This window comes from Flavobacterium sp. H4147, from assembly GCF_029360735.1.
Taxonomy (GTDB): Bacteria; Bacteroidota; Bacteroidia; order Flavobacteriales; family Flavobacteriaceae; genus Flavobacterium; species Flavobacterium endoglycinae.
In genome coordinates, this window is record NZ_JARKNB010000003.1 from 57,672 (window position 1) to 115,342 (window position 57,671).

Below are 57,671 nucleotides of genomic sequence, written 5' to 3' on the forward strand. Positions count from 1 at the left end.
GCTGCAAATCAATTTTTAACTGATTTTCCATACAGTAAAGAAGTGCCTGCATCACAAAATTATTTGTATGATAATATTGTAAAAATAAAATTTGGCTATTATTTCGAAACTAAAGATTACAAAAGTATTCTGGCTCTGATTCCAACAATGAATTTTGCCTCAATCAATGACGGTTACCACCAGTATATTTCTAAAGCTTTATACCTAAAATCGGTAGATCCGGCCGTGATCGAGACAATGGCTGTGCCAATGATAAAAGAAATGAAGGCAAAAGTAAATGATCTGTCTTATATGCAGGGAATTTACTGGTCGCCCAATCAGGCAACAGAAAATGCTAAAAATCAATTGAACAATGAATTAGTAATTCAGATTCGTATGTTCGATATGCTGAAAAAGTACAAAGAAGTTCTGGAAACTTTTGATGCGCTTCCATTAGAAAAACGTTACGAAAAAGCAAGCATTAACGACATACACGTAAGAGCTTTAGAAGCATTAAACAAACCTATTATCGAGGTATTGAAAAATGCAGCAAGAAGAAATACTTTATCAGAAGGAATGACGGCTAAATTGAAAGAAGCGTATTTAAAAGAAGGCAAAAAAGAAAGTGATTTTCCTGCCTATTTAGAGCAGCTGAAAAAGGAAAACAAGTCTGAAGAAAAAATCGCTTTAATCGATATCGCCGCTCCTGCCATTAAAGTTCAGGGAACCGATGGAAAAACAAAGCAATTGGATTTAAACAACGGTAAAATTATCGTAATCGATTTTTGGGCAACTTGGTGCGGACCTTGTAAAAAGGCTTTTCCAGCGATGCAGCAATTAGTGACCAACTTCAAAGAAGACCAACAAGTTGAAGTGTACTTCATCAGCACTCAGGAAAATCATGAAGGTTACAAAAAAGCAGCCGTCGCTTATCTAAAAGAAAAAGGACTAAAACTAGATACTTATTTTGATTTAGTAAAAAAAGGCGGTTCTACAAACAATGAATCTTTCTCAAAGTATGCAGCAATTTTCAAATCTAGCGGTATACCGAGAAAAGTAGTAATCAAAAACGGAAAAATTCGTTTTACTTCTGAAGGTTATTCTGGAAATCCCGGACAATTGGTTGATGAACTTACAGGCGTTATCAACGCTTTAAAGAACGAATAATTCGCTTTCTGAAAATCTAATTATATGAAAAAAATAGTCTTACTATGTACACTCGCTTTGGGTGTACATAGTTTATCAGCCCAGAAAAAAACAGTTGACGAATCGGCTTATCAGTCGTGGGAGAGAATTAATAGCAAGTCTTTATCCTACACTGGTAAATGGATGTCGTACAGCACTGTATTTCAAGATGAAGAAAAAGAAAACAAAAAGCAGATTATTGTTCAGGAAGCTCCAAAAGGAAAACGTCTGGTTTTTGAGAATATCAGTGATCTGAAATTCATTGGAAAAAAAGACTGGATTCAGTACACTAAGAAAGACAGTACCATTCTCCAAAATTTAAAAACGGGAGCAAAAAGACTTTGGAAAACAAAACATTATACCAATGCTCTTGCAGGAACTGATTTTCTATACTACACACGTCCAGAGGCTGAAAAAAGTTCCTTTTTTCTCCAGCGTTTGGTTTGTTATAATTTAGAAAGTAATGACAGTATTGCTGTAAACAACATCAAATCATCTCGTTTTTTAAAAAACAAATCCATTGTATACGCACAGATCGAAAAAGACAAAGTGTTTCTAAAACACGGAAATCCAGGCGGTAAACAAGAAACTATCTATAGTGGGAAAGCTTCTGATTTTGGAGATTTTCAATTAAACGATAAAGAAAACGGCGGTACTTTTACTTTAAAAGGAAATAACAGCTCCGATTTTAATATGGTTTATTATTTTAATCTCAATACTAATGCAACAAAAGCCGTATTCAATTATGATGATATCAAATTAAGCGCGTCGGGTTATTCAATTTCAAAAACAGCTTATGGATTAAATGAAAATACTCGCTATATCACTTTATTAGTAAATTCGAATAAGCGTCCAGAAAATACTCAGATTCCAAAATCGGGTGTTGAAATCTGGAGATCAAATCAGGGAACTATGGAACGCAGACAGGAATTGCTGAGAAGTTCAAAAACACTTCCAAGCGAGCAGAAATTTCTTTATGATATCCAGAATAAAAAAGTAATCAAAATTGCTTCAACTGGTGAATTTGATCTGGTTTTAATGCCAGAATCTGGCAACTTTAAAGGCGTTTTTGGTTTAGATAAAAAACCGTATGCTGTAGAAGTAGATTGGACTTTTAACGAACGTAATGATGTTTACTGGATCGATGCCGAAACAGGAAAATCTACAAAAGTATTGACAGGCGTTTTTGGCAGCCCAACTTGGAATCCGCAAGGAAGTTTTGCTGTTTTTTATGATGAAAAGGCAAAAGTGTGGACCGTTTTTGACAGCAGTTCTATGCAATTCAAGAATATCAGTTTACAAATTCCTTTTCCAATTTCAGATGATAATGTAGATATGAAATCGGTAAATACCGCTTACGGAATCGCGGGCTGGTTACATAACGGAAACACAGTCGTTTTATACGATCAGTTTGATTTGTGGGCGATTGACCTTACCAATCAAAAAAAGGCGTATTCGCTCACACAGCAGTATGGAAGAAAAAACAAAACGGAATTTCGATATGGAGAACAAGGTTATTTTGGAAATTTAGACAACATAAAAACCATTCCATTAAATGGTTTCGATATAGAACATAAATCGAAAGGTGTTTATAAACTAGTCGATGCCAATTCTATTACAAAAGTATTCGCTCCTTCAGAATATAACATACGCATTGAAGAAGTTTCTGGAGATAATTCGAGTGTTTTGTTTTCTAAAGAAAGCTATACTATTTTTCCAGATTTATGGTGGGGAACTGAAAATTTTAAATCACAGCAAAGAATTACCAACATCAATCCACAGCAGAAAGAGTATGCTTGGGGAACAGCAAAATTGCTAACGTGGAAAAGTTTTAGTGGCAAAGAAAATCAGGGAAATCTATATCTTCCAGACAACTATGATAGCAAAAAAACATATCCGGTAATTGTTCATTTTTACGAAAAGCATACCGAAGATTTTAATCAGTACCATCAGCCTGAAGTCAGCACTTCCAATATTAATATTCCAACTTTTGTAAGCCAGGGTTATATTGTTTTTCAGCCAGATGTACATTATACGTATGGTGACGTTGGAAACAGCGTGTACAATGATGTCATCAGCGGCGTTGAATATTTAATTTCAAAAGGCATTACCGAGAAAGGCAAAATTGGAATTCAAGGACATAGTTTTGGCGGTTACGAAACTTCTTTCTTAACTACAAAAACAGATCTTTTCAGCTGTGCAATTGTGGGTTCTGGGGTAAGTAATTTTACTGCCAATTATCCTGTAATGCGATCCAATGGTATTTCGACAATGTTTAAATACGAAGCCGATCAATATCGTATGGGAAGTTCTATGCACGATAATCTGGACGGATACATCAAAAATTCGCCTATATTTTCGGCTAAAAACATCCAAACGCCAATCCTTATTTTTCATAATGATAATGACCGCGCAGTGCCTTATCAAGAAGGACAATCTTTGTTTTTTGCACTTCGACGTTTAGGCAAACCTGCTTTATTAGTGAATTACAAAAAAGAAGGACATACTTTAGATGATGCTGCCAATAGAAAAGACTGGACGCTCAAAATGCAGCAGTATTTTGACTTCTATTTAAAAGGTGCTTCACGCCCTGACTGGATGTAATAATTTCTAAAAATGCTTAATAACTTAGACGCGGATTTTACTGATTCGCTTTGCGAAAACGCGGATAAACACAGATAAAAAGAAAAAAAGAAAATCCGTTTTAATCCGCGTTTTCGCGATAGCGAATCCGTTTTATCCGCGTTCCATAAAACTGTTATTTGAAGCTTTCAATAAACAGCAGGGACTTCTTATATCAATTTCAATCAAAAAAAGAACAATAACTATCAAAAATGAAAACAAAATTAATTCTAGCGCATTTCCTGCTTCTGGGTTTATCTCAAGTTTCTGCGCAGTTTAAAACTACTTTTCCGCTGCCCAAAGAAGTCGCACACGGAACGCTTCCAAATGGAATGCAGTATTTTATCATGCACAACGAATGGCCAAAAGACAGAGCCGATTTCTATTTCGTGCAAAACGTTGGAGCCATTTTAGAAAATGATGATCAGGACGGCTTAGCGCATTTTTTGGAACATATGGCTTTTAATGGAACAGAGCATTTTAAAGGAAAAGGAATCATCAACATGCTGGAAAAACAAGGTGTTTCTTTCGGAAAAGATATTAATGCTTATACGGCTTACGACGAAACTGTTTACAACATCAGCAATGTTCCCTCGCAAAACAAAACTTTATTGGATTCTTGTATGTATGTACTGCACGACTGGTCTGGCTCTCTCCTGCTTGCCAATAATGAAATTGATGCCGAAAGAGGCGTGATCCGTGAAGAATGGCGTACCAGAAGAAATGCAGATTACAGAACAGGCGAAAAAATCAACAAAGTAGTTTTTGAAGGTTCAAAATATGCAAAACGAAATGTTATTGGAGATTTAAATGTCATCAATAATTTCAAGTATCAAGTATTACGAGAGTATTACAAGAAATGGTATCAGCCTCAAAATCAAGCTGTCGTAATTGTAGGTGACATCGATGTAACTGTAATCGAAAAACGTGTTAAAGAGATTTTCGGTTCGATACCAAAACCCAAAAAAATCAATAAGAGAACGTATGAAAAAATTCCGTTCCAAAAAGAAAATCGTTATGTACTGGCGACCGACAAAGAGTTGCAGCGTTCTGGAATTTCGCTTTCATACAACAAACCAAAACCTTTAGTTCAAGATCAGGCCGAAATGAACAAAAGCATGCAGGAAAATCTGGCTTTGCAAATGATGAATAACCGATTTAACGAATACATTATCAATAACGAAACTGCAGGTTTGGCATTCGGAATTTCAAATGAAAATCTTTCGAGATTAGATAGTAAATTTTCATTAAATGTTACGCCAAAAAAAGGAAAGTTCATCGAAGCTTTTACCGAAGCTTACCGAGAATTTGAAAGAGCGATGCAAAACGGATTTACACAGCAGGAATTGGACCGTTTGAAAACTAAAATGCGTACCAGCTATGACAATCGTCTAGCAAATAAAGATAAAATTAGAAACAGTTATTGGGCAGAACAATTACAGCTTTATTTTTTAGAATCCAATCCGGTTTTTAGTGTTGAGGGAGAACATGAATGGATTAATGCTTTCTTGAATACTGTTACTTTAGATCAGGTAAATGCTGTATTTAAAGCTTTACAGCCAAAAGATAATTTAGTAATATCAGTTTCTGCACCTGAAGATGCCCCGACGAAATTTCCTGAAGCAAATGAGTATTGGAATGCCATCAAAACTATTACAAATTCAAAATTAGAACCTTACAAAGAAGAAGAATTGACAGCTTCTTTAGTAAAAGAAGAATTGAAAGAAAAAGCAATTCGAAAAACAGAAGAAATTAAAGGATTCGAAAATGCAAAACGATATACGTTGGCAAACGGTGCCAAAGTGATTATCTATCCTACAACTTTGAGTAAAGACCAGATTCTATTTTCGGCTTACAGCGCGGGAGGAAATTCACTTTCAGATTGGAAAGATCTTCCATCAGCACAGATTGCAGCCGCTGTCGTTTCATATTCGGGATTAGGTGATTATAAGTTTACCGATTTAAAAAAGAAACTGACAGGTAAAACGGCCAATGTGAGCCCATACATTGGAGGTTTATACGAAGGTTTTAACGGAAGCAGCAACAAAGAATCTCTCACTACTTTATTACAGCTGGTTTACTTGTATTTCCAGCACCCTAGATTTGACAGCAATACTTTTGATAAAATAAAAGAACAATATCAAAATAAATTGAACAACGCGCCAAACAGCAATGAAAAAGCTTTAAGCGACACTATATCGGTTTTAAACACCAATTACAGCAAACGTAACTGGCTTTTATCACAGGACTTCATTAGTGCTTTAGATTTGAATACGGCAAAAAAAATCTACACTGAACGTTTCTCAAACGCAGGTGATTTCACGTTTCTATTCGTCGGAAACATTTCAGAAAATGACATTGCTGCAATCAACACTTATTTAGGAAATATTCCATCAGAAGAGAAAACGGAGAACTATGTAGATCACAAAATCTTTATGAAAGACGGAAAGGTTGAAAAAACAATTTTTAGAACGATGGATACACCTAAAACAACGGTTTATCTTCATTTTGAAAACAGAGATATAGTCTATAACAAAAAGAATAAAATACTAAGTTATATGGTATCCGAATGGCTTACAAAACGTTACCTAGAAACGATTCGTGAAGAAGAAGGCGGCAGCTATGGGGTACATGCTGGAACCAATTTGTCTCAGTTTCCTTCTCCTCTATTTTCATTAGAAATCAATTTTGACTGCAATCCAGACAAGGCAGATGCATTGGTTAAAATTGTAAATGCAGAAGTTGCAAGGGTGCAGACTGAAAATATTCCTGCCAATATGTTAGAAGACATCAAACAATCCATAATCAAGAATTATCAGGAGCAAATTAAAGAGAATACGTATTGGCTTAATACATTGACCTCTTATGTTCGTAATGATGAAAGTCCTCTTGATATTGAACTTCTTAAAAATATACTAAGTACGATTACTGCAAAGGATTTAAAGGAATTTACAACAAATGCCTTAAAGAAATCAAACAGCGTGCAGGTATTGATGAAAGCAAAATAAGAATCTATTTTGAACCCCATTTCAATTTAAAGGTTTTAAATATTCTTATCGTTTTTTTATTTTTTTTATTTTAATTAGTTTTTAAAGGCTGTCTGTAAGACGGCCTTTATTATTAAAAATACATCGTATCAAATCATCGACTATTGTTTCAAAACAAAAAAGATCAGACGTCTTCAAACATCTGATCTTCGTATTTATAAATCCAGCTTTTAAAACTTTAAAAGAGAGATTAACGATTATCAAATTCTTTTCTGCTGTAAAAAGCATTGTCCTCACTGTCATAAGTTGAACCAGTTTCATCATCAGGATAATAGCTTTTTAAAACCGATCTTTCATAATTGCGGTCAAAATGATGCTGGGTATTGTATCTTCCTGTTCTTCTAAAAGTATCATAGTCGATAGAATTGGCCTGTACAATCTTTGTATCTTTATTAATTGTCACTGAACCAATCGGAATGATTAGATGGCTGTCGCCGTCACGGTACATAAATTCTCGTGTATTTTCGTTGGCAATCGTATCATGAATTTCGTGTTTGCTGTCTTCAATAAGCTCTTTGTCGACATTCACATCCAGATACACCACACGCTGCATATCCTTGTTAACCCATAAATTATCAACTTTTCCTATAGTGCGGTTGTCTGCATCTACTATTTTCCATCCTCTAACATCCGAGTAATTAGAAGCTACTTTATAATCGGAAAGCTCATCGAGCCTGTATAAATTTCTGTCTTTCTTTTCCATGTCTTTTTAATTTAATTATATTGTATCAGTCTCTGCAAATGCAGAACATTACCTTTGTATTCTGCTTATTCAGCAGTTGTAGAATCTACTGGCACAGCATTTTCAACTTCAATAGTGGTTTCGCTTCGCGGTTCAGTGTCTCTTAAAAAAACGTAGTATACCACTGCCCCAATTAACAGCAATGCTATAATCCAAGGCCATACGGGCTTTTTCTTTTCAATTTTAATTTCTGCCATAACTTTATTTTTATATGATTATTTTAACTGTATTATAAAGTTACAAAGCACAATTTAGTGTAAAGTATTAAATTTCAGGCTGATGTTATACAATTCCCAGTAGAGGGAAAACCAAAAGACGATTAGAAAAAACAGACATATCATTCTATAATTAATTTACCTGAATTTTAGGCAGGATTTCTTTTTTATAATCTATGTATATGTAATTGGAGTCCGATTTGCGGTTTTTCTGCGTGCTTGCAAAATTCAACAGATCGTCAGTAAGCAATAAATACGTATTGCTCTGGATTGTATTTTTTAGCAGGCAGTGAGACTGCACTACTGTATTTCCGTAAAGTTTACTGAAACCTCCCACAGTATATTCTGAAAAAAGTCCATAATGAGCAATCAGTTTGAGGGACAAATTCATGTTTCTGCCAATAAGGGATTCGATGGTATGTACCTTTTCTCTAAAATTGCGAAGCATTACCTCATACTGATTAATAATTAAATCAGCATTTGGAGGACAGCAGAACTTATAAAAAAGAACGGCATCACCTTCCACCTCCGAAACTTTAAGTCCGAGAATATTACTCTCGATAATAGTGGTGAGAAGTTCTCTCATAATATACCTGCCTGCTTCGATGCAAATACTTGAAACGAAATTGGTAAAACCGCTAACATCGGGAATTAGAATAAGTCCGTGTTCAGCTTTTACTGCGCTGGCTTCATTGTGATACCTGCGCAGTATTTCCTGTGGTGTAGTAGCAAGACTCATGATCCAACAGTTGTACATTTATAGAGAGATAAAATCTCGTCGACCCAAATCTCGGCAGTTTCTGGAGTAATACGATCTGCTTTGTCAAAAAAGAAATGCTGATTGATTTCAAAACCGCAATAGCTGTAGATGCCTTTGTCAGAAGTAAGTCTCAACGCTTTGTCCATACCAATTTCATGGTACTCCTGATGGGATTTTCCGTGAGTATTGATTATTACGGCCTGCTTTCCTGCTAAAAGTCCTTTTTGGATTCCCTGATCATAGCGGTAAGCAAATCCATAGCTGAATACGCGGTCAATATAACCTTTCATTATAGCTGGCATACCTGTCCACCAGATAGGATGAATAAAAGTGATATGTTCTGCCCAGCTTATAAAATCCTGTTCCAGTCTTACATCGTCTGATACCTCGCCCTTTCTCTGGCCTGCCATATCCTGAAGTGAAAGCACCGGATTAAAATTCAGTTCATATAAATCTCTTACAATAACTTCGTTGCCTTGCTGCACTAAATACGCAGCTAGATCATTTTTAAATTTTCCATTCAGGCTTTCTGAGTTAGGGTGCGCGTAAATAATTAAATGTCTCATTGTTCTATATTTTAAATTTATAGGACAAATTTAGACCGAAGCTATTTCTTAAAATTGGAAGAAAACGAAATCAGCCCACAGGATTGCATATACTGCATTGCAGTTTAAGGTATCGTGCAGGAGTTAGATTTATATAATATTTAAAATCATTAATAAGCTGACTTTGGTCGTAATAACCGCATTCACCAACAATTTCAAACCAGTCATTCTTAGATGTTCTGCATGCAATATCCTGCATCATTTCAATGGCTTTTAGAAAGCGTAGATAACGGTTTATTTCTTTGGCAGAATACCCCAGCTGCTTTTTATGAGTTAGCTGTATAGCGCGTTCACTCTGTTTTGTTTCACCTGCAACTTTCTTTATGGGATTGTAGGCTGTATTTTTAAGTTCTATCAGTTGGCCGGTAACTGGATTTCGTTTTCTTAGATAAGGTCTGCAGAATTCTAAGATGCACTTTACCTGCTCTTCTTTGTTTTCAATTCCATTAAGTTTGTGCCAGAGAGCTGTAAAACAGTTTTCACTCAATAAATCATTAGGATCAATTGGCAAATTTTCTGCTAAAGCTGCCGATCCAAAAAAACGGTAAAAGGCATCATCCTTAAAATTGGCAACTAAAATCGTATTTCCTGCCGGCTGCGAATAGTCAAATGCTTTTTTTATTGGGCCCAGCACAATACACTTTTCTACTTCTATATTCTCATCGTTTTCCGAATGAATATAGGCACTTTCACCAAAACTAAAGATCATGATGGTTTGATAAGAAGGAAGAAGTTTCTTGGTAAACGTTATGTCTGAATTATTTTCTGCGAAATAAAAATGCGAAAAAACTTCCTGAAATTCATCAGAAACCGCTATTCTCCCGCTTGAAAATTTGTCTTTTTGCATACAAAGCTAAATTATAAAAAAAAAACATTTCATCAAATTCCGCTTAAGCACACAGGCCATTAAACTCGAGCAATCCTTTCTGCTGAACAGCTGTAAAAGTAATCCTGATACAAAAGGTAAATAAGATTCTATTTTATATAAATTTTGACCTTTAGTTTTGTTTTTAAATCCATCAAAAGGACAAATAGTTTTAAAGCATCAAATGATAGGGATACTATGAAGCAAATGGAAAAAAACTCAAAATACAGTCTCTTAGAATTAACTTTATATTTTCTAAAGTTGGGCACGACCGGTTTTGGCGGTCCCGTTGCCTTAGTGGGCTATATGCATAAAGATTTGGTTGAAAACCGAAAATGGATAAGTGAGGAAGAATACAAACAAGGTTTGGCGCTGGCACAATTAGCGCCGGGTCCGCTTGCAGCGCAGTTAGGAATTTATATTGGTTTTGTGCATTATAGTTTTTTAGGCGCCACATTGGCTGGTTTTGCTTTTATATTACCATCATTTATCATGGTATTATTGCTTGGGATTGTTTACAAATTATATGGAGGTTTGTCGTGGATACAAGCTGTATTTTATGGTGTTGGTGCAGCCGTTGTTGGCATAATAGCACTTAGTTCTTATAAACTTACACTAAAGTCTATAGGATCTTTTCGTTTAGAATCCTTTAAAACAAAATGGTTATTATGGCTGTTCTTCATTCTTGCAGTAGCTGTAACCTATGTAACCGAAAAAGAACAGCTTTTATTATTTATAATAGCCGGACTATTTTATATGATGATAATCGCACCTCCAAAATGGTGGAATTTTAAAACTACTAATTCACTGCTTCTTTTACAATTTGCTTTGTGGGATTATGAAGGAAATAAACTTTTAAAATTAGCTGTTTTTTTTGCTAAAGCTGGTGCCTTTGTTTTTGGCAGCGGACTCGCTATCGTTCCGTTTCTTCATTCGGGCGTTGTACTGGAAAATAATTGGTTAACAGAACAGCAGTTTCTGGATTCTGTTGCTGTCGCCATGATAACCCCGGGACCTGTAGTTATAACAGTGGGATTTATTGGATTTCTTGTCGACGGTTTTTTAGGTGCACTTACTGCTTCTCTAGCTACTTTTTTGCCTTGTTATCTGTTTACGATTATTCTTGCTCCCTATTTTAAGAAAATTGCCGATAACAAATCTGTAAAAGCATTTGTAGAAGGAATAACTGCTGTAGTCATTGGAGCATTAGTAGGATCTGTAATTATTATTGCCAAAAGAAGTATTATCGATATTCCTACCATAGTTATTGCTGCAATAACCGTTTTGCTTTTAGTGTATTATAAAAACATTAAAGAGCCTTACATCATTATTACAGCTGGAATTTTGGGTTTTATTATTAAATTATTATAAAATTCACGAACCTCATTCAAGAATTTCCCCTTACTAAATCGTATTTCCGTTTAAGTATCATTTGTAAATACACCATCGCAAAATGATTTAAATCTCTTCACAAAAACTAAATTTCCTGTACATTGTTGTGTATACATCTTTTTTGATCTCTGTTTACAGCCGTTGTAATTTCACTTGTAATTAATAATTTCAAAATGGCCGAAATAACTAATTTTAATAGGATGATGGTATTTTTTGGATGCCTATTTAGATTAAAATGATGTACAGATCCTTTATCAAAAACTATAAAATTTTATAAAAACCAATCTAGTTTATAAAATATGTTTAAATTAGGCCTCTAAAACCTAAACAAACTGCCTGATATATTAAGGGAGATAAATCCATACAATAATTGTGAAAAATTATAGTAAACATAAAATGGAAGATTATGTTTATGGACAAGCCCGCAGGTAGTGTGTCTGATTAACACCAAGTCCTGCGGGCTTAATTTTGTTTTTCAGCCTTCTGAAAATTAATTGGCAGAGCCATTCACATACTACTCTTGAATTTTCAAACGGGTTTAAAAAGCGTATAATATCATATAAAACTATCTCATTATATCGCTATGAAAGCTTTATATTGTATTTTATCTCGGCAACAGAAGGCGTCTTATTGTATTGTCCTATTTGAAATACTTTTTCCATAAATTCAATACTTTGCTCAATTGAGCAGTTTTCGTTTTTTAGATGGTGCGCAAAATGACTGGTTATTTTCTGAACAATTCGTGCACTTACAGCATCAGCCATTGTGGTATCAAAATCGATAGCTTTCTTTTTTTGCAAGGCCATTTCAGCTGCGGCTATATCAGTTAGTTTCGCTTTTAAAGCCTGAATTGCTGGTGCATATTTACGCTCATTTAGCCAATTATAAAATTCTGATTTTAAATCCTCAATAACAGCTTCTGCAGCTGGAATATGTTGTTGTCTTCTCTGTAAGGTATCATCACGCATTACCGAAAGTTCATCGAGATGCAGTAAAGATACTCCAGGAATCTCCAATACATTGGTATTGACATTTCTTGGGATAGAAAGATCAAGAATCAGCAGTGGTTTGTGTAAGCCAAGCTGTGTTTTGTTAATAGTGGGAATACGGGCTCCTGTCGCCACAACCAAAATATCTGCGTGTTGTATTTCTTGTGTTAAATCTGCATAGTCCTTAACTGTAACACTTAGTTTTTCCCCAAGCATTTCTGCACTGCTATTTGTTCTGTTTATAAGGGTAATGCAGGAGTTTGGAGTATGCTTTACTAGATTTTCGCAGGTATTACGTCCTATTTTGCCAGTTCCAAATAACAATATATTTTTACTGCCTGTAGCGGCATTTCGTATTATATATTGTACGGCAGCAAAAGAAACAGATGCGGCACCGGAAGAAATTCCAGTCTCGGTTCTTATTTTTTTGCCTGCTTTTATAACTGCGTTTACCAAACGATCCATAAAAGTATCTGACAATCCATGTTGTCTGCTTAAATTAAACGAGTTTTTTATCTGGCCAAGTATTTCAAAATCTCCTAAAATCTGGCTTTCTAAACCTGCAGCCACACGGAATAAATGAGTTGCAGCCTGCTCATTTTTGTATACAAAAGCAGCCGATCTGAATTCTTCCACCGAACCAGAGCTGTTTTCACACAGCAGTCTTATTAATTCATAAGGATGGTTGGCTGTTCCGTATAATTCAGTTCTATTGCAGGTAGAAATAACCAATAAGGATTCAATGCCTTCTGCTGCTGCTTGTTTCAAAAGAGCCTCATGAGCTCGGGCATCCAAACTGAATTTCCCCCTGATAGATGCATCTGCCTTTTTATAGCTGATTCCCAGAGCATAAAATGAGCGTGCCGATTTATTGAATTTTTCCATATAATACCTGATAAAAAGTTTAAATAATCAATCTGTAAATGCATAAACAAGCAGCCGTTAATAAAAAACGGTATTAAATTGATGGCTTCCTGTATGTGAAGAATTAATCTTTAGTAAAAACGATATATGCGCTTAACTGGATATAATAATAAAAGATATCTTTTATCAAACCGATTCCAGTTAACGACCTGGCGGCCAAATCATAGAGGCTTACTATATAGAAAACGCTGCCAGAAACCGGCAGCGTTTCTAAGGGAATTATTTTTGAACTATAGGAGTTCTCAATTGTTCCAATACAGCAACGATATCAACATAAAGTTCTGTATTTGAAGCAACGCCATTAGCATTGGCAGCCGCTCCTACATATCCTTCGAATTTTGTGTAATCTGCATTGCTAGATTTTGTTCCCATACGAGGGTTTTTAGCAGGATCATGTGCCGCAGACATACTTAGTCCAGAATATGTGTTAACTGCATTAGTTCCTCCTGTATTAAACGAAAAGAAATCCGTCAAATTATCCGATAATTTAGCAATGTTAGTTGCTTGTGTTTGTCCAGTTTCAGCAAGCAGCGGTGCAAAATGAGCCTGTAGGTTTCCAGAAGCATTAGATTGTATATCGGCTACAATAAGACCAATAGTTGAATTTACTACTTTTCGGTAACTAAGTCTTCCCTGCTCAATCATCTGTCCAGGATTGTCAGGATCAGAAACCATTTTAGTACCGCCAAGACGCTCATAAATTGATGCTTTTACCACTGGATCTGGAGTATTGTCATCATCATTGCTACAAGAAGTCAGGGCTGCAGCAGCCGTAAGTAATACACTAAGTGTAATTTTAGAATACATTTTCATAATATATATATTTAGGGTTAATTAAAAAATTGGTTTATTTTCTGCGATAATTTGTAACCAAAACTATTTTGATTGATCGGGCAAACTTCTTTATTAGCTAAATTTGCTGGCAGAATGTAGCGCTGGGCGTCATAATTCCCTTTTGCCATCAACTGATCGTATACTTTTTTCGAGTTGGTAATTTTATTATTGTGAAAGTATACCACCACATTTCTTTTCACAATTATAGAATCTGTGGTAAGTCCTTTTATAGCTCTAAGATTCGAACAGATTTCTTTTGCTTGAGCAGAATCGATATCGGATTTAAAATCGATACGGCTCACCTGCAGATTGGGATTTTCGTAAACAGCAGGTTTAGCAGTAATGATATGGAAAAGTAAAACGGCGGAAAAGAGCGCAGTAATTATGAACAGAGTCCATAGGGCCTTTTTAATATTTTTTTTGATTTTCATAGGGTAGTTTTTTTAATGATTAGATTTTACCCTATATACGAGCAAGTATTTTTTTTGGTTTTATTTAACAGTAGTTTAGAATTGTTTTAAATAATTTACAGCTGTTAGATGACAATATTTTAACTAATTTTCAAACCTAAACATCACATAAACAAGGAATAACGAGATTTTTCTTCTAAAGATTACACCTCGAAAGAATTACAAAAAATAATAAGTAAAACCTAATAAGTAGAAAATCCTACACTTTAAAAAGTATGATGCAAACCATTTTTTGATTTAACAATACCTATATTTATCTAAATCTATAAATGAGCTGTTGAATGATCATAAGCCAAATTGAAGTCAAAAGCATTGTGGTAGTAATGACAGCCAGTGTTATTTGATAAATAAAATCCTCGACAAGTCTTAAGGAGAAAGCCATGCTCATGAGTACAAAACTGAATTCTCCTATCTGCGATAAAAGAGCGCCAGCATAAATACTGTCCCGCCATGAATTTTCTGCAGCTCTAAATAAAATTGCATTCAAAAGACTATTAATCAGTAAAACTGCTAAGGAAATCAAGAGAATCATGGGAAGGTTATTCACAAAAAAAGTTACGTGCAGCTGCAGACCTACTGCGAGAAAAAAGAATGCCATAAAAAACACTCTGAAAGGAATTAGTGCTTTTCCAAGCCAATGCGTAGCTTTAGACTGTCCGATAAATATACCCGAAACAAAAGCTCCTAAAGCGGTAGAGAGACCAAACCATCCACTAATCCATGCCATTCCAAAACAAAGCCCTAAGCCAATAAAAACCTGCAGTTCATGATCGGCTGTAATTTCCTTACTCATTGGAAGTTTAAATATCTTTTTATGAACTGCTGCTTTTAAAAATAGAATTAACAAAACACCGCCACAACAGACTTTAAAAAGCTGAAAACTCGAAATACCGCCTCCGGCAAATAAATTAAGTCCTATCATCATGGGAACTACCACAATATCCTGCATAAGAAGAACACCGCAAGTTATCGTGCCAAGACGGCTTTTGATTTCTCCTGTACGGGCTAGGTACTGAAATACTATAGCAGAACTGCTTAAACTTATTATAAAAGTGGTGAGTATTATTGTTATGATGTTCCATCCTGCATATGTTCCTAAAAGATACATACAGATAAAACTAAGTACAATCTGTACAAGAACAATGGAGAAAGGTTTGTAGAAATTATGAGTAAGATAACCCAAATCAATTTCACTCCCAATACTAAACATTAATAAAATGATACCAATTTCACCAAGTTCAAGAATTACTTCAGGTTCATGAATTACATTAAGTACGGAAGGACCAAGCAGTATTCCGGCTGCTATATAGGCTATAAAATAAGGCTGTTTTAATTTTCGAAGAAGTAAAATCAGCAACAACACGATTAGGGACATCACAGATATCCCGGAGAATAATTGTGACAACATATGGATGAATTATAGAGAAAGCTGCCATAAGGCAGCTTTCGGTTTAAATTACAATGATGAATTTTAATAAATATCGATTACTCTAGGTGTCTTTTGTTTGGCCTGCTCCATTTTAGGAATCGATAATAACAGAAGTCCATTTTCGTAACGGGCGCTGATTTTATCTTCGTCCACTACATTTTTAGGCAGCAGGAAACTTCGCTGGAAAGATTCATAACTAAATTCTCTTCTGGTAAAGGTTCCGTTCTGCTCATTGATTTGGTTTTCTCTAGATGAAGAAATAACGAGCTGTCCGTTGTCAAGAGTAATTTTGAAATCATCTTTGTTCATTCCTGGAGCAGCTACTTCTACCTCATAATTGTCTGCGGTCTCTTTAATATTAACCGAAGGCAGTGTGGTGCTTGTGGTTGAAAAATTGTTGTTTTCCCAATTGAAAAAATCTCGGCTGAAAACATCATCAAAAAACAGGTTTTGGAAAGCCGGTAAGCGGTTTCCACTTCTCTTAATAAGATTCATAACAGTAATTTTTAAAATTGTTATACAATAAATTTTTGAACTTGCACTGTTGTGCTTTACGTCAATAAACAAATTATATGCCAACGGAATGTTCTGACATTTTTTCATAAAACAGCTTGAAAAAATGTCATACTACTGGATGTATAATTCCTAAAACCTAGTAAAATTAAACCATTTACAGCATGAAATTAATTTATATTTTAATTGAAAGAACAGGTAAAAACACCTGATTAATAACCAGTTAATTTCACTACATTTAACTAAGCCTAAACCAGACCTTAAAACTGAGTGCCTTTGTTGGTGCAAAAGTTTTATAAATGATAATATAATAACAGCATTAAAACTTGATCCGTTATGAAAATTGGAATTATAGGAATCAGCAGTCTTACTATGGAATTGGCCTTTCGTTCTGCCCGGCAAGGTCATACCGTTACCGTATACAATCCGAAAGGGAATAATCTTATAAGAGATGCTCTTGAAAAATTTGGCCCTACAGCTACAACTGGCACTTTAGAGCAAGCCTCTTCAGCAGATATCATTTTATTATTTATCCCTAAAGATGATCTGGAAAATGTACTGAATCAGCTCCCAGATGTATCGGGAAAAATAATTATACATACTAGCGGTTTAATATTTGATCCCCAGACACTTTTATCAGGAATCACCAATGCGATGACTTATAAAATTACAGCGTCACTTCTTCCTCAAGCTCATGTAGTGAAACTATTTCATCCTGTTGATCTTCAAGACAAAAACGATGTGAGAAATAAGGATAATAAGGAACAAATATTTTTTATAGCCGATCACAGAGCTTCAAAAAACTATGTGAAAAACTTCTTAAAGCAGCTGGATTTTTCTCCTGTTGATCTTTCTGGGAGAATACATTTACAAAATAAAGGGCTAAACCTTGATAGTATTTTTCATTCCTCTGCCCGCCGACTTGATAATTAAGTTTTCATAAATTTATATTCACTTTAAATATGATTTACTCCAATTTGTAGATCATTTTCATTGGCAGCCATTTTTCTCCTTCAGCAGCTCCCGGAGGTGCCTGTTGAAACTTCCACATCAATTCTTCCCATTGCTGCACTTTTGGATTTGCGGCATCCATTGCCTGTTTTCTCTCAATAGTGAAAGTTTCATCGACTTCCATAATCATAAACAGCCGATTAGCAAGAATGTAAATTTCCATGTTCTTGATTCCGCTGTCCTTGATGCTTTTAGTTATCTCAGGCCATGTATTGTCCTGAGTATGATATTGTATGTATTCTTTGATTTTCTCTGGATCATCAATTAAATCACAGGCATAACATAATCTCATTGGTTGTATATTTTATTTAAGAAAAAATTTCCAGCACATTGGCAAAACTTCCTTGTGGTTTATCAGCAGGAAACTTTACTTCTAAGTATTCTTTATGCTGCGCAAACTGCAGTTTCTCTCCTGTGCTCACTAATCGGATTTTTTTGATGGCTTTGGTATAGTATCCAGCCTCAGATCCTAGAGTTTTAATATAGACCACACCTTTTTCAGGCCAGTCCATTACTGTAGCGAAAAGCTGGTTGTCTTTCTGCGCAAAACGAAAATCTTCAGCACTGTAAGGTTTACCCTGGCCTTCGTTAAATCCCTGCGCTTTTAATTTCCCTGTACTTGCCTGCTGAGGTCCTTCTCCAAAAATCTTCCATGGTCTGGTACCGTAAATACTTCTGCCGTTGGCTTTCATCCACTGCCCTATTTCTTTTACGATTTGCAATTCTTGTTCATCTATACTACCGTCTCCTCGAATGGGAATATTGAGCATAAGATTTCCATTTTTGCTTACTACATCTATCAGGGTATGAATTACAGTCTTAGCGGATTTATACTGTTTTTTAGTATACACATCGCGGTCATAATGCCAGTTTCCAATACAAGTATCAGTCTGCCATGGCAAAGGTTCAATTTGATTGCTTTGTCCTTTTTCAATATCCCAGACTAAAGCCTTACGCTGCTGCTCGGTTAAAATTTTTCCAGTAATGACGGCTTGAACGGTTTTATTTTTTTTAAGGCTTTTGTTGTAAAGATGTGCTGCTATACGAAGTCCCGCATCGCTGATAGGCCATAAAGGCAGAGCAGTATCATCAAAATACAACATATCTGGATTATATTTCTCAATGAGATCAATGGTTCTATTATAGAATTTTTCACAATATTCAGAGGAAGGTATTGAAGCACCGTCGGCCCAATCCCACTGGCTGTGAACAGACGAATCACCAGAAGGCTTACCGCTTATGGGATGATTCTGAGCGTATAAGTCCTGAGGATCCAATCCATCCCACCATTTACCGCTTCCATCCGCTTTAGTCAAAGTTCCGTCATAGGATATTCCGGCAAATGGTCCGTTTTTATCAGCGCCTTTTGAAGTGTCAAACCAGTTCCATGCATGGGCCGCATGAACACTCACTGCAAAGGGCAGACCAGCTTTTCTGGCGGCTTTTTCCCATCCTTTGATTATATCTATTTGTGGTCCAACGCGTGTAGAGTTCCACTGTGGCTGATACTGGCTGTCATATAAATCGAGATTATCATGATGATTAGCCATTGCCATAAAGTATTTTGCTCCAGAATCTTTATAAAGATTAACAAGTTCGTCAGGAGCCCATTTATCTGCTTTCCAAGTATTAATAACATCTTTAAAACCAAATTCAGAAGGATGACCATATTTTTGAAGATGAAAATTATATTGTCTAGATCCTTCTTCATACATTCCTCTTCCATACCAGTCTCCCGCTTCAGGCTGGCACTGAGGTCCCCAATGTGCCCACATTCCAAACTTAGCATCTCTAAACCAATCTGGCACCTTATATTTTTCAAGTGATTCCCAAGACGGCTCAAAAGGCCCTAACTCATAGGGTTCTGATTTTAAAAGAATAGATCTTCCCAGCAAAGGTGATAAATACAATCCAGCTAAAGCTGTCATCCCTAATTTTAAAGCATTTCTTCTGTTCATATTTTTATTCACTTAGTTTTTATTCATATCCGATTAAAAAAATATTCTAATACTGATAAATTTCTAATAAATAAATCTATATTACTATATAATATTTTTTAATCGATCTTAAAATTTTATTATTGATTATATTTAATCGTTTTAATTGTAGTAAAATTAAAATAGAATATTTTGTTTTATGTATTCAAAACCGATTATTTATTATTTAAAACCGATCATTTTCTCTCATGTCCCACAATATTTTCTCTTACTCATTCACACTTCTGCATATAGATTATGTCAAGCTTGACGATAAATGGAATTATTACAATGTGATCAGTCCGTATTATCGGCTGTATTATATTGATGAAGGAACCGGATTTGTATCAGACAGCAGCCAGCAATTGAAATTAGAACCCGGCTGCCTGTATTTAATACCGAGTTTTACAACTTGTAATTTAAACTGCGATCATTATCTAAGCCAGTATTTTATGCAATTTTTTGAAGATTCTGCAGACGGAATTTCATTATTTGGTAATAATCGCCGTATTTTAAAATGTACTGCATCTCAAATTGATATACTGCTTATAAAAAAGATGCTGAAGAGTAATCCCGGAAGAGGAATTAACCGATCTGATAATCCTAAAATTTATGAAAGAGAAGCTTATTACAAAGAATACAGATCTTTAAATAATGTAATCAAACCTCATGTTCAATTTGAAAATCAAGGCATTATACTGCAGTTAATTTCCAGATTTCTATCTGCGGGTTTTAAAGTTTCTCCGCAGCGGGTTATACCTTCAAAAATAGCCGATACCATGAGCTATATACAGCTCAATATACATCAAAATATCACAATTTTAGAACTGGCTGCAAGAGTTAATCAAAATCAGGACTATTTCTCTAAACAATTTTTAATTCATACGGGAATGAGACCTTTGCGATATATACATGAAAAAAAAATTGAACGCGCCCAGTACCTTATTGCCACTACAAACAAAACTTTTTTGGAGATTACCATAGATACCGGCTTTTCCAATCTGGCTCATTTTTCAAAAATTTTCAAACAAATCGTAAGTCTAACTCCAGGAGAATACCGAAAACAGATTTTTAATATCAATTAATCGCCGAAAAATTATTGGAACAAAACTTACCCTAAGTCAATTCTTATTTCCTTTTATATAACTAGTTTTGAATCATTGCATTTGAAATAAGCATTTACAAAGCAAATGCAAAGCGTGTTGAACGCTCTAAAACAAAAAATAGAACTCTATAAAACGACTTAATAACTGATCCCAATGAAGAAATCAATTGCTATTACGCTGATTTGCACAGCTATTTTTACAACTTATTTTACCCATGCCCAAAAGAAAACACAAACACTTAAGGCAGATTTCGAAAAAGCATGCGGAATATGGAAAGGAACTCTCACGTATTTAGATTACTCTTCGGGAAAACCCTACAGCATGTCAGCAGATCTAGAAGTTAAAAGAAAAGATACATCGAATGAATTTCTTTTTATCTACACCTATCCAAAAGAAAAAAGTGCCAATACAGAACAAACTATTATTATTTCAGAGGATGAAAAATACATAGGCAAAGAACAGATTGAATCAAGAAAGGATCTTCCAGATGGAAGCGTTCAAATTGTAACCCAGAAATCTGGAAAGGATGGTAATGATAACAAAGATGCCTTGATAAAACAAATCTACACGATAGGCAAAACATCCTTTTCTATACGTAAGGAAGTCCTTTTTTCGGACGATAATAAATGGATAAAGAGACATGAGTATGTTTTCACAAGAAGTTAAATTGATTTAAAAAGGCAAAGATTACTTATTAAGATCATTTTATTAAAGTTGTAAGGAAATACTCTTGTACCATGAAATCTTATATTAAAATAGTAATTGGAAAATCCCGTCTTACAAAAAGATAAGACGGGTTATCCAGCACAGACATAATCCCCAATTTATGTTATGCAATGTTCAATAATCTATTAAAAAGCTTAGAGAAAAACACTCTGCTAAGAGAAATAAACATGCTGCAAGATTATGAACTTTAGCTCAGTCTCAATTCCTTTTTTATTTATAAAACATAACATAACGTTATAATTTACATCCAACACGTTTTGAAATATGTAGAGTTTAATCCAAAAAAAAAAGAGTCTTTAAGACTCTTTTTGGGTAATTATATTTTAAAATATATTATTCATAATATACGGAAAGAAGAATTTTAGATTTAGAACTGTCTATGATTTTTTCAAGTCTTTTAAAAAATACTTCATTTACCATTGGACACCCATGACTATTAATTATATAATAGCCCTGTTCTTCGTAAGGAACTTCTTTGTAATGATGAAGCACGATGGCTCTTTTCATGGCATTGCAGTTACTTTGATCCAGTCCAGCAAGTCTAAAAGCTTTTCCAAAAACGCCTTTATATGATCCTTCAATGGCATATTTTCCTAAAGAAGTACAATTAGATTCTGGAGTATTGCTGAACTGAAGAATATCTCCCTTTATATTGGTTTCAGAACCTGATCCATGAGCAACAAGTCCTTGGTCAAGAATCTGGTCATGCTCAAGATCATATACAAAAAAACGATTTCTTCCTGATTTGATTTTCATATCTACCAGAAAGGCAATTTTACTGTTGAATTTATGATTAGATGCTGCAAATGTTTTTATTTCATTTACATGATCATTGAGGCGGGTGAGTTCGATCTCATTGAGAAATATTTTTTTATCATCTATAGATAATGTAGTAAAGGAACTTAAAGAAAATAGAAGCGCAGCAAAAAATATTCTCATATAGTCAAAAAGATTAACGTTAAGATGCAAACTATATAAACTGTAAAATTATACGCAGTTTTTATATAATTCCCATATGTTAAAGATATTAGAAAATATCTAAATACAAAAATCTTAATTGTTAAAATTTTTAACGTATGATATTCTTGTTAATTTCCATTAAATAGTAGATTTATTTTGTTCTAACGGCAGCGTAAGAATAAATTCTGCTCCTTTGCCTGCTTCTCCCACAGCAGTAATTTGTCCGCCATGACGATTTACAATTTTTCTGCATAGCGACAACCCAAGACCGCTTCCTTCATATTGATCTTTAGAATGCAGTCTTTCAAAAGCGTTAAATATACGTTCGGCATATTGGTTTTCAATACCAATGCCGTTATCCTGAATTGAAATCTGCGCTTCTGCCCTATCATTATTCTGTATAATTTTAGAATTTATTTCTATATACGGAAACTCACCGGGTTTAGAAAATTTAAGAGCATTCTGTACCAGATTGTAAAAAAGCTGCTGTATAAGAATAGGTGCTCCTTCAATTTTCGGAAGTCCGAAATGTACAATCTGTGCATTTTTATCATTTATAACCAGTTCAAAATCTATTTTTATATCTTCCAGAATTTCGCCTAAATCAATCCATTCTACAATATGTTTCTTCTTATCGGCAGCAGAATAATTTAAAATTCCTTCTATTATATTTTCCATACGTTCTGCTGAATGGTCAATTCTGCTTAGATATCTTTTAAAAACGGCGCTGGTGTCAAATTTGATTTCTCTTTTCAAAAGCCCCATAAACGTTTTTATTTTTCGAACGGGTTCTCTAAGATCATGACTTACTAGATTAGCAAAATGCTGCAGATCTTCATTAGAGCGTCTAAGTTCCTCCATACTTTGTGAAACTTGTTTTTTCATCTTCTCTTCAAATACTTTCTGCTTTTCAATATCCTCTATTACGCCCGCAATTTTAACGGAATTCCCCTGTGAATCTTTTATAATCTTGCCATTAATTCTGACCCATCGCATCGAATTATCTTCATTTAAAATTCTGGCTTGATACGAAATAATTCCCGACTGATGTGCTTGTTGATGTGCTCTTTCACGCACGGCCAGATCATCAGGATGCAGACGTGAAGTAATTTTCTCATTGGAAATTTCACCCTCTACAGGCCAGATGGATTTGAAATTTCCCGAAGTCTTTATTTGATTTGTTAAAAGATCGATTTCATAAGTCCCCATTCCCGAAGCATCTATGGCCATTCTAAGTTGTTCCTCTGAACTCTGCACCTTTTCTCTGGCCAAATGAAGATCAGTTATATCCATACCGGTATTCATTACTCCATAAATTTCTCCCTTTGAATCTAATAGCGGAATAAAACTATAATTAAAATAGTAGCTTTTTAATTCTCCTTCTTTGATAAGATCAACCCTGCGATCTTTTGCATGGAAGGGAATTCCCGTTCTAAGTACTTCCAGCGCCTGATCAAAAATATTCTGTCTCCCTATTTCAGGCAGAATTTCAAAGTAGGTTTTACCCAATACTTGATCTCCTTTGCCCCAAGTTTCAATCATCGATTGGTTGGCAAGTTCAATTCTTAATTCGGTACCGATATAAACCCCTATCGGAAGCGGGGTCTGGTCAACTATATCTTTTAGAAGCTGTAAAGTTCTCTCCATAAGGAAGGCAATTTTTATGCGAATCTATTGGTTTGTATACTCGCTGCTATTACATCGTAAAACTTAATTATTGCACAATTCCCATCCGTGAATGACTAATTTTTACATAGCATAAAATTATACAAATAGTTATTTTTTATAACTGTTTGTACTAAAATATTCCAAATACATAATAACTTCCTATTTAATATTTGATGCAGAAGTAATTACATAATTTATTTAATGATTTTAATAAATACTTTTTGAAGTGGTTAGAGCGATCCAAACTTGTCTTCATACCGTTTGATTTCTAAATCAGTATGATGCAGTAATTTTTCAAGCAGTGCAATTTTATCTTTGTAAAGTCTTAGACCTGAATAGGTTTCAGAGGAATGACTGGTTTTATAACGTGACCCAGCAGGCCGCAAACCACTGTTAAAGCGAATAATAGCTTCTAGGTCTACTTCAAAAACAGTGGCGATTTTTTCAAGTTTATCAAAGCTGATGCTGGTGTTTCCTTTTTCAATTTTACTGTACGCCGCCTGTGTAATGTCAAGCCTTTGTGCCATGTATTCCTGAGTATAATTTTTGAGTTCTCTCATACTCTTAATGTTGTCATTTATTTTTACTTCCATTATTGATACATAATTGGAATGCTGCATAACAAAATGTCAACCCGTAGCGTAAAAGGATCAGCCAAGCTGTAAGTCTAAAATACTACAGAGGGACAACAAATGTAAATACAACACGATTATTAAAAAGACACAAATAAAAAGTCTAAACTAACAATAAGCAATAACAAATGTTAAGCATTTCGATTTAGGATACCAAAATACATTGAAGAATCACTTGGATTTTTTACACCGAATCATTCATATATTTTAAACGGCTCAAATGAACAGGTGTTATGTTAAGATAAGATGCAATACAGTGCTGGGGAACGCGCTGGAGAATACGAGGAAATCTATTGTTCATTTCTTTATACCTAACCATTGGACTATTGACATAAAGAGCTTTTATTTTATCATTAACAATAAAAAAATAATCTTCGGTTATGAGTCTTCCTAGTTTTTCACCCTGCTGTAATACCTTATAAATATTTTGAAGCATCTCAAATGAGATAACAAGCACTTCTGTATCTTCCATAGCCTGTATTGAAAAACTAGCAGGGATTCCTTTAAGAAAGCTTTCATAATCTGTTCCAAAAGTATTTTCTAAACAGAAATGAAATGTTTTTTCCTCGTCTTTGTCATCTACAAAATAGATCCGCAGCAGTCCTTTGGTTACAAAATAAATTTTAGAGCAGATTTCATCCTCTTTTAAAAGTATTTCTTTCTTTTTATACGATTCATAATCGAGCATGCTGAGACAGTATTCCAATTCGGAATCTGAAATTTCAATATAACTCGTAATAAGCTCGTAGAGTGCCAGTACACCATTATTTTCTAAAGCACTGTCTTCTTGCATGTTGGTTTTATAATTTTTATTTCGATAAAATAGGTAAGCATATTGGTTTTGAAGTACCTACGTTACAAATTAAAAATTTGCATTTACGAAGCTCTTTACAAATGTCAGGCAAATATATCCTAGAAAACATTAAGCTGTTTTAGATTTCAGCAAGCAGAATATTACCATTATACTCTGCTAAAATACTATTAAAAAAGGGAATTTCACGTTTTAAAAAACCATAATGAAACTAGTTTAGTTTCTAGTACTGAAAAATAGATCGTTACTTAATTTTAAATTTTAAAACTGTGACCGAATACGGTGGAAGATCGAACTGCTGGCTTCCTTTAGCAATTTTATATTCACTCTGTTTTGGCATGATTTTTTTTGGATCTGCAAAAGTATTTTCATCTTGCAAATTTGCACTTACCAATCTAATCATACTACCTTTTGAGCCTAATTTTGCTCCTTTCAAATTGATATTAACGTCTTGGTTTGAAGCGGCAGTGTTTACCAATTTCACAATAATTTCTTTACTATTCGTGTCTTTTACTGCCGATGCGTATAAATCATGCTGCCCAATTAAAGCTTTTCCGTCTTGAGTGATGCTTAACAAATCTGTTCCTTTATTAGTAGAAAACAATTGCTGCACATAATAGTTTGCCGAACCATAAGATTGAAGATTATTAAACCAAATCATATCGGGTGTCCATTGCCAAGCATCTTCATGAGCCATTAATGGTGCGTAAGACGATAACTGAACTACTTCTGCATTTCTTTCCAAACCCGTCATAAAAGCGGCTTCAGAAAAGGCACATTCCCAATTGTTTCTATTGTTTGGATTTGCTCCAGAAACACTTTGTGCCGCATATTCTCCTGCAAATATTTTTGGCCCTTTTCGATCATAATTATCATAACGACCTGCGTTTTCTCTAAACCATTTCGGGCTTTCGTAATAATGTTCGTCGATCAATTCTGCATTCAGCTTTTTAAGTTCCGCCATTGCAAAATCAAAATGTTCACCCTTTGGTGAAGGTCCGCTTCCAGATACTATTATGATTTTTGGATATTTTGCTTTGATTGCTTTTTCAAAAACTTTGTAACGGTCAATATAATCTGTTCCCCATTGCTCATTTCCAACTCCGATATATTTTAAATTAAACGACTGCGGATGTCCCATATCTAACCGAAGTTTTCCCCATTTTGTATTAACCTCTCCGTTTGCAAATTCAATCAAATCTAAAGCATCTTGAATGTAGGGATCTAATTCATCCATCGGAGCTAATTCTCCTGTGTTATACTGGCAAGCCATTCCACAGCTTAAAATTGGCAAAGGTTCCGCTCCAATATCTTCAGAAAGCTGAAAATATTCGTAAAACCCTAATCCGAAACTTTGAAAATAATCAGGCGTTTGTTTGTGGCTGAATTCGACATTCCAACGGTTCATCATCGTTTTTCTTTCTTCTACATTTCCAACCGATTTTTTCCATTGATAACGGTCTGACAATGTTCTTCCTTCGACAATACAACCGCCTGGGAAACGTAAAAATCCCGGTTTTACATCATATAAAAGTTGTACAAGATCTTTACGAAGTCCGTTTTTTCTGCCTTTCCATGTATCTTCAGGAAACAGCGAAATCATATCCAAATCGATAGTTCCTGTTCCTTCAAATGTTATTTTAAGTTTTGCTTTTGCTTCTGTCTGCGTACCAATAATTTGTGCCGTATAATTTGCCCACTGTACCGAATTTGGAATAATATTCGTTTCTCCAATTACTTTTTGATCTTTGTCAATTAATTGAACAATTATTTTCTTGATCGCTGCATTAGGATTGGCTGCTTTTAATGAAAGATTGTATTTGGCATCTTTTTTCACTCCCATTCCTCTGAAGCCTTCGTTTATTAAAGCGTAACCTTTATCATTATTTATTTCTACCCGACAAAAATTGGTATTGTCTGCTGCTAAATTTATAGGCACAGCACTACCCGATTCTTTATTCATTGAAGACCTTTTGGTATTTGGCTGCTCCCAACCCATTAAAGGTTTCTCGAACTCAAAAGATCTGTTTTTTACCATTTCGGCGTACAATCCACCGTCTGCGGCAAAATTGATATCTTCAAAAAACAAACCGAACATGGTTGGCTGAATTTTAGTAATCGTTTTGGAAGCATCAACTTCTAAAGTCGTTTTCTGAGCATTTATATAAAAACTGCTCAACATCAAACCACAAATGGTAAATTTCGTAAGGATCGTATTTTTCATTCGGAATTAAGCTAATTATTTCTTTACAGCCTCTAATTTAGCAGGAAAAGCGGCTTCTCCGTCTAAATTAATCACTTTTAATATATCGACATTTTTACTTTCAACTGCATGTTTAAAATAATCGGGTTTATTTTTTCCCCATTCTACCGTACAATTCTGAACCTTAATGCTTTCAGCTGAATCAAAATAGAAACCAGAGGTGCTTCCCTGCACAAAACCTTCTACATTGGCAGGACGTCTGTCGTACAATCCGCCGGGAAAAGAAGTTGTTTTATCTATAAAAACACTTACATTATCAAAAACAATATTCTTGATTTTATCTTTCGATTCTCCGCTTACAAAAACTCCATTTTCTCCTGTACATTGAATATTAGAGAAATAAATATTTTTAATTTCACCAACTTTTCCTTCTGTCGCGCCTTTTGGAAAACGCCAGTTGGCATCTTTATGATTTACTTTTGCTCTTCTAAAAGCGGTTACATAAATCGGCTCTGCTTTTCCCCACCACGTGTCGGTATTTAATTTGCTTTCGATAATGATATTAGAAAAGATTACCTCACTTACCGTTCCTTCATCTCTATTTTGAATTCCTAAAGCACGGTTGCTGTTTTTAATGATGCAATTGTTGAAAACGACTTGTCTAATGGCATCCATGTTTTCTGAACCAATTTTAATGGCGCAGCTGCTGCTCGTCATCGTACAGTTGGTTACGGTAATATTTTCACAAGCTCCAAATTCTTCAAATTCTCTTCTGTTTTTCAAGCAGATGCAATCGTCACCGCTTTCAATATAACAATCGCTGATTCGCACGTTTTTAGAATGATCCAAATCGATTCCATCGCTATTGCGGACTTTCAAGCTGTTTAATAAAGTAATCCCGCTGATCACAACATCGTTACATCCTACTAAATGAACTGTCCAATAAGCTGAGTTTCCGATATGAACATCATGAATTCTAATATTTTTTCCTCCAATAATCGTCAAAACATGAGGTCTTGGATCTAGAACATTGAATGGTTTTAGAACATACGCATCTTCTTGTTCTTCTCCCATAAAAGAAATTCCGTTTCCGTCTATTTTTCCGCTTCCGCTAATGGTAAAATCCTCGACGTTTTCTCCTCCAATCCAAATTGTCCCTTCGCCCGGATTGGTTCTGAAAGCGCTTTTGGTGTACAATTTTTCATCTGGACTTGCCAATAATTTAGCTCCAGCTTCAATATGCAAATCGACTTTTGATTTGACGTCAATTGGTCCTGCTAAAAAGGTAAAGGGAGCAGGAATTAAAACTCTTCCGCCTGTTTTGCTGCACGCGTCAATTGCTTTTTGAATAGCTGCTGCATCGTTAGTTTTTCCATCTCCTTTTGCTCCGTATTTTTTAACGTCGTAAATCTTTTGTGCTGAAATAGTGATGGAAATACAGAAAATTAGCAGTGTGATGATCGATTTCTTTTTCATATTTTTTATTTTTTTTGCCACAAAGGCTCAAAGGCTCTAAGTTTTTTTCACGCAGATTTTTCAGATTTAGGCAGATTTAATTAGATTTTTTTTTTAAATATCTGCAGGATCTGCTTAAATCTTTTTAAATCTGCGTGAAAAAAACTTCACTTCTTTGCGACTTTGTGGCTAACTTTTAATGCGCTGGCAATTCAAATTTATTTTGTTCTGGTTCTATTTTTCTTTTTGCAGCTTCGCTGTCCAAATTACTTCCTATAACATCTTTAAAAACAATCTGACTGACTTTATCCGAAGGAATATCAATCGCATTCATGGTCAGATTTTTGACATCATCGAAAACAAAAGCAGGACGAAAATCCTCTTTATCCAAAATCAGTTTTATGTTCTTCATTTCGATTCCGTCGACGTGGCGCACATAAAATCCCCATGACGGCAGTTCACCAAACATATTAAATTCAGGATAGCCGTTTATATTTTCTTTGACGTCTTTCAGTCGGCTTAAAGGATGGTACGCCATTCCTTTTGAAGCTCTTCCCGGATATATGATTTCAATATCTTCTAATGTCACATTTTCAATTAAATGTCCCGGAATTCCAGCAATAGAAGACGGAAACGGATTATGGAAATAATCGACTTCCGGACCTCTCATGTCGTAATCGATATCTGGGCGTCCAAACGGAACTTGCACTTTTACGTTTTTTATCGATACATTTTTGATAGATCCTGCTCTATCTCCATTTCTATGCCCGAGACGAATCAATATCGCATTTCCGGTATTGACAGCGGTAATATCTGAAACTTTGATGTTTTCAATTTCCGCTCCATCAACAGATTCAATCGCAACTGCCGATCTGAATGTGTCAAAAACCTTGATATTTTCAATAGTTACATTTTTGAAACTGCCGTAAGAACCTGTTCCAAATTTCACTGCATTGGCACTAGATCTTATCGTGCAATTACCTATATAAATATTATTATTGTGTAATCCCGGCACTTCCGATTTTAGACAGATTCCATCATCTGCAGTGTTTATATTGCAATTGGTAATTCGGGCATTTTCGCAACCGTCAAGATCAATTCCGTCATTGTTCCAGTACGCTCTACTTTCCACTTTCATAAAATCAATTGTAATATTCTTGCATTCTCTGAAGCATTGCGTCCAACCTGGGCTATTCTTCAAGGTAATCTGCTTCATGGTAATTGAATCGCACTTTACAAACGAAATCAGTTTTCCTCTTCCGTCTTCTGGGCGCATTCTTTTGTAATTGTATTTCGGATCAATGCGTATTCCCGTGTGGTGCAGCGAATCAATTGCTAATGCCAGTTCTCTTCCTTGTCCGTCTATAATCCCTTTTCCCGATACCGCCATATTTTTAGCTTCAAACGCAATAATTAAGGCTCTTATTCCTTCATATTTTGGATAATCTTCTGGATTGGTGCTCCCTAATAAAGTGGCGCCTTCTTCAAAAAACAACTCCACATTATTTTTCAAAACAATACTTCCAGATAGATATGTTCCTTTAGAAAAAACAACTCTTCCGCCTTTGTTTTTATTTGCGGCATCAATTGCTTTCTGGATCGCTTTTGTATTTAAGGTTTTGCCATCTCCAACAGCGCCATACTTTTTAATGTCAAAAGCTTTTTGCGCTGAAATAGTCAATGAAATACAGAAAATAAGTATCGTGATTATAGAATTCCTTTTCATATTTTTTTTATTTTTTTGCCACAAAGTCGCAAAGACGCAAAGTTTTTCTTTAAGTTTCTTTCAATAAACTTGGCAGCTTTGCATCTTTGCGAGCAATTTTTCCAAGCTTTTTTATTTATTCTCGCAAAGTCGCAGAGACGCAAAGTTTTTCTTTTAAGTTTCTTTCAATAAACTTGGCAGCTTTGCATCTTTGCGAGCAATTTTTCCAAGCTTTTTTATTTATTCTCGCAAAGTCGCAGAGACGCAAAGTTTTTCTTTTAAGTTTCTTTCAATAAACTTGGCGACTTCGCGACTTTGCGAGCAATTTTTCTAAGCTTTTTTTATTTATTCTCGCAAAGTCGCAGAGACGCAAAGTTTTTCTTTTAAGTTTCTTTCCAATAAACTTGGCGACTTCGCGACTTTGTGGCAACACCAAAACCTTACCAGAAAACAGTATACAAAGCCACTAAAATTCCACTAATGATAAAAGAGCCAACTATAAACCCTGACGAAACTTTATACATTGATGTGTCGACTTCTATTTTATGAATTTCAGCTTCCTGTTCAGATACTGATTTGGCTAGACTTATTGCTACCATTATCAATACAATGATAAAGAAAACAATAGTCATTCTGTCTAGGAAGGGATAATCCGGAAACGCACCTTCCGTCCACATTGGCAGAAATTTCAAAATCGCTGCGATAGGCACAGTGAGCAATGCTCCTGCCAATCCAGCTGCTGGAGTCGTTTTTTTCCAGAACATTCCTAACAAGAAAATTGCTAAAACTCCTGGTGAAAAGAATCCCACATATTCTTGTATAAACTGATAAGCCTGATCTAATGATTTTAATGCTGGCGCTACAAAAGCCGCGATAATCATACAAACCACAACACACCATCTTCCGGTACGAACCAGTTTTTTTTCGGATGCCTGAGAATTGAAATATTTTTTATAAATGTCTAAAGAAAAAATAGTCGAAATACTATTGGCTTTCCCTGCCAGAGAAGCAACAATTGCTGCAGTCAAGGCGGCTAAAGCGACTCCTTTTAATCCCGCAGGAAGTAAATTCATTAAAGTTGGATAGGCTTGATCCGGTTTTAAAACTCCTGCTACATCCACCATTTCCTGCTGAAACATTCCGTTCTCGTGCATTACGAACATGGCAATACCCGGTAAAACGGCAATAATTGGAACCAATAATTTTAGAAAAGCAGCAAATAAAATTCCTTTTCTCGCTGTTTTCAAATCAGCTCCTAACGCTCTCTGAACAATGTATTGATTACATCCCCAATACGCCAAATTATTGATTAACATTCCGCCTACTAGAACCGACATTCCTGGCAGTTCATTATAATGCGGATTGGATTTTTCTAAAATCATATGCAGATGTCCAGGCGCTTCATCAGCAATTACGGCTAGTCCTTTTAAGATGTCTTTTCCAAAACCAAACTGATCTGATAATAATGTCAAGGCGAGATAAGTTGTTACGAGACCTCCCAGAATTAAAACAATTACCTGAAACATGTCTGTATATCCTATCACTTTCATACCGCCCAAAGTCACGATTACAGCAAACAAACTCAATCCGATTACACAAAACTGAAAGCTTATGGGTGCGATAGAAGAAATGGCTAAAGCGCCTAAATAGATGATCGAAGTAAGATTAACAAATACATAAATTAAAAGCCAAATGATCGCCATAATGGCACTCACGGTACCGCTGTATCGTTTGGCAAGAAACTGCGGCATGGTGAATATTTTATTCTTTAGATAAATTGGCAGAATAAACATCGCCACAAGAATCAGCGTGGCTGCAGACATCCATTCGTAAGAAGCAATTGCCAATCCGATGGCAAAACCAGAACCGCTCATTCCGATAAAATGTTCCGCTGAAATATTGGAAGCAATCAATGATGCACCGATTGCCCACCAAGTAAGCGACCCTTCGGCTAAAAAATATTCTTTAGAACTCGTAGCAGCTGTTTTTTTGCTTCTGTAAATGTACATTCCATAAGCTGTGACTATGATAAAGTAAATAAAGAATACAATGTAATCTGCGGTTTGTAATACATTCATAATAGGTGGTTATTGGTGGTTAGTTAGTAAAATGTATTTTAAATTTTGATTGGTATCAGATCTTGAGAAACCATTTTCTTTTATAGAGAAAATAAAGCAAAAGAAGCTGTACAAACGTTACTGACAACGCAACAAAAACTGGCTGCCAGACAATCGGCAGATAGTGAATAAGTCCGCCAAAAAAGTAATCTGCGGTGTGTTTAAAATCTACAGAACCTTCAGCTGCGATATAAATTAGAATTGAATTTGAACCAATTAAAATCAATGGAAATGCCCATTTGTGTAAACCAGACAAATCGATTATCACATAGAAAAAAACAAAAAATAAAATACTGAATCCGCCCACAAAACAGACAAAAGAACTTGTCCACAAATGTTTATTAATAGGAAAATCAATATCCCAAATGAGACCTGCAATTATTAACAAAATAGCCGTCAATGTCATCAAAATCAGTTTTGCTTTTATAGAAAACTGATTTTTTGCTTTTAAAAAGGTTCCTGTAAAAACTCCAAGCAAAGCGGTTGAAATTGCCGGAAGAGTCGAAAATATTCCTTCAGGATCATAAACAGTGCTGTGCAGCCTTCCCGGTAAAAATAATCGGTCAATATAGCTTTCTAATGATCCTTCCTTTGTTAAAACTCCTGCTCCAAATCCTGGAACGGGAATCCATTTCATGGCTGCATGATACCCCATCAAAATGGCTAAAAACCAAATGAACTGTTTTTTGAGATCAAAATTCAAATAAATGATTCCAGCAAAAAACCAAGCAAGTCCGATTCTGCCTAAAACACTCGCAAAACGGGTATTATCAAAACCGTCAAAACGTAATAATCCATTTACGACAAAACCTAGAACCAGTAAAATACCAGTTCTCCTTAGCATAGAAAGGTATATTTTTCGTTTTTCGCTTACAGGCAATTCTTGCGGCGTTAGCACTCCTGCCAGACTCATTTTCTTCTCGAAAGAAAATGGCATAGAAACGCCAGCTACAAACAAAAACACAGGAAAAATCATATCATAGAATGTAATGCCATTCCATTCCGCATGATGCAATTGCGATGACATCCAGATAAAAACAGGAATTGGAGCTGCTTTGGCCAGAGCATGAATAATGTGTTCACCGCTCATAATCCAAAACATCACAAATCCGCGCAGCGCATCTAAAGAAATTAATCTTCCGTTCTTAGGGTTATTCATTTTTATAGTGTTCATTTTCAGTTAGTTTTCAGCCGTAGTCACAGTATTCAGTGCTATCTGTGACTGAAAACTGTGACTGTGACTAAACTAAGCAACAGGTTATTTTAATTAAAGTGGCTTAATGATAAATCCGTAGCTGTATTCGCTTTGGGTCAATTGATATTGTTCGTGCGGCGGTAATCCCCAGCTGTTGTCGCCTCCTAAGCCTCGCTGCGTTAAGTCTACACAAACCACTACTTCTTCTCTTGGAGTGATGTCGCTGGAATGAAGATTCTTTTTAGAAATTCCACCATCAAAATCACTCGGATAATTATTCAAAGTACTCATACATAAAGGCTGCAGACCTTTTACTTCCAAGCCATTTCCTTTATTGCTTGACAATTTAAACCAGCGTATATCAGTCTTATATCCATTTTCCTGGGGGCGTGTATAAGGCACATATTGGTCTGCAACTTTGCTGTTATAAATTCCTTTGAAAGATGAAGTTTTCCTGTCGGGATAATTTTCTAAAGGCCCTCTTCCGTAATAATCTAAATTCTCTAATGTATTTTTTAAAGTGAAAATCATTCCGAAGCGTGGCAGTTCTGGCACTGGATTATTTCCTTTTTTATAAAAAGCCTGAATCTCTAAAGCTCCATCATTTGCTAATGCATATTTGATCGTATAGTCTGAGGCAACATCGTTCAGTTTTAATTTCGCCACAATATATTGCTGTCCGTTTTCTTCTGTCTGCTCGATACTTACTAATGATGTATTTTTTCCAGCCGTTCTCCAGACATTTGTTCTAATCTGCATTTTGTTTCCAATATCATTATCGGTTGGCGCTCTCCAGAAATTAGGTTCAGGATATTCTGTAAAGTATTGCTCGCCTTTTAAACTGTAATACGAAATCAGTCCCGTTTTCTTACTGATGTTAACCGTAACATTCTCTGAAGTCAAAACAAATTGGTCTTTTTCATCTTGAACTTTTGCCGAATTTCTTTTTTCAGATTTGGCAAAATACTTTCCGTCTTCAATCACAAATTGCTCTTTTGCAATTTCGAAGTTCTGAGTCAATAATTCTGAACCTGTTTTGGTATTAGCAAAAACATTCAGCAAATATTCTGTTCCTTCTTTTGATTCTAATTTTGGCAAATCAATTTTAAACTGTTTTTTAGATTTCGGATCTAAAGTGACATTCAAAGTCCCTTCCTTAATTACTTTTCCGTTTTCTAAAACTTCATACCTAAAACTGTACTTATTCAGATTTGTAAAACCAAAATCGTTATTAATTTCAATTACACCATTTTTAATATCAACTGCTTTGAACAAAATATTCTGATAGACTTTTTTCACTTCAAAAGCTCCTTGGTGCGGAGTTCTATCTGGATAAACCAATCCGTTATGGCAGAAATTTTCATCGTTTAGATAATTCTGGCTTCCCATATCGCCGCCATAAGACCAATATTTTCTGCCTGCTTCATCTGTTCTTTCAAATCCTTGGTCTACCCAATCCCAGATAAATCCGCCTTGCATATTTTTGCTTCCGCGAATGATGTCCCAATATTCCTGAAAGTTTCCACTGCTGTTTCCCATCGCATGCGAATACTCACACATAATGAACGGACGGGTTACTTCTTTTCTTGCCGCATACTCTTTCATGTATTCAATTGTTGGATACATCGGACATACAATATCTGTATTTTCATTTTCTTTTGCCTGCTCAAACTGAACAAGTCTACTAACATCTCTTTTTTTGATCCATTTGTAAGCGTCATGAAAAACAGGTCCGTTTGCACTTTCATTGCCTAAAGACCAAATAATTACCGATGGCATATTTTTATCTCTTTCAACAAGACTGTAAATTCTGTCTAGATGTGCTTCTCTCCATTCTGGAAGATAACCAGGATTTGTTTTTGGATTCATCCATTTTAGAGGCTGTCCTTCCACTCCCATTCCATGGCTTTCGATATTGGCTTCATCTACCAAAAACAAACCGTATTTATTACAAAGTTTCACCCATAAAATATTGTTCGGATAATGACTGCAGCGAACAGAATTAATATTAAGCTGTTTCATCATTTTGATGTCTTTCAGCATCGTAGCTTCATCCTGATAATGTCCTGTTACCGGATTATGTTCGTGAATATTAACTCCATGAACCATTAATCGAACACCATTTACCAATAACTGCCCACCTTTTAATTCGACTTTTCTGAATCCGATTTGTGTGCCAACGGTTTCTATACTATCTCCTTTTGCATTTTTTAAAGTCAGAACCAAGGTGTATAAATTAGGCGCCTCACTGCTCCATAATTTTGGGTTTGATATATTTTGAGAGAAATTTAAAGTCTGAATTTTCGAAGCTTCTAAATTGACATTTAGCTCTTTCACGAATACATTTTTTCCAGAAGCATCAACTAATTTGGCAACCAATTTTTGATTGTTAACCGAAGTTGAAGTCAGGTTTTTTAAACTTACCTCTACATTCAGGCTTCCGTTTTTGTATTTCGCATCTAAATCGGGTCTTGCAAAAAAGTCTGAGATTCTAACCTTATCTGTACTGTATAAATACACATTTCTGTCAATTCCAGAAAGCCTCCACATGTCCTGATCTTCTAAGTAAGAACCATCGCTCCATCGATACACTTCTACGGCCAAATCATTTTTTCCTGGTTTTAAATATTTCGAAATATCAAATTCCGCTGGACTTTTAGTATTTTCAGTATAACCGACTTTTTCCCCATTCACCCAAATGTACATGGCCGCTGTTCCCGCTTCAAAATGAAGAAAAACATGTCGGCCTTTCCAATTTTCAGGCAGTACAAAATCTTTTTTATAAGAACCAACAGGATTATCCCAATGATTGATAAAAGGTGGATTTTTTTCGAAAGGATAGGTAATGTTGGTGTAAATTGGCACACCATATCCGTTAAGTTCCCAATTAGAAGGTACCTGAAGTTCTTTCCAGTGCAAGGTGCTAAAATCTGTTTTATAAAAATCCTTTGGGCGCTCGTCTGGTGTTGGCGACCATGAAAATTTCCATTTGCCATTTAAAGAAAAATACCAAGGGGAGTTCTCATACTTATCGATGATTGCCGAAGTTTCGTCTGCATAAGGAAGAAAAGCTGCTCTTGCAGGTTCTCTATTTATTTGAAACACTTCGGGATTTTCCCAATCATTACGGTCTTTTTCCTGAGCTGAAATCCCTGCTGTGAAAAGCAGTAACAGACTTACAAAAAATATTTTGGTTTTGGTTTTCTGCATTATTTTGGTTTTAGATAGCTGGCAATATTTTTTTAACACATAGAAACATAGTTTTTCTTTGTATTAAAAGACATTTCATTTATTACAAAAAACATAGCTATGTGTGGGAAACTAGTTTCTCTCATGAAATTTTTTTATACTCAAAAGAAAATCTATGCTCCTATGTGTTTAAACAAACTTTTAAAACTTCAACTTTTCTGGCAAATATTTAGCAACTAATTCTTTGTAGTAAGGAAGCAATGCTTTTACATTTGGCTTAACGGGAGCTTTTGTGTACAAATCATACGGATTGAACTTTCTAACCCAATCAAACATTTCAATATCTTTTTCATTCATTAAATGTGCATACGCATTTTCTTTATGCTGCGAATAAAAAGAATGGTAACGAATCATGTATAAGGCTGGTTCTGGCAAGTAATCTTTCATAATCTGATAGAGATATTCATCGTGTCCCCAGCTCATTTTTACGTTATCCAATCCACAATTTTCGGTGTAGATTCCGAATTTGGTGTTGAATCTTGGATCTGTATAATCTGGGTTTTCCTTAAAAAATTCGGGGTACACAATTTTATCCGAATACGCGCATCCAACTGGAAATGTATCTCCAACAACTGCCCATTGCGGTTCTCCAAAAAGGCATAAAACTTTACCTAAATCATGGATAAAACCTGTCAGAACAAACCAATCTGGATGGCCGTCTGCACGAATGGCTTCTGAAGTCTGCAAAAGATGCTGTGTCTGATCTAAGTCAATATCTGGATCGCTATCGTCTACAAGTGTGTTCAAAAAATCAACCGCTTCCCAAATTGACATTTCTTTTCTGTTGAACTGTAGAAATTCCTGTTCTTTACTGCATACAAAATCATAGGTCTGATACGTATGGTTTATTCTATAAAATTCCTTAACTGTTTCTACTCTTTCTGAATCGACATAATTCCTGAATTCTTCTTTCTGCTTTTCTTTTACATTTTCTTCAGAAGGATCAGGATATCGCATTAACAAATCATCTTCCCACTCATCTAAATTTTTCAACGGATTATCTGTGTCTATATGCTTTTTCATAATGGTAAATAGTTATAATGTTATAAGACAAAAATAGAATTACATACTCCGTTCAAAATGGATTAATACATCAAAAACATGGATAATTTCGGTTTTTATAGGGTTTCTGCCTTAAAAACATGTAAAAAGGCTTTGTTTTTTTTAGCCACGAATTCACGAATTTTTATTTACTCGTAGAGAATATTTACTTCAAATTACACCAATTTTTACAAACTATAAATTAATACGAATTCGTGCATTCGTGGCTAAAAAAATAATGAAAATACATTGTGTACCCAAGGTTGAAACCTTGGACTATGTTTTTAAATATTAGAATTAAAATTTTTGTGGAGTAACTTGCAGAGATTTACTTCGTGCTTTGATTCTCTTTCGCAGGAATGATAAAATAATCAAAACTAATTCATTTGTAGAAATTCGTGCAATTTAGGAGAAAAAGATCCAATCTAATGAGCAAAAAAAATTCGTGAATTCGTGGCTAAAAAATAATGGAAATACTTTGTGTACCCAAGGTTGAAACCTTGGGCTATGTTAAATATTAGAATTAAAATTTTTGTGGAGCAACTTGCAGAGATTTACTTCGTGCTTTGATTCTCTTTCGCAGGAATGATAAAATAATCAAAACTAATTCATTTGTAGAAATTCGTGCAATTTAGGAGAAAAAAATCGATCTAATGAGCAAAAAAAATTCGTGAATTCGTGGCTAAAAAATAATGGAAATACTTTGTGTACCCAAGGTTGAAACCTTGGGCTATGTTTTTCTCATCTTAGTCGAATCTTGCCAGTTCGCTGTCGCGAGTCGTGGCAGAAAAAAACTAATTATATCAGTTTACTCGGCGGGAAACCAAACTGTTTTTTAAAGCATCGGCTGAAATATAACGGATCATTAAATCCAACAAGATTGGTCACTTCAGAAACATTGTATTTTTTGGTTTTAAGCAATTCTGCAGATTTTTTCAAACGGATTGTTCTAATGAATTCATTTGGTGCCAAATCCGTAAGCTCTTTAATTTTTCGGTAGAGTTTTGAGGAACTTACTCCCAATTTATCGCATAAGAAATCGGTAGACAGATCAACTTCACTCAAATTATCATTGATTAGATTGGTCACTTTTTCCATAAATTCCTCATCAATTGGCGAGTGCGTCAGCATGCTTACTTTGCTTTCTACCTCTCCAGAGAATTTCTGTTTGAGCTCTAATCTCGATTTAATCATATTCTCAATAACGGTTTTGAGCAATAATGGTTCAAAAGGTTTCACCAGATAACCATCTGCCCCAGTATCGTAACCTTTCACTTTATCCATATTTTCAGAAAGAGCCGTCAGCATTATAACTGGAATATGGCTAATGAATTCATCATTTTTAAGTTCACGGCAGAATTCCAATCCGTCCATAACAGGCATCATCACGTCTGTCACACATAAGATTGGCTTAATCTGACGGCAGATTTTCAAACCTTCCTGTCCGTTTTCTGCTTCGTACACTTTGTAATAATCCGACAAATAGTCCACAAGATATTTTCTGAGTTCGCTATTGTCTTCAATCACTAAGATTTTCTCTTTTAAATCTGTATTTTGAATGATTTTCTTAGCTGCTTTTTCCGGAATAAGCATGCTTAAATTGTCATTTTTAATGGCATATTCAAACACTTCTTTACTTTCATACGAATCGCGGTCTATCGGAATTTCAACTCTAAAAGTGCTTCCTTTTCCTGGCGTACTTTCGACAGAAATGACTCCTTTGTGAATTGATACCAGAGATTTTACGAGTGACAATCCAATTCCCGATCCTGTATTGTTTGCTTTACTGTTCGAAGCCTGATAGAAACGTTTAAAAATCTTCTCCTGACTTTTTAACGGAATACCAATTCCATTATCGGTTACTTCTATCACCAAAATATCAGCAGCAGTTTCTTTAAGTCTCACAGACATATCTACGTTTCCGTTTTTGTTAGTGAATTTTAAAGCATTTGATAAAAGATTATAGAGAATTTTATCATACTTATCATTGTCCAGCCATCCGTTGATTTCTTGATCTTCGGTGATGAAATTGAGCTTAATTTTTTTATTAAAAGCCATTTCCTTAAAAGAATCGAAAATATTTCGAGAATAAGAAAGGATATCAGTCTGTGTTACTTTAAGCTTTAATTCGCCCGATTGCGCTTTTCTAAAATCTAAAACCTGATTTACGAGATTCAATAGTCGGCTCGCATTCTGATAAATGAGATTGTATCGGCTTTTCTCATAATCGGTTGCGTTGCTATTTTCCTCCAAAAGCTGTTTTGCAGGTCCTAAAATTAAAGTCAAAGGCGTTCTTAATTCATGCGAAATATTGGTAAAGAAACGCAGCTTTTCGTTGTTGAGTTTGATGTCGTGTTCTCTGTTTACTTTTTCGGTAAGCAGTTCTTGTTTCAAGCGGATTCGGTTTTTAATTTCTCTTCTGATAAAATAGAAAACCCCAAATAGAATCGCGAAAAACATCAAAAATGAAGTCGGCGTAAGCCAAAATGGAGGCAGGATTTTTATTTTATAAGAAACGGTTTTACTCCAATATCCGTCACTGTTGCTTGATCGTATTTTAAAAGTATAATTTCCTGGATACAAGTTCGTGTACTGCACAATTCTCGAAGTGCTGTTGGCTGTAATCCAATGTTTATCAAAACCTTCTAGCATATATTGAAATCTGTTCAATTTTTCATTTGCGAATGAAGGAGTCGAAAACTGAATCGAAAAATTACGGTTTTTATGCGTAAGCTCTATTTCTTTGCCATAATTCAGGTCTTTTGAAAGCGGAATTTCACCATTAATTTCCATTTCTGGAAAGACTTCTTCATTCTGAATCTTAAATTCAGAAATTACAGGCGTTGGCGACCATTTGTTTCGTTTCATTACCGGTGGCGAAAAAGAAATAACTCCGTTTTTGCCTCCCAGAAAAATATTCGAATTATTAAAATAAAAGAAACCGCTTGAGCTAAAAACATCCAATCTGTTACCGCTGTTTACGTGATAAATGCTGACATCATTTAAATCGGCTTTAACAAAAGCAATGTTGTTGTTATTGATATTGAGCCACAGATTTGCTTTTGCATCCGAAAGAATATCGGTAATCCATTTTCCTGAAAGTTCTTTCAGTTTTTTTACAGGTTCAAATTCATTTTTTTTCGGATTGTATAAGCAAAGTCCCGAGCGTGTTGAAGCCCAAATTTTACCTTTTACATCTACTAAAACATCACTCACATTTTCATCATGAGGAACGCCTTTTTCTTTGATAAAAAGAGAAGAATAGGTTTCTATCTTGCCAGAATTGATGTTGTATTTTACGACTCCGGTTTCTGTTGCAAACCAGATATTATTTTTGGCATCCCTGTCAATTGCATTGATCTGAAAGTCTGGCAAAAGCTTGCTTGAAGTCTGAAATTGCAGTGTTTTAGTATTCAAAATTACAGCTCCTTCTCCAAACGAACCTACAATCATGGACTCATTATCAATTTTGGAAAAAGCAAAAACAGGCGATTTTTCAAAACCTGTCTCTATTTCTCGAGAAGAATTTGAGAGATAATTGTAGACCAAAATATTTCCATCCCAAAGACCGCAGTAAAAAATCTTTCCGTCATCCGAATAAATGCTGGCAATATCTTTTCCTGTATTGTGCAAAGGAACTGAACCTTTTGTATTCGAAATAAAAAGTCCGTTATGGTAAGTCGCTACAATTACTTTTTCATCGTATGTTTTAGCAAAACCTCTAATTCTAGGCGCTTGATTGCCAATAGAACGCGAAATGTCTTTGTTTAAAGTAAACTGGTTTTCATAAGGATCGTACTTGTCTAAACCGTCTTCGGTTCCAATCCATAAGACGCCAGATTTATCAAAATAAAGTGAGGCTATTAAATTATCAACCAGCGAACTATCATCAGACAAAATGGAATAATACCATTTGTAATTTCCTTTCTGAATATCTTCCAACTCATTGCAAACCAATAATCCGCCCAAAGTTCCTACCCAATATTTACCGTCAGGAGCTCTTGCAACAGATAAAAAATAAGGCCCTAAAGCACCTCTCACCTGCTTGTTATCAATGTACAGATTAACAAACTGATTTTTGACTTGATCCAATTTATACAATCCTTCCCTAGTTCCGATGAAAATATCCGATTTGGCATCTTCATAAATAAAATTAAGATACGGGTTTTTGATATTTGAATTGGGTACCGAAAGCGTATACGTGTTAATTCTAACTATCGCTCCTTTTGCATCCATTGTAATTTTGGCAACGCCCGATTTTTCATAACTTCCAATCCAAACATTGCCTTTTTTGTCTTCAAAAATATCTTTAACGTAATCGAAACCTTTAAGCTGGATTTTTTCAAATCGCTTTTCTTGCAAAGAAAACAGATAGACTCCTTTGTTCTTGGTACCAACCCAAACTCGATTGAATTTATCTGCATAAACCGATCTCACTTCGTCATCAGGAAGGCTGTTTGGATCGTTCTTTTTATGAAAAAAAGTGGTAAACACATGAGTATCCATTTTAAAGAGTGTCAACCCTTTTCTCGTGCCTATCCATAAATTATTGGAAGCTTCATCGAGTTCTAAAGCGGTAATATCATCATTGTACAATTTATTTTTTCCAGCAGCAGAACTCATGTAGTTTTTAAACTGATAACCGTCAAATCGGTTTAGTCCAGAGAAGGTTCCAAACCACATAAAACCTTTTTTATCCTGTACAATATGACGCACCGAATTATGCGACAGCCCATTATTGTCGTTATAATGCGCAAATTTTATATTCTGTGAATAAGAATGATAAAAGGTAACAGAAAACAAGAATAATATTAGGAATTTGAGTCTCATGAAAATAAATTATAAATGCAATTTAGTCTTTTTTGATCTAATAAATATCAAAATTATTTAACAGATAAATTATCAATTCTGTTATTTTTTAAATCAATTTTAAAATGATTGGAAGGCTCGCCATTCATGGTTTTATAGAATATCTCTGACCATAAAACGAGTTTTGGATTATCTGATTTTTTTAATTCTTTGCAGATCAGCTCATATTGCTTTAATCTCTTGGTTCCAATCTCTGGAATAGCCAGTTCTCCAGCATTTTTAAGACGATAAAAATCGAAAATCATGTCGAATCCGTTCCATGATTCAAAATCAGAACGAGTTAATGAATTTTCTTTCAGCTCTTTATCGAGGTCAAAGCTGTTTTTATTCTTTTCTAACAAATCTCTTCCCGAAAGATTTACAATTGACTTTAAAAATTCAACTGGAAAATCTTCTGGCAGAAAACGTAATCTTACCAATTCTTTCAAATGCCAAGTGGTAAAATCTTTATAATCATTTGCCTTTAAAATTTCCTTGTTCCAAATTGCATTGCTATTAATTTCTTTTAAATGAGCATATTCTTCTTCATAAAAAGGAAACAAACTATTGTATTTATTGACTTTCCCTACCACAACGGTTTCCACTTCCAGTTCTGAAGCAGAATGAATCGTCAATATTTTATAAGCAGGCATATAAGCGGCAAGCGATGGAGTTTGAATATTGAAAAGCGTATTTCCTTTTTCCGTTGTTCGAACGCCAGTATTGTTGATGTGCATGTGTCCGCCAAAATGAACCTGAATCCCGGCATCTGCAAACTGTTGCGCCACTTCTTCATCTGGAACGCGCTGCAATTGCATTTTATCGGCACCAAAAAGCTGCTTTAATTCGGGAGAAGCATTATCGTTAAATTCTACCATTGGGTAATGGCTGAAAGCGATTAGTATTTTTCCTTTGGCTTTGGCTTCTGCAGCAACTTTTTTTACCCAGTTTAACAAATGGCTTTTATAAATCAGAACGTTATTGTAGCCTGTATTGGCTCCCGAAAAATCATGCGGATCATCTGTTTTTCCTGATAATTTCTCATTTGGAACATAGGCATTGGCATCGATTGCTAAAAGCCAGATTCCTTTCACTGGTTCAACCAAATAACTGGCATCGGGCAGAAACAAATTAGTGTTTTTAACTGCATAAGTTCTATTTTCTAAAGGAGATTCTTTTTGAGCTTCTTCAAAATTATATTGTGAGTAAGTGTATTTTGAAAATGGCGTTTCCCAGTACAAATCGGTCTTTTTTGGAAAAAAACCAAAATCTCGCATTTCATGAATCGTTTCTTTGTAACCCCAATTTTTAATATCGGCAGTTATGATGGGAACGAGTTCGCTTTTACTTTTATTGAAAATATTTTCAGAACTGCTGATAATCTGTTCTTTTCCGTCTTTTCCTAAAAAATCAGTCTTAACAGCATCTTGTGCAAAAGGCCGCACAACATCATGATTTCCTGTGGTTACATAGAATGAAATACCATATTTCTGGGAATATTGATCGAGAATTTTTCGCAATCCGCGAACATGTACAGGTTGTCCGTCATCACTAAAATCACCAGGAAGCACCACCTGTTTTATGCCTCTTTTTGCAATATCATTTAAAGCTTCTAAAAAAGCGAAGTAATTTTCATTAAAAATTCGGGTAGAATGCAGCTGGGCATTCATGGTTCTGATATTGCCATATTCGCCCGTTTCAGGGTTTTGAATGCCTTGATAACTGTTATCATCAAATTTAGCAAAAATATCCTGCAAATGCGCATCGGCTATAAAAGCAATTTTTATTTTTTGGTCATGCGAATGCTGTTCTGTTTTACAGGAAATAAGAACTGCAAAAATCAATACCCAAAAGAAATTTTTATATGCCATGTTTATTATTATAACTCAGAAACTTTAACCCTTTCGGTGAAATTAATTTTAACACATAGAAACATAGTTTTTGTAAACTTTAAAAAGGCGTTTCACTTATTTGAAAACACATAGCTATGTGTTAAGCTAGCTTTTTTTGGTATTCTTAAACAAAAGCAATAAAAGAATCTATGTTTCTATGTGTTAAAATTAAACTTTGTTCTATTTCATCTTTATTAATCCACCACCTTTACCAACGTTGGGTTGATTCCTAACGGATTATTGGTGATTTTACAGATTAGCGGAAAATCTGGATTTTTTACAATCCACATTTCGGTTTCGTCGATCTGCGCTTTTACATGCAGAGCGTCTGTTGTTTTTCCGTCAATTTGAACACTTTCTGCATTTTTTTCATCCAAAGCATACGTCGTATTATTATAAACAAAAGAACTGTTTTTTATCAAGTTCTGATAAGCTGATCTTGAAATCATAAAAAAAGTTTCTGTAGGTTTTAAGTTTAAAACAGGCGCATATTCTCCTTGATTAAAACTTAATTCGGTTCCATTCTGTACGGCTTCTGGAAGCATCACGATTTTACTTTTCACACCTCTGGTTTCCAATTTAAAAGCCAGTTTATCAGCCGCTGTTTCGGCAGTGAGCTGAAGACTTCTGGTTTGTCCGTGAAGCTTACAGACATAATGCAATTGGCTGTTATTTTTTATTGTCGGAATGTACTGCTGTGCAATTCCTTTCTGATAAACGATGCAGAAAAGAAGCATTAAAAATATATTTTTCATCCTGTTTATCCTTTTTTATTTCGTTGGAGGTAAAATTGTCGTTCCCCAAGCTGAAGGTTTTGAATCCATTTCTAATACCAATTCGCCACCGTTATTAATATCATCATGCGTAATCCAAGCTTTGCTGTATGGTTTTCCATTTAACAATGCGCTTTTTATATATCTGTTTTTATCCGTCATTTTTTTAGCAGAAATGGTAAACTTTTTTCCATTTTCCAGCTGGATGACTGTTTCTTTAATCAAAGGCGTATTGATCAAGTAATACGGTTGTCCTGCATTTGGATACAATCCCATCATATGAAAAGCCAACCATGAAGACATCGCGCCAGAATCGTCATTTCCAGGCAAACCTTCTCTCGAAGTATTAAAATTACTCTTTATAATGGTTCTAATCCTATCGCTGCTCAAATAAGGTTTCCCGATCCAGTGGTACAGGCAAGGCGTTAAAAATGAAGGTTCATTGGCCACATTATACAAATTCTGATCGAAGAAAATATCCAAACGGCTTTCAAATGCTTTTTCTCCTCCTGATTTCTTGATCAATTCAGGAACGTCATGTGGAATGCTGAATGAATATTCCCAAGAAGTTCCTTCGTAGAAAAACACGCACCAGTGGCAAACATACCAAGGCGATTCGATAATAACAGGCGTATATTTAAAAGTCGGTTTCTGGATTTTAGATTCTCCAAAAACTACATCATCCAGCCAGTTTCCGTCTTTGTCTTTTGGCATGATAAATCCTTTAGCACCATTATTTTCATAATCAGGACGCCATAAATTCTGCCAGCTTTCTGCCTGTTTCATGTATTGATTATAGAGTTCGGTTTTACCTAAACCTTTGGCTACTGTGGCAATATTATAATCGTTGTACGAATAGTCAATCGTTCGGTTTCCTGCACGGTCTGTGCCATAAGGAACATATCCTAATTTTAGGTAATCGATAAGTCCGCCTCTTCCTTCTTTTTCTTCATTTCCTCCAGGCGGAACTGTGGCGTCTTTAAGCATTGCCTGCAGCGCGAGCTCGTAATTAATTCCTTTTAAATTCTTTACAAAAGCATCGGCAATAACCACCTCAGCATTTGATCCTCCTTGAGTTCTTCCGTTATCGTTTCCGCTTCTGCCTTCGGGCAAATACCCTTCGCGTTTATAAATATTCAGCATGGCATTTATGATATCCACTTTTCGTTTACTGTCAATTAAAGTGATTAGCGGACTTGATGTTCTAAAGGTATCCCAAATGGTATAAAAATCATCATAATACGGTTCGCTATTGGTCCATAATGGATTCTCTCCCGTTCTGTCTACAGGCATAATCATGGTGTGATACAAACCAGTGTAAAACATTTTTTTATATTCGTCTGAAGTGTCTTTTGAAAGCTGGATGCGGCTTAATAAATTCTCCCATTTATTTTCTAAAGTCTTTAAAACCTCATTAAAATTCCAATGTGGGATTTCAGCTTCTATATTGTTTTTGGCTTTTAATTCGCTCAAAAAAGAAATTCCGATTTTTACATTCAGTTCTTCTTTTCCTTCATTTCCAAAAGAAAGAAGCGCTGCTGTTTTCTTTCCTGAATCAAACTGAGCTTTCTGGTTATTGTAAAATTTTCCGTCTTTGAAAGTTACATATTTTGATATCGGATGATCGAAAACGGCACAGAAATAAACCGTATACGCTCTTCCGTTGTTCCATCCGCCTCTAATTCTGCTATAACCTCTGATTTCTGTGTCTGAAACGATCTCAATCTGAGAACCTACAAACTGCTGCGCTTCTCTAGCATCTGGAATTTTTTCTTCTCCCAGAAAAAATCCTGGGTCTATTTTTAATTCTTTAGAACTATTTTTCGGATAGGTAATTCTATAAAATGAAACTTTCTCTCCAGTTGTAATTTCAGTTTTAATGTTATTTTCTTTGAAAACAGTTTCGTAATACCCCAGTTTTACATTTTCTTCAGCTCTAAAAAAAATCTGATCCATTTTATCTAAAGTACCCGAAAAAGGCATAATCAAGATGTTTCCGTATTTTGGTCCGCCGCCTGTTCCGCTCACATGCACCTGACTGAATCCGGTTACTTCTTTAGGCATTGGAAGCCAACCGCTGTTTGGACTCGAAGTGCAGTCGGGACTTGGTTTTACCATTCCGTACGGACAAGATGGCCCAATAAAAACCCTGCCCACGCCTTCTGACCCAATCATTGGATCTACATATTGGTGTACACTCTGCTGTGCATTGCAATTGAAGGCAAGAAAAAAACTTGCCGCGAAAAAAAAGAGAAACTTTGTATTTTTCATTCTTTGTTATTTCTTTATTAAGACTTTGGCTGATCTGACATTCCTAAGATTAGCTCGCCGCCCTTTGTAATTTCTTCATGCGTAAGCGTAAAATCTTTTACAGCTTTGTTATTGTATTTGATGTCTTTTATATATACTTTTTCTGTGCTGTTATTTTCAGCTTTAATCACAAAGGTTTTTCCTGAATAATATCTCGGATTTAAATCTATTGTAACTTTATTGAAAATTGGACTTCCTATTTGGTAAACCGCTTCTTTATCAGTTCCTCCATTCATTTGAAATAAACCTAATTTAAGCAAAACATTCAGGCTTCCCATCAACCCCTGATCTTCGTCGCCGTTATAACCAGTTGCGGGAGATAATCCGCTGAAAGTGGTTTTGACTACATTTCTGGTCCAAAACTGCGTTAAATCGGGTCTTCCTAAAAGGGTAAAAATATTTGAAGTCTGCATAGAAGGCTGATTTCCAAAATTTACAGGTATCCTGCTGAATTCTGGATGCAATTCTGCATCATGCGAGGTGCCTGAGGTATACTTTAGCTTTTGAGCGGTTTCAAACTGGAGATTCAATTTTTCTGCTGCTTTTGCTTTTCCTCCCATTAAATTGGCTAAACCTTCTATATCATGCGGAACAAACCAAGTTGACTGTGCTCCATTGGATTCAATAAATCCATTTTCATACTGATACGGATCGTAATTTTCGCGCCATTTCCCTTCTGCATTTTTAGGGCGCATCCAGCCAATAGCTGAATCAAATAGATTCTGATAGTTCTGAGACCTTTTCATGAAATATTGATAATCGTCTTCATGGTTCAGTTTTTTAGCCAACTGCGCCAAAGTCCAATCTTGATAGGCATATTCTAAAGTCTGGCTTGCTCCGTCTTCATGGCTTCCAAAGTTGCCATCGGGAAGCGGGTACGGCACATATCCATTCTGTAAATAATATTTTAGTCCGCCTCCAATGTTGGTTTTGTGTTCATATCCCGCTTTTTCCATAATACCTTCTGGCATATGATTTTTTTTAAGCGCTGTGTAAATCTCTTCCAGGTTTTCTTTTATAATTCCTTTTTGAATGGCACTGACAATAAACGGAGTTGTCGAAGCTCCTGTCATTACATACGTATCGTTTCCGCCAGCAGGACCACGCGGAATGATACCGCCATCTTTGTAATACTGCATTAGCGAATACACGAATTCTTCCATAATTTCAGGATAAACCAATCCCCAAAGCGTGTTGATTGTCCATTGTGCTCCCCAAAAGGCATCAGAATTGTAATGGTTGAATTTGGGTTTTCCACCAGCATTTAAAGGCAAATACCCCACTCTGAATTGGTTTCCTGTATTATCGGGATAGGCTCCATTTGCGTCGCTGATCATTTTTCTTCCTTGAAGTGCATGCCATAGATCAGTGTAAAATCTTCTCTGATCGGTTTCTGTGCCTCCTTCTATTTTTATTCTTCCTAATAAAGCGCTCCATTCTTTTCTAGAATCGCTAACTGTTTGGCTAAAATTCCAATGAGGCAATTCTGTTTCGATATTAATCGCGGCGTTTTCTATTGAGGTATAAGAAATACCGACTTTCATCAGTATTTGTTCTTTCGCTCCGCTAAAACGGATTAAATAATTCCCCGTTGCAGAATCTCTCTCAACAGAAGCAATTGGCTGATTTGTTTTAGCTTTAAAAAATACGGTTAAAGGTTTTGGACGTCTGAAATTAGTGCTCAAAACTAATGAACCGGAAAGTTCGTAATCATTATTTTTTTCTAATGTTCCATTGGTATTTTCGCAAGGGCCTAAAATGGTATTGAGATTAAAAAGAATGGCTTTTTGTGCATTTTTAGGAAAAGTATATTGATGAAATCCAACTCTTGGTGTGCTGGTCAATTCTGCTGTGATCTGATATCTATCTAATTTTAAAGAATGATAACCCGGCGTTATAATTTCGGTCTTATGGCTGAATTTGGAATAAAAATCTTTAAAAACGGAGGATTTATTCGTGTCAGAAATTGTAACAGGCATTACCGATACTCCAGACAGCTGCCATTCGTGAACGTGGCTGAAACCTTTAACGGTATCTGTAGTATATTTATATCCGCCTCCCCAATCGCCTTTTATTTCTGTATCGGGACTTAAATTAACCATACCAAACGGACGGCTTGCTGATGAAAAGTAAAACCATCTTGAATTTTCGGTGTCCAACAACGGATAAACCTTATCTGATACTTGTTTCTTTTGTAAAGAAATGGTTTTCTGAGCGTTGCATGACAATAAAAAAACTAGGGTCAAACTTATGGCAATATATCCTATTTTATAGATTTTATTTAGTTCCATTATGCTGTTGATATTGATGGGACAAAATTGGGCTGATACTGATTTTTATAACGGTTAAATCGGAAACCTCAACATTCAATTGATACTGAACAACTTGAATATTAAAACTTAAAAAGAATGTTACAAAGCTTAATCTTTCCTTGAATCTCACAAATTGCATTCGATTAAGCTAAGTATACACTCAAAAATGAAAATGAAACTAAACTGGTTATCATGAGTAACCAAACACCAGTTTTCTTTTTAGTAAAAAAGGAGAAGATTTTTTACGCTCTTCTCCTTTCGAAATTAAATTGGGTTACAATGCGTACTTAACTAAATTCTTATTTTAATATCCGTCATTTTGAGTAAGAGCCGGATTTAAAACCATAGCGTTTGTTGGAATTGGGAATACACGACGGTAAAGATCTGTATTGGTTTTGTAGCCCCATGATCCTTCATATTTTCCAAAACGGATCATGTCGTTTCTATGCCACGCTTCCCATGCAAATTCTCGGCTTCTTTCTTTGTAAAGATCTTCCAATGTTACACCTGTTAAGGCTGCAGATGTGGTACGGTTAGAACGAACCATATTTACCAATGCGTCTGCACTTTGTCCTAAAGTTACTGTTCCGCCGCGAAGAATTGATTCTGCTTTCATTAAAAGTACATCTGAATAACGTAAGAAAGGAACATCATTCTTTTGGTTACGATTTGTTGAAGTGGCATCTGGATAAAATTTAATATTTCTATATCCCATATTCCAAGCGATTTCATCATTTCCAAGATCAAATAGAGCTTCACTTTGACGAGGTACAATATTTGGCGTTAGATTTACCTGATACGTATAGGATGCTCCTCCATCAGATCCTGTATAAAACTGGTCGTATCCTTTTTTAGTGGTTGTTACCATTACTGGTGTAACACCATCGTTTAGATACTGAAGTCCTGTAAGCCATTGTTTATTACGGATATCATTTGGATCATCGAAATTGGCATAAAATTCTGGCAGTGTACTTCTAGGTGCGCTTGGGGTAAAAGAAAGTCCAAACTTTGCTCTTTCAGAACGCGGCACATCATAACGTGCGTGGTACATTTGACCGTTATACCCCACAGTAACAGCTGCTGGATCGTAAGGAACTGCAAAAATGAATTCTTTCATTGCTGGTCCATTTGTTGGATAAAACATTTGAAGATAAGTGGCTCTCGGTTCTACTGCATACAAACCAGAATTAATGACTTCATCACAAGCAGCAATACAATCACTATAACGCTGTGTTCCTGTGTACACATTTGCATTCAAATACAGTTTTGCTAACATTGCATTAGCAGTTTGTTTATTTGGTCTTCCGTAAGTTGCCACCCCAGATGCAGGGTTTAAATTTGGAACTGCACTTTTTAATTCTTTTTCAATAAAGTTGAACACGTCTTTTCTAGGCGTTTTGGTGTGAGAGCTAAAATCTCCGTATAAAGTATCCAATGGTACATCTCCATAGCTGTCCATCAGCATAAAATAGGAAATAGCACGCATTGTTTTTAACTCCGAAATCAAAGTTTTTTTCTCTGCACCCTCAGGCATTGTTTGTCTTAAAATTGAGATTGCCTGATTACTTGTACCAATCACTTTAGATGACCAGTCCCAAAGGCTTCCTATGATACCGTTGTCTGCATTCCAGTCATGGTAATGCATGGCAATATAGTTTCTGTTGTCAAACCAGTTTCCTCCTCTTGCCGGAAGAATAGCTTCATCTGTTGTTAAAGACTGCGACCACCACCAAGCAAATGAAAATTCACCTCTGAAAGCTGCATAAACGGGTCCTGTAGTTTGAATATATTGTGTTGAATTCTGTGGAAATACTTCAGGAGTTAATTGTGTTGTAATAGGCACATCAAGATCATCACAAGACCATACTAAACCAGCCATCAATACTGGAAGACCTAAATATTTTAATATCTTTTTCATAATTTTTAGCATTTAATTTTTAGAAGATCACATTTAAACCAAACATATAAGTTCTGGTTTTTGGATAGAAGTTATTTGAATCTACACCTGGAGCTGTTCCTCCTTGTTCTACCTCTGGATCAATTCCTCTGTATTTCGTAATAACAAATACGTTATTAATGGTTTGATAGATACGCACGCTGCTGATGTATCTTCCCACTTTTCCAAAATTATATCCTAAGGTCATATTGTCTAGTCGTACGTAACTGCCGTCTTCTATAAAACGATCTGAATATTTGTATGCGTTTAGATCATTTGGCGACTCATTGCCTGCATCAACTAAAATATTATTGGTCATGGCAGTACTTGGTCTGAATAAATCGGCACGGGTGGCATTGAAAATTTTATTACCAAAAACTCCTCTGAAGAAAATACTTAAATCGAATTTTTTGTATTGAAAATTATTGGCCCATCCTACTAATAATTTTGGCTGTGCACTTCCTGCATAATGATAATCTACTCCAATTTGTGGTGTAGTGGTTAAATCACCATTTTTATCATAATATTGAGAAACGCCATTAGCATTTTTTCCTGCGTATTTTAGAGTAAAGAACTGCCCAAGAGGTTTTCCTTCTTTAAAAATCTGTAAGGTACTTCCTGTTTGTCCGCCTCCATCTGGCTGTACACGGCGGATAGAATCTCCTCCCACAAAAAACGGACTGGTTAATTTTACAATCTCATTTTTATTGTGTGCCAGATTTATGTTAGTCGTCCAGCTGAAATCTGCTGTTTTTACTGGAGTTGTGCTTAAGCTTACCTCAATACCTTTATTCGACATTGTTCCTCCGTTGGCTACAATTGTTCCTACTGGCACCAATACTGGATTAACATTGTAGTTGAAGATCATATCTGTTGTTTTCTTGTCGTAAACGTCAATAGAACCTGTTACTTTTCCTTTTAAGATTGAGAAGTCAAGACCAATATTGGCTGTAGCAGTTTTTTCCCATTTCAAATCAGGGTTTGCTGCCTGATTTGGTCCGTAAGCTCCAATCTGCTGTCCGTTGTAATAAAAAGTACCTAAACTTCCTGAAATAAATTGTGCAGTATAAGCATTAAATCCAGACGAGTTACCAGTTACACCCCAGCTTCCACGCAGTTTCAAATCACTGAAAAAGTTTTGGTCTTTCATGAAGTTTTCTTTATCCAATCTCCAAGCACCACCTACAGAAGGGAAATATCCCCAGCGGTTATTAGCTCCAAACATAGAACCACCGTCTCTTCTAAGTGATCCTTGTAAAAGGTATTTGTCTTTATAGTTGTAATTTAAACGTCCAAAGTAAGAAATCAAACGTGTCTGCTGGTATGCTTTACTATCACCAAAATTTACTACATAACCATTTACCGAAGTATAGTTACTTAAAGCTAAGTTATTATACCCAACATTGTCTACAGGAAAGTTTGTGGTTGTAGCCTGAAAACCATCTCCTAACGTATTTTCCTGCCATGAATACCCTAAAACGGCTTTTATTTTATGCTCGCCAAATGATTTATCCCAAGTAAAGAAGCTTTCAATAATATTGTTTCTAGTTTCGTAAGAGTTTCTTAATGCAGAACCATTTACACCAAAATTAACCAATGTTTTTGTCAAAGGCGGATCTGGATTGTTGTAAAAGTTGGCACTGTTGTATTGTGAATAATAACTGTCATAAAATTCACCATGAGATGCAGTTAATCGTTGGTGCGCCACATTCAAATTATACGTAATCCCAAACGGAAGTTTTACTTCTGCAGTAATGTTACCTACTAGGTTATCCGTTTTTGTTTCGTCTGTACCATGTGCAATTAAAGCTACTGGGTTGAAATATCCCGGACTTGTAAAATTTTCAAAAAAACTTCCATCAGCATTTCTTACCGGAGAAACAGGAAGATAACTTGAGGCTTGTAAAAGAACGGTATTACGCTGTGGCACGTTTTGATATTTGGTAGTAGAGTTAGTAACATTTAAACCAAATTTAACCTTGTCATCAAAAGCATATTGTTCAACAGATAAACGAGCAATAATACGAGAAAAATCACTTTTCTGCATTACTCCTTCTTTATTAAGAGAAGTAATACTGGCAGTATAATTTCCGTGATCGCCTCCACCGCTCATAGACAAGTTATGGCTGCTGGATGCCGCACGTCCTGGTCTTAAAATTTCTTTTTGCCAATTAGTTTTAGCACCTTTATCATTTTCCGGAGTAAAATTCAAATTGTTTTTAGTGGTAAAATCTCTAAGCTGATCTGCATTCATCATATCGAGATTATTGGAAACTTCTTCCCAGCCAACATATCCATTATACGCAATCTGGGTTCTGCCCTTGCTTCCTTTTTTAGTAGTTACCATGATCACTCCATTGGCAGCTCGGTTACCGTAAATTGCGGTTGCGGCAGCATCTTTTAAAACGTCGATCGTAGCAATGTCATCTGGAGAAATTACTGAGATATCCACTCCAGGAATACCATCAATTACATAAAAAGGTCCCTGAGAACTATTTAATGTCGATGCTCCACGCAAAACCACAGAAGCCGTTTTTGTAGGATCGCCGCTTGATGAAATATTCAAACCAGAAACTTTACCTTGTAAAAGCTGTCCAACATCACTGATGGCTCCTCGATTTAGATCTTCTGCTTTTACAGAAGTTACCGAAGTCGTTAAATTTTTACGAGATCCTTTTCCGTAACCTACTACGACTACCTGTTCTAAGCTGGTTGTAGTTGACTGCAATTTAATTGAATAATTTGTTTTGGTTCCGTCTAATTTAAGAGGCTGATCTTCAAATCCCATAAAGGAAAATATAAGTGTGGCATTTTTGTTTGATGCCAAAATTTTAAATTTTCCATCAAAATCTGTAGTTACTGTATTCGTTGTTCCTTTCTCCAGTACATTGGCGGCAGGCAGCGGAATACCTTTGTCATCTAAAACTACACCAGACACTTCTGTTTTTTGTGCCCATGTATTCATTGAGAAGCCAAAGCAAAAGGCTAATAATAAAAGTTTAAGTTTTTCCATTGTGATATTGGTTAATTAGTTAAAATAGTATGCCGAAATTAGTTCTAATGAAATGTTAACAAATGGACAAGTTATTCATAAACATGGATAATTTCTATAAGGCCAGTAAAATCAATACTTAGCGACGTTTTTTTTATACAATTATATAATGAAAAACTGACTAATAAATCGATTTCGTAATTTTTTCTTTCATTGAGATCGTGTGGTTTTTAGGTTATGTTATAAATATGAAGTTAAATTATGCGTATATACGTAGTAATTGCAATCTTAGAATCTATTTATTGCTTTCTGTCCAATTTATTTCCCAATTTTTAATTGATTCTCTTTCTCTATTTTCATCAAAAGAAGTATTATTAATAGATGCCTTTTTTAAAGCCTCTAAAAACATTTTCCATCTTGGCCAGTAAAATCCTTTATACATTCCTTTCCATGATCGTGAAGCATAATCATTTAAGTGTCCTTCTCCGCCCCAAAGTGTAATTAATGTTTTGGCGTTTTTAACATATAATGAAGAAACCTCTGGTGAACTTCCATAATCAGATGCAGATTTTACCCATTGGTCTAAACTATTTAAAGGTTGTCCAGACATGATGGCATCTATATGTAGAGCTTGCTTTTCTATCTTTTTAAATAATTCGTCACCTTTGGCAATATCTTTATGCTCATAGGCTTTTACACAGGCAATCAAATCTTCATCAATGGAAAGTGAATAATAATGTCTTGAAACATCTATTAGATCGTATTGAATAAGATTCTTTTTATTGTACTTCTTTGCTTCTTTAGTCAAAACAGCCAAAGCTTCTTTGAGTTTTTCTTTGTCGCCGGGATTACCTTTAAACTCTGTAATTTTAAGCGTTGGACGTTTGAAAAATAAATAGGCTCCAGCCCAATCATTCCACCAGCGCGTATCCCAATATTTAACGTTATAAACCGATTCCAGTAATAATTGCCAAGCTTGAAGAGCAGATTTTGAAGTCTGTCCGTATCTCGCATTTAAATAGGTAACCATCCAGTCATTTAGAGGCTGTTCCCCTTTTGTCCATGGAAGATCATATATGTATTCGTAAACGATAGAATTATTATTTAAACCTTCCGGCATTGCTCCATAACCTACTACGTTTCCTTTGTGCGGATTTTTAAGCAAACTGGTCAATTCGTCTTTATAAAATTTCAAATCTCCATACACAGGATTCGATCCTCCGTAATTATGTACATATCCATATGTCCACTGTTTGCCATAAAAAGCTTCCTGATTTTCCCATACTTTATATCTGTCATTGGCATAATCCTGAATCATGAGTCTGTCATTCGGAACTTTACTTAAAAAAGCGCTTGTTGCTTCTTTCGTCCAGAATTCCTTATTATCCCCAAAAAGCCATCCCTGCATAACCCATACTGCTCCGGGAGCTGCTTCATTTATGGTTTCATAAATGGCACTTCCGTAATTTGATAATTCTTCATATTTATTATGTTCAGAAACTGGAGGTTCGATCTCGTTAAAAGAATCGGCCAGATAGAAATTCGATTTCCCATACTTTTGAGTGTAAATTTCAATAAATCGCTTTCCAATTTTTTTAAACAAAGGATCTTTGGAATCTAACAAAAAAGTACTGGCAAAACCACCACCCGACCATGATTTTAATTCGGTAATTTTTGCTTCTGGATGTTTTTCTGCGAAAGCTTTTGGCACGTAACCGCTGAAAGCAGGCACAACAGGGTGCATATCCAATGCTTTCATTCTTTCTAAGATTTTCTTTTGAAGTTCTTCTTTTTTAATAAACCATTCCTGCGGAAGCGGTCCTTCAAGACTATTGATATTTCCCATACGCTGCCAAGGCAGATAAGCAGGTCCTGCAAAATGAGATTCTAATTCTACATTACTCAATCCATATTCTTTCCATAACGCCTGCCATACTGCTTCCTGACCTTCCATGGCTGTTGGCAGATTAATTCCGTGCAATGCCATCCAGTCGATTTCTTGTTCCCAGCGTTTCCAATCCCACCATGGAGTTGTGTAGCCAAAAGTACAAGCATTGAGATATTCTCTATACTCAAACGGTGTATTTGCTTTTTTAGAATATTTTGGCCAAGTTTTAGGGAGTTCTATTCGGTTTCCTTCCCAGCTTATTAATACCGCACCAATATCTTTAAGAAAAGTATA

At 35.4% G+C, this 57,671-nt stretch carries 38 protein-coding genes (2 of these 38 cut by a window edge); 7 read left to right on the forward strand and 31 right to left on the reverse strand.

Annotated features, from left to right (window positions below; genetic code table 11):
* The 3 genes from P2W75_RS14635 to P2W75_RS14645 form a co-directional block, all read left to right on the forward strand.
* Positions 1-1,146, forward strand: partial view of a TlpA disulfide reductase family protein gene (locus P2W75_RS14635; protein WP_207296116.1) — the 3' portion only. The gene continues 828 nt to the left of window position 1, outside the view; 1,146 of the gene's 1,974 nt are visible here — the last part of the coding sequence; its start codon lies beyond the left edge, outside the window; its stop codon occupies positions 1,144-1,146.
* A 24-nt stretch (positions 1,147-1,170) separates the two neighbouring features.
* Complete coding sequence (locus tag P2W75_RS14640; RefSeq protein ID WP_207296115.1) at positions 1,171-3,768, forward strand: S9 family peptidase; 2,598 nt, start codon at positions 1,171-1,173, stop codon at positions 3,766-3,768.
* A 230-nt stretch (positions 3,769-3,998) separates the two neighbouring features.
* Positions 3,999-6,794 carry a pitrilysin family protein gene (locus P2W75_RS14645; protein WP_276381035.1) on the forward strand — a complete coding sequence of 932 codons (2,796 nt, stop codon included), beginning with the start codon at positions 3,999-4,001 and terminating at the stop codon, positions 6,792-6,794.
* A 229-nt stretch (positions 6,795-7,023) separates the two neighbouring features.
* Here the strand turns inward: P2W75_RS14645 and P2W75_RS14650 are convergent, their stop codons facing one another.
* The 5 genes from P2W75_RS14650 to P2W75_RS14670 all read right to left on the reverse strand — a co-directional run bounded on the left by P2W75_RS14650 (position 7,024) and on the right by P2W75_RS14670 (position 10,002).
* The gene (locus P2W75_RS14650) at positions 7,024-7,536 is read right to left on the reverse strand and encodes a PRC-barrel domain-containing protein (RefSeq protein WP_207296113.1); all 513 of its coding nucleotides are present in this window, start codon (positions 7,534-7,536) and stop codon (positions 7,024-7,026) included.
* Positions 7,537-7,601: 65 nt separating this feature from the next.
* A complete protein-coding gene (locus P2W75_RS14655) occupies positions 7,602-7,772 on the reverse strand; it encodes a hypothetical protein (protein WP_207296112.1) in 171 nt (56 codons plus the stop codon).
* A gap of 151 nt (positions 7,773-7,923) precedes the next feature.
* Complete coding sequence (locus P2W75_RS14660) at positions 7,924-8,529, reverse strand: DUF2652 domain-containing protein (protein ID WP_276381036.1); 606 nt, start codon at positions 8,527-8,529, stop codon at positions 7,924-7,926.
* A complete protein-coding gene (locus P2W75_RS14665) occupies positions 8,526-9,116 on the reverse strand; it encodes an NAD(P)H-dependent oxidoreductase (protein ID WP_276381037.1) in 591 nt (196 codons plus the stop codon). Before P2W75_RS14665 ends, P2W75_RS14660 begins: the two co-directional genes overlap by 4 nt.
* Positions 9,117-9,186: 70 nt before the next feature.
* Positions 9,187-10,002 carry a helix-turn-helix domain-containing protein gene (locus P2W75_RS14670; RefSeq protein WP_276381038.1) on the reverse strand — a complete coding sequence of 272 codons (816 nt, stop codon included), beginning with the start codon at positions 10,000-10,002 and terminating at the stop codon, positions 9,187-9,189.
* Positions 10,003-10,218: 216 nt separating this feature from the next.
* Here P2W75_RS14670 and P2W75_RS14675 point away from each other — a divergent pair, with 216 nt between their 5' ends.
* A complete protein-coding gene (locus tag P2W75_RS14675; RefSeq protein ID WP_276381039.1) occupies positions 10,219-11,391 on the forward strand; it encodes a chromate transporter in 1,173 nt (390 codons plus the stop codon).
* A 602-nt stretch (positions 11,392-11,993) separates the two neighbouring features.
* On the opposite strand, the gene hemA is transcribed toward P2W75_RS14675, so the two are convergent.
* The 5 genes from hemA to P2W75_RS14700 form a co-directional block, all read right to left on the reverse strand.
* Positions 11,994-13,286 carry a glutamyl-tRNA reductase gene (hemA, locus tag P2W75_RS14680; protein ID WP_276381040.1) on the reverse strand — a complete coding sequence of 431 codons (1,293 nt, stop codon included), beginning with the start codon at positions 13,284-13,286 and terminating at the stop codon, positions 11,994-11,996.
* Between the two features lie 258 nt (positions 13,287-13,544).
* The gene (locus P2W75_RS14685; protein WP_207296107.1) at positions 13,545-14,138 is read right to left on the reverse strand and encodes a hypothetical protein; all 594 of its coding nucleotides are present in this window, start codon (positions 14,136-14,138) and stop codon (positions 13,545-13,547) included.
* Between the two features lie 17 nt (positions 14,139-14,155).
* On the reverse strand, positions 14,156-14,590 hold the full coding sequence (locus P2W75_RS14690; protein ID WP_276381041.1) for a hypothetical protein: 435 nt from the start codon (positions 14,588-14,590) through the stop codon (positions 14,156-14,158).
* A 292-nt stretch (positions 14,591-14,882) separates the two neighbouring features.
* A complete protein-coding gene (locus P2W75_RS14695) occupies positions 14,883-15,992 on the reverse strand; it encodes a cation:proton antiporter (protein WP_373921640.1) in 1,110 nt (369 codons plus the stop codon).
* 108 nt (positions 15,993-16,100) lie between these two features.
* Positions 16,101-16,553 (reverse strand): Hsp20/alpha crystallin family protein, encoded by a 453-nt coding sequence (locus P2W75_RS14700; RefSeq protein ID WP_207296104.1) that lies wholly within the window; start codon positions 16,551-16,553, stop codon positions 16,101-16,103.
* A gap of 354 nt (positions 16,554-16,907) precedes the next feature.
* Here P2W75_RS14700 and P2W75_RS14705 point away from each other — a divergent pair, with 354 nt between their 5' ends.
* A complete protein-coding gene (locus P2W75_RS14705; RefSeq protein ID WP_276381043.1) occupies positions 16,908-17,504 on the forward strand; it encodes an NAD(P)-binding domain-containing protein in 597 nt (198 codons plus the stop codon).
* 34 nt (positions 17,505-17,538) lie between these two features.
* On the opposite strand, the gene P2W75_RS14710 is transcribed toward P2W75_RS14705, so the two are convergent.
* Positions 17,539-17,874, reverse strand: a complete 336-nt coding sequence (locus P2W75_RS14710) for an L-rhamnose mutarotase (protein WP_207296102.1) — start codon at positions 17,872-17,874, stop codon at positions 17,539-17,541.
* 16 nt (positions 17,875-17,890) lie between these two features.
* Positions 17,891-19,540 carry an alpha-L-fucosidase gene (locus tag P2W75_RS14715; protein WP_276381044.1) on the reverse strand — a complete coding sequence of 550 codons (1,650 nt, stop codon included), beginning with the start codon at positions 19,538-19,540 and terminating at the stop codon, positions 17,891-17,893.
* Between the two features lie 227 nt (positions 19,541-19,767).
* Here P2W75_RS14715 and P2W75_RS14720 point away from each other — a divergent pair, with 227 nt between their 5' ends.
* Positions 19,768-20,643 carry a helix-turn-helix domain-containing protein gene (locus P2W75_RS14720; RefSeq protein WP_276381045.1) on the forward strand — a complete coding sequence of 292 codons (876 nt, stop codon included), beginning with the start codon at positions 19,768-19,770 and terminating at the stop codon, positions 20,641-20,643.
* A 174-nt stretch (positions 20,644-20,817) separates the two neighbouring features.
* Positions 20,818-21,330: a hypothetical protein gene (locus P2W75_RS14725; RefSeq protein WP_276381046.1), complete on the forward strand. Its 513-nt coding sequence runs from the start codon at positions 20,818-20,820 to the stop codon at positions 21,328-21,330.
* 393 nt (positions 21,331-21,723) lie between these two features.
* On the opposite strand, the gene P2W75_RS14730 is transcribed toward P2W75_RS14725, so the two are convergent.
* The 19 genes from P2W75_RS14730 to P2W75_RS14820 form a co-directional block, all read right to left on the reverse strand.
* Positions 21,724-22,329, reverse strand: a complete 606-nt coding sequence (locus P2W75_RS14730) for a murein L,D-transpeptidase catalytic domain-containing protein (protein ID WP_207296098.1) — start codon at positions 22,327-22,329, stop codon at positions 21,724-21,726.
* A gap of 159 nt (positions 22,330-22,488) precedes the next feature.
* The gene (locus P2W75_RS14735) at positions 22,489-23,997 is read right to left on the reverse strand and encodes an ATP-binding protein (RefSeq protein ID WP_276381047.1); all 1,509 of its coding nucleotides are present in this window, start codon (positions 23,995-23,997) and stop codon (positions 22,489-22,491) included.
* A gap of 251 nt (positions 23,998-24,248) precedes the next feature.
* Positions 24,249-24,578: a helix-turn-helix domain-containing protein gene (locus tag P2W75_RS14740; RefSeq protein ID WP_276381048.1), complete on the reverse strand. Its 330-nt coding sequence runs from the start codon at positions 24,576-24,578 to the stop codon at positions 24,249-24,251.
* A 256-nt stretch (positions 24,579-24,834) separates the two neighbouring features.
* Complete coding sequence (locus P2W75_RS14745) at positions 24,835-25,443, reverse strand: Crp/Fnr family transcriptional regulator (RefSeq protein ID WP_207296095.1); 609 nt, start codon at positions 25,441-25,443, stop codon at positions 24,835-24,837.
* Between the two features lie 262 nt (positions 25,444-25,705).
* Positions 25,706-27,685 carry an alpha-L-arabinofuranosidase C-terminal domain-containing protein gene (locus tag P2W75_RS14750; protein ID WP_276381049.1) on the reverse strand — a complete coding sequence of 660 codons (1,980 nt, stop codon included), beginning with the start codon at positions 27,683-27,685 and terminating at the stop codon, positions 25,706-25,708.
* A 15-nt stretch (positions 27,686-27,700) separates the two neighbouring features.
* Positions 27,701-29,140 (reverse strand): glycoside hydrolase family 28 protein, encoded by a 1,440-nt coding sequence (locus P2W75_RS14755; RefSeq protein ID WP_276381050.1) that lies wholly within the window; start codon positions 29,138-29,140, stop codon positions 27,701-27,703.
* 175 nt (positions 29,141-29,315) lie between these two features.
* The gene (locus tag P2W75_RS14760) at positions 29,316-30,845 is read right to left on the reverse strand and encodes a glycoside hydrolase family 28 protein (protein ID WP_276381051.1); all 1,530 of its coding nucleotides are present in this window, start codon (positions 30,843-30,845) and stop codon (positions 29,316-29,318) included.
* A 419-nt stretch (positions 30,846-31,264) separates the two neighbouring features.
* On the reverse strand, positions 31,265-32,902 hold the full coding sequence (locus tag P2W75_RS14765; protein WP_276381052.1) for a sodium/sugar symporter: 1,638 nt from the start codon (positions 32,900-32,902) through the stop codon (positions 31,265-31,267).
* 55 nt (positions 32,903-32,957) lie between these two features.
* A complete protein-coding gene (locus P2W75_RS14770; RefSeq protein WP_276381053.1) occupies positions 32,958-34,115 on the reverse strand; it encodes an acyltransferase family protein in 1,158 nt (385 codons plus the stop codon).
* 93 nt (positions 34,116-34,208) lie between these two features.
* Positions 34,209-37,346, reverse strand: coding sequence for a glycoside hydrolase family 2 TIM barrel-domain containing protein (locus tag P2W75_RS14775; RefSeq protein WP_276381054.1), 3,138 nt, complete (start codon positions 37,344-37,346; stop codon positions 34,209-34,211).
* A gap of 180 nt (positions 37,347-37,526) precedes the next feature.
* Complete coding sequence (locus P2W75_RS14780; protein ID WP_276381055.1) at positions 37,527-38,408, reverse strand: inositol oxygenase family protein; 882 nt, start codon at positions 38,406-38,408, stop codon at positions 37,527-37,529.
* Positions 38,409-39,224: 816 nt separating this feature from the next.
* On the reverse strand, positions 39,225-43,256 hold the full coding sequence (locus P2W75_RS14785) for a two-component regulator propeller domain-containing protein (protein WP_276381056.1): 4,032 nt from the start codon (positions 43,254-43,256) through the stop codon (positions 39,225-39,227).
* A 53-nt stretch (positions 43,257-43,309) separates the two neighbouring features.
* Positions 43,310-45,145 (reverse strand): metallophosphoesterase, encoded by a 1,836-nt coding sequence (locus P2W75_RS14790; RefSeq protein ID WP_276381057.1) that lies wholly within the window; start codon positions 45,143-45,145, stop codon positions 43,310-43,312.
* A gap of 215 nt (positions 45,146-45,360) precedes the next feature.
* The gene (locus tag P2W75_RS14795) at positions 45,361-45,921 is read right to left on the reverse strand and encodes a hypothetical protein (protein WP_276381058.1); all 561 of its coding nucleotides are present in this window, start codon (positions 45,919-45,921) and stop codon (positions 45,361-45,363) included.
* A gap of 15 nt (positions 45,922-45,936) precedes the next feature.
* Positions 45,937-48,210, reverse strand: a complete 2,274-nt coding sequence (locus P2W75_RS14800) for a GH92 family glycosyl hydrolase (RefSeq protein ID WP_276381059.1) — start codon at positions 48,208-48,210, stop codon at positions 45,937-45,939.
* Positions 48,211-48,227: 17 nt separating this feature from the next.
* Positions 48,228-50,540: a GH92 family glycosyl hydrolase gene (locus P2W75_RS14805; protein ID WP_276381060.1), complete on the reverse strand. Its 2,313-nt coding sequence runs from the start codon at positions 50,538-50,540 to the stop codon at positions 48,228-48,230.
* Between the two features lie 325 nt (positions 50,541-50,865).
* Positions 50,866-52,479 (reverse strand): RagB/SusD family nutrient uptake outer membrane protein, encoded by a 1,614-nt coding sequence (locus P2W75_RS14810; protein ID WP_207296082.1) that lies wholly within the window; start codon positions 52,477-52,479, stop codon positions 50,866-50,868.
* A 19-nt stretch (positions 52,480-52,498) separates the two neighbouring features.
* The gene (locus P2W75_RS14815) at positions 52,499-55,510 is read right to left on the reverse strand and encodes a TonB-dependent receptor (RefSeq protein WP_207296081.1); all 3,012 of its coding nucleotides are present in this window, start codon (positions 55,508-55,510) and stop codon (positions 52,499-52,501) included.
* Positions 55,511-55,784: 274 nt separating this feature from the next.
* A protein-coding gene (locus tag P2W75_RS14820; RefSeq protein WP_276381061.1) for an alpha-N-acetylglucosaminidase crosses the window boundary here: on the reverse strand, positions 55,785-57,671 show its 3' portion. The gene runs 282 nt beyond the window's last position; the window shows 1,887 of its 2,169 coding nt (coding positions 283-2,169); its start codon lies off the right edge, out of view — the gene reads right to left on this strand; the stop codon is at positions 55,785-55,787.

What these genes read in the sequence shown, in the direction of transcription:
- P2W75_RS14800 (WP_276381059.1), bottom strand. Translation starts at nt 48,210, where the DNA reads ATGAAAAATACAAAGTTTCTCTTTTTTTTCGCGGCAAGTTTTTTTCTT.
- P2W75_RS14690 (WP_276381041.1), bottom strand. Translation starts at nt 14,590, where the DNA reads ATGAAAATCAAAAAAAATATTAAAAAGGCCCTATGGACTCTGTTCATA.
- P2W75_RS14745 (WP_207296095.1), bottom strand. Translation starts at nt 25,443, where the DNA reads ATGCAAGAAGACAGTGCTTTAGAAAATAATGGTGTACTGGCACTCTAC.
- P2W75_RS14650 (WP_207296113.1), bottom strand. Translation starts at nt 7,536, where the DNA reads ATGGAAAAGAAAGACAGAAATTTATACAGGCTCGATGAGCTTTCCGAT.
- P2W75_RS14770 (WP_276381053.1), bottom strand. Translation starts at nt 34,115, where the DNA reads ATGAACACTATAAAAATGAATAACCCTAAGAACGGAAGATTAATTTCT.
- P2W75_RS14785 (WP_276381056.1), bottom strand. Translation starts at nt 43,256, where the DNA reads ATGAGACTCAAATTCCTAATATTATTCTTGTTTTCTGTTACCTTTTAT.
- P2W75_RS14730 (WP_207296098.1), bottom strand. Translation starts at nt 22,329, where the DNA reads ATGAGAATATTTTTTGCTGCGCTTCTATTTTCTTTAAGTTCCTTTACT.
- P2W75_RS14720 (WP_276381045.1), top strand. Translation starts at nt 19,768, where the DNA reads ATGTCCCACAATATTTTCTCTTACTCATTCACACTTCTGCATATAGAT.
- P2W75_RS14670 (WP_276381038.1), bottom strand. Translation starts at nt 10,002, where the DNA reads ATGCAAAAAGACAAATTTTCAAGCGGGAGAATAGCGGTTTCTGATGAA.
- P2W75_RS14750 (WP_276381049.1), bottom strand. Translation starts at nt 27,685, where the DNA reads ATGAAAAATACGATCCTTACGAAATTTACCATTTGTGGTTTGATGTTG.
- P2W75_RS14780 (WP_276381055.1), bottom strand. Translation starts at nt 38,408, where the DNA reads ATGAAAAAGCATATAGACACAGATAATCCGTTGAAAAATTTAGATGAG.
- P2W75_RS14710 (WP_207296102.1), bottom strand. Translation starts at nt 17,874, where the DNA reads ATGAGATTATGTTATGCCTGTGATTTAATTGATGATCCAGAGAAAATC.
- P2W75_RS14740 (WP_276381048.1), bottom strand. Translation starts at nt 24,578, where the DNA reads ATGAGAGAACTCAAAAATTATACTCAGGAATACATGGCACAAAGGCTT.
- P2W75_RS14815 (WP_207296081.1), bottom strand. Translation starts at nt 55,510, where the DNA reads ATGGAAAAACTTAAACTTTTATTATTAGCCTTTTGCTTTGGCTTCTCA.
- P2W75_RS14795 (WP_276381058.1), bottom strand. Translation starts at nt 45,921, where the DNA reads ATGAAAAATATATTTTTAATGCTTCTTTTCTGCATCGTTTATCAGAAA.
- P2W75_RS14760 (WP_276381051.1), bottom strand. Translation starts at nt 30,845, where the DNA reads ATGAAAAGGAATTCTATAATCACGATACTTATTTTCTGTATTTCATTG.
- P2W75_RS14715 (WP_276381044.1), bottom strand. Translation starts at nt 19,540, where the DNA reads ATGAACAGAAGAAATGCTTTAAAATTAGGGATGACAGCTTTAGCTGGA.
- P2W75_RS14735 (WP_276381047.1), bottom strand. Translation starts at nt 23,997, where the DNA reads ATGGAGAGAACTTTACAGCTTCTAAAAGATATAGTTGACCAGACCCCG.
- P2W75_RS14790 (WP_276381057.1), bottom strand. Translation starts at nt 45,145, where the DNA reads ATGGCATATAAAAATTTCTTTTGGGTATTGATTTTTGCAGTTCTTATT.
- P2W75_RS14725 (WP_276381046.1), top strand. Translation starts at nt 20,818, where the DNA reads ATGAAGAAATCAATTGCTATTACGCTGATTTGCACAGCTATTTTTACA.
- P2W75_RS14675 (WP_276381039.1), top strand. Translation starts at nt 10,219, where the DNA reads ATGAAGCAAATGGAAAAAAACTCAAAATACAGTCTCTTAGAATTAACT.
- P2W75_RS14665 (WP_276381037.1), bottom strand. Translation starts at nt 9,116, where the DNA reads ATGAGACATTTAATTATTTACGCGCACCCTAACTCAGAAAGCCTGAAT.
- hemA (WP_276381040.1), bottom strand. Translation starts at nt 13,286, where the DNA reads ATGGAAAAATTCAATAAATCGGCACGCTCATTTTATGCTCTGGGAATC.
- P2W75_RS14765 (WP_276381052.1), bottom strand. Translation starts at nt 32,902, where the DNA reads ATGAATGTATTACAAACCGCAGATTACATTGTATTCTTTATTTACTTT.
- P2W75_RS14705 (WP_276381043.1), top strand. Translation starts at nt 16,908, where the DNA reads ATGAAAATTGGAATTATAGGAATCAGCAGTCTTACTATGGAATTGGCC.
- P2W75_RS14810 (WP_207296082.1), bottom strand. Translation starts at nt 52,479, where the DNA reads ATGAAAAAGATATTAAAATATTTAGGTCTTCCAGTATTGATGGCTGGT.
- P2W75_RS14775 (WP_276381054.1), bottom strand. Translation starts at nt 37,346, where the DNA reads ATGCAGAAAACCAAAACCAAAATATTTTTTGTAAGTCTGTTACTGCTT.
- P2W75_RS14645 (WP_276381035.1), top strand. Translation starts at nt 3,999, where the DNA reads ATGAAAACAAAATTAATTCTAGCGCATTTCCTGCTTCTGGGTTTATCT.
- P2W75_RS14685 (WP_207296107.1), bottom strand. Translation starts at nt 14,138, where the DNA reads ATGAAAATGTATTCTAAAATTACACTTAGTGTATTACTTACGGCTGCT.
- P2W75_RS14660 (WP_276381036.1), bottom strand. Translation starts at nt 8,529, where the DNA reads ATGAGTCTTGCTACTACACCACAGGAAATACTGCGCAGGTATCACAAT.
- P2W75_RS14755 (WP_276381050.1), bottom strand. Translation starts at nt 29,140, where the DNA reads ATGAAAAAGAAATCGATCATCACACTGCTAATTTTCTGTATTTCCATC.
- P2W75_RS14700 (WP_207296104.1), bottom strand. Translation starts at nt 16,553, where the DNA reads ATGAATCTTATTAAGAGAAGTGGAAACCGCTTACCGGCTTTCCAAAAC.
- P2W75_RS14805 (WP_276381060.1), bottom strand. Translation starts at nt 50,540, where the DNA reads ATGGAACTAAATAAAATCTATAAAATAGGATATATTGCCATAAGTTTG.
- P2W75_RS14655 (WP_207296112.1), bottom strand. Translation starts at nt 7,772, where the DNA reads ATGGCAGAAATTAAAATTGAAAAGAAAAAGCCCGTATGGCCTTGGATT.
- P2W75_RS14640 (WP_207296115.1), top strand. Translation starts at nt 1,171, where the DNA reads ATGAAAAAAATAGTCTTACTATGTACACTCGCTTTGGGTGTACATAGT.